This window comes from Magnetospirillum sp. UT-4 (assembly GCF_902729435.1).
Lineage (GTDB): Bacteria > Pseudomonadota > Alphaproteobacteria > Rhodospirillales > Magnetospirillaceae > Magnetospirillum.
The window spans coordinates 1-54,323 of record NZ_CACVCG010000112.1 but is presented as its reverse complement, the minus strand read 5'-3'; the positions used below and the strand labels follow the sequence as shown (position 1 = coordinate 54,323).

Genomic DNA, 54,323 nt, shown 5'->3' with positions numbered 1-54,323 from the left:
TGCCGCGCCGGTGCACGTCGGCGATGACCGGGGCCATGGCCACCGAGTCGCGCGGGCTGGTGATCAGCAGGTCGATCCCCTGGCCCGCCAGCGTCTCGATGTCGGCGATCTGCTGCGCGGTCCTGCCGCCGGCATCGGTGAAGACGAAGCGGACGTCGCGGTAGCGGCCCAGTTCGCGCTGGATGTCGCGCACCTGGGCGGCGCGCCAGTCGTTGGCCATGTGGTCCTGGGCGAAGGCGACCACGTAGGTCTTGCCGCCGGACCCCACCGCCATCTCGGCGGCCATGGCCGGCGCCGCCGCGGCGAGGGCCAGAACGACGGCACAAAGCCGGACGAACCGGCCGCGGAAGGTTTGCAGAGCCATGGGCCGCTCCTCCATCGAACTTTCCGGACGCCACACTTGCGTCATTACTAAAGTATACCCTCTCGCGTGCAACCGGAAGGTCAAACCGCGCGCCGCGCTCCGGGTCGATTCATTTTGACGCGCCGCTCCGGGGCTGATTTCATACCGCCTTCGTCATGGCCCGAGGGGGGAGATGGTATGATGCGCGTGGCTGCTTCGTCACTGGTTCTGGCAGGTCTTCTGGCCGCGGCTTCGCCCGCCTGGGCGGAACCGGGAGAGGTCAAGGTCGGCATGCTCACCACCCTGTCGGGGCCCGGCTCCAGCCTGGGAGTCGACGTGCGCGACGCCTTCAACCTGGCGGTGAAGACCCTGGGCGGCAAGCTGGGCGGCCTCAAGGCCACGGTGATCGAGGTCGACGACCAGCAGAAGCCCGACGTCGCCAAGGATGCCGCCACCCGCCTGATCGAGAAGGAGAAGGTGGATTTCGCCACCGGCATCATCTTCTCGAACCTGATGCTGGCGGTGATGCCCGGCTTCGAGCGGGCACAGATCCATTACATCTCGGCCAATGCCAGCCCGTCGCAGCTGGCCGGCAAGCAGTGCTCGCCCTACTTCTTCTCGGCCGCCTACCAGAACGACAACCAGCATGAGGCCATGGGCCATTACGTGCAGGCCAAGGGGTTCAAGAACGTCTACCTGATGGCGCCCAACTACCCGGCCGGCAAGGACGGGCTGAACGGCTTCAAGCGCTTCTACGGCGGCACCGTCGCCGGCGAGGTCTACACCACCGTCAACCAGCTGGACTACGCCGCCGAGCTGGCGAGCCTGCGCGCCGCCAACCCGGATGCGGTCTACGTGTTCTATCCCGGCGGCATGGGGGTGAACTTCGTCAAGCAGTGGGAGCAGGCCGGCCTGAAGGGCAAGATCCCGCTGTTCGGCCCCGGCTTCACCTTCTCCGAGGACACCCTGGCGGCCATGGGCGACGCCGCGCTCGGCACCCTCAATACCGCCCAGTGGAGCCCCGACCTCGACAATGCGCAGAACAAGAAGTTCGTCGCCGATTTCGAGGCCGCCTACGGCCGCCTGCCCAGCGTCTATGCCAGCCAGGCCTATGACGCCGCCATGCTGATGGATTCCGCCATCCGCAAGGTCGGCGGCAAGCTCGACGACAAGGCCGCCCTGGGCAAGGCGCTGATGGCCGCCGATTTCAAGTCCGTGCGCGGCGGCTTCCGGTTCAACACCAACCACTTCCCGATCCAGGACTTCTTCCTGCGCGAGGTGGTCAAGGACGCCAAGGGCCGCTACCTGAACAAGAAGATCGCCCCGATCTTCCAGGAGCGCGGCGACGCCTATGCGGGTGAGTGCCGCATGTGATTCTTCAGTTGGTGATCGAGCAGGGGCTGAACGGGCTTCAGTTCGGGGTGACCTTGTTCCTGATGGCGGCCGGGCTGACCCTGGTGTTCGGCGTCATGGACGTGATCCACCTGTCGCACGGCTCGTTCTACATGATGGGCGCCTTCCTGACGGCGTCGCTGGGGTCCAGGTTCGACAGCTACCTGATCGGCCTGGCCCTGGCCATCCCGGCGGTGGCCCTGATCGGCATGGCGGTGGAATGGATCGCCATCCGCCGCCTGTACCAGCGCCAGCACCTGGACCAGGTGCTGGCCACCTTCGGGCTGATCATGATCTTCAACGAGCTGGTGCGCATGGTGTGGGGATCCCAGCCCATCTTCCTGTCGCCGCCCGCCGCCCTGGCCGGCACCGTCGAGGTGCTGCCCGGCATTCCCTATCCGCTGTTCCGCCTCGCCATCCTGGCCGCCGGACTGGCGGTGGCGGTGCTGCTGGCGGTGATGATCCGGCGCACCCGGCTGGGCATGCGGCTGCGCGCCGGGGCCAGCGACCGCGCCATGGCCGGCGCCCTGGGGGTGGACATCGACCGGCTGTTCACCATCGTCTTCGGGCTGGGGGCGGGTCTGGCCGCCCTGGCCGGCGGCATGGCCGGCACCGTGCTGTCGGTGCAGGTGGGCATGGGCGAGAGCATCCTGATCCTGGCCTTCGTGGTGGTGGTGATCGGCGGCATCGGCTCGATCAAGGGCGCCCTGGTCGGCGCCATCCTGGTCGGCCTGGTGGACACCTTGGCGCGCACCGCGCTGCCGGTGGCGCTGCGCTCGGCCATGGCGGCGTCGCAGGCCGACAGCGTCGCCGCCTCGCTGTCCTCCACCAGCGTCTACCTGCTGATGGTGCTGGTGCTGGCCTGGCGGCCGAAGGGGCTCTATGGCGCCCGCACCTGAGCTCCGCCGCCGTCTGGCCCTGGCCGTCCTGCTGTTGGCGGCCCTGGCGCTGCCGCCGGTGCTGGCGGCGCTGGGCCAGGGTTATTACGTCGGCTTCGCCGCCCGCGTGCTGATCATGGCCATGGCGGCGCTCAGCCTGGATCTGGTGATGGGGCTGGGCGGCATGGTCAGTTTCGGCCACGCCGCCTTCCTGGGGATCGGCGCCTATGTGGTCGGCATCGGCTCGTGGCACGTCTTCGAGGGCGTCCCCCTGCCCTTCGGCCTGGCCGGCAGCGAGAACGCCCTGGTGGTGTGGCCGCTGGCCATGCTGGCGGCCGGGCTGGCGGCGCTGGGCATCGGCGCGGTGAGCCTTCGCACCACCGGCATCCACTTCATCATGATCACCCTGGCCTTCGCCCAGATGCTGTTCTACCTGGCCGGCGGGCTGAAGACCTATGGCGGCGACGACGGCATCACCCTGTATTCGCGCAGCAGCCTGGGCGGCCTGAACCTGTCCGACCCCTTCACCTTCTACTACCTGTGCCTGGGCTTGCTGGCGGCGGTCCTGGCCGCCTTCCTGCGGCTGGCCGACAGCCGCTTCGGCATGGTGCTGAAGGGGGTGCGCGACAACGAGCGGCGGATGCGCGCGCTGGGCTTCCCCACCTACCGCTACAAGCTGGCCGCCTTCACCCTGTCGGGGGCGGTGTGCGGCCTGGCCGGGGCGCTGCTGGCCAATGCCAGCGAGTTCGCCGGCCCCGCCTACATGGGCTGGCAGCGCTCGGGCGAGCTGCTGGTGATGGTGGTGCTGGGCGGCATGGGCAGCCTGGTCGGCGCGGTGCTGGGAGCGGCGGCGCTGCTGATCCTCGAGGAGGCGCTGGCCGGCCTGACCCAGCACTGGCAGCTGCTCCTGGGGGCGCTGCTGCTGTTGCTGGCGCTGTCGGCGCGGCGCGGCCTGTGGGGCTGGCTGGGCGGCGGAGGGCGCCATGGCTGAGCCGCTGCTGGCGACCGCCGGCCTGGTCAAGCGCTATGGCGGCGTGGTCGCCGTCGATCACGTGACGCTGGCGGTGGAACGCGGCCACCTGCACGCGGTGATCGGCCCCAACGGCGCCGGCAAGAGCACCCTGATCGGCCTGCTTTCGGGCGAGATGGCGCCGGGCGCCGGCACCATCCGCTTCAACGGCCACGACGTCACCCGCCTGCACGTCCACCGCCGGGCGCGGCTGGGACTGGCCCGCTCGTTCCAGGTCACCAGCATCTTCCACAGCTTCGGCGTGCTGGCCAACGTGGTGCTGGCGGTGCAGGCCCATGCCGGCCATTCCTTCCGCTTCTGGCGCCCGGCATCGCGCGATCCGGCGCTGGTGGAGCCCGCCCTGGCGGCGCTGGAGCGGGTCGGGCTGGCCGAGCGCCGCCACGACCCGGCCGCCACCCTGTCGCACGGCGAGCGCCGCCAGCTGGAACTGGCCATGGCGCTGGCCGGCGACCCCGCCATGCTGCTGCTGGACGAGCCCATGGCCGGCATGGGTCCCGAGGACGGCAGGCGCATGGTCGCGCTGCTGGAGAGCCTGAAGGGCGAGCGCACCATCCTGCTGGTCGAGCACGACATGGACGCGGTGTTCCAACTGGCCGACCGCATCTCGGTGCTGGTCTACGGCGCCGTCATCGCCTCGGGCCGGCCGGACGACATCCGCGCCGATGCCGAGGTCCGCCGCGCCTATCTGGGCGAGGCGGCGTGATGCTGGAGCTGTCCGAGGTCGAGACCTTCCACGGCGACGCCCAGGCCCTGTTCGGCGTCTCGTTCGGCGTCGGCGAGGGCGAGGTGGTGGCGCTGCTGGGCCGCAACGGCATGGGCAAGTCGACCACGGTGGAGAGCATCGCCGGCCTGCTGGTGCCCAGGCGCGGCGAGATCCGCTTCCAGGGGACGGTGATCTCGGGCCGGCCGGCCCACCTCATCGCCCGCGCCGGCATCGGGCTGGTGCCCGAGGGCCGCCGCGTCTTCCCCAACCTGACGGTCGAGGAAAACCTGGTCGCCACCGCCATCGCCCGCCGCGGCGCATCCTGGACCCTGGACGCGGTCTACGCCCTGTTCCCGCCGCTGGCGGCGCTGCGCCGGCGCATGGCCGCCAACCTGTCGGGCGGCGAACAGCAGATGGTGGCCATCGGCCGCGCCCTGATGACCAACCCGTCGCTGCTGATCCTGGACGAGGCCACCGAAGGGCTGGCGCCGCTGGTGCGCGAGCAGATCTGGGCGGCCATCCGCCGGCTGGCCGAGTCCAAGCTGGCCATCCTGGTCATCGACAAGACCCTCGACGCCCTGCTCGCCCTCGCCCACCGCCACGTGGTGCTGGAAAAGGGCCGGGTGGCGTGGACCGGCACCTCGGCGCAGCTGGCGGACGAGGACTTCCGCCACCGCACGCTGGGGATCTGAGACGGTTCAGCCCTGGCCCTGCCCGGCCTGGACCTGCTGCACCACCTCCAGCAGCTGGGCGCGCTGGGCGACGATGGTGGCGGCCTGTTCGTGCTGGCCGAGCGCGGTGAGGATCGAGGCGAAGGTTTCCAGGGTGCCGATCAGCGGCACCAGGGCGGCGCCGGGGTCGGTCTTGGTCAGTTCCTGGAAGGCGGTGACCGCCTCGAGGGCGGCGTCCAGCGCCTCCTCGTCGGCACGGGCCTCGTGCTGGCGGCTGGCCAGGTTGGCCAGGCTCTGGGCAAGGAACAGGCGGTACTGGTCGGGATTGACCTCGGCCAGGGCACGGGCCAGTTCGGCCGCCTCCTCGACCAGCGGCAGCGCCTCGCCGGGGAAGCCGTCGCGGCTCTTGGCGAAGGCGCCCTGCTGCAGGGTCAGGGCCAGCAGGTGCAGCACCGCGTAGGGAATGGCATCGGGCGGGAAGATGTCGGCGCACATGCGGCGCACGGCGATGGCCTCTTCCCAGCGGCCGGCCTCGGACAGGGCCATGGCGTTGCGGTGCAGGGCGTCGACCATCACCCCGAGATAGCCCATCACCGCCTCGCCGCCCTCGCGGAACAGCTCGACGGCGGTGCCCAGCTCCTCGAGGGCGCGCAGCCCCTGCCCGGCCCGCCACGAGCGCCCCGCCTGGTTCATCAGCACCGAGACCAGCACGAAGCGGGCCTGGTCGGGCTGGCCCTCCAGGGCGCCGCGCCCCAGCATGAACGCCTCGTCGCCCAGGCGCCGGGCCTCGTCGTCGCGGCCCAGGTCGCTGAGGCGGTTGGAGCAGTTGTTCAGCGCCGAGGCCAGGTGGATGCCGAACACCCCGGCATCGACCTCGTACAGCACGCGGAAATGCTCGACCCCTTCCTCGGCGGCAGCCAAGGCCCGGTCATGCTGGCCGCCGTCGGCCAGCAGCGCCGCCAGCCCCATCAGCGCATCGGCGAAGGCGGGAAACGCGGAATCGGGCTCGGCGGCGATGCGGGCGCGGAACTCGGCGATCACCCCTTCCAGGCGGGCGATCTCGGCCAGGGCGTCGGCGGCGTCGGTCATGGGACTTCCTTTTCGCGGTGGGCGCATCCCAGGCGCGATGCCGTAAGGAAGCGGAGGGGTGATTTCTCAGGCTGCCTTGATTAATAGCGAACCGGCGCGCTGGGGGCCAGCGCCGGCATCGACCGAAACGACAATCCGGCCGGGTTCGGGGATGACGAAGTCACGGAACATCCCCATCAGGGTGAACCGCGCGAATTCGGTCCCTGGATCCTCCCTGACGCTAGCCAGGAACGCCTCAATCTGACCCATTTCGATGCTGCCGACGGCCATATTGGGCGGTCCACCTGGAATGGAAATACTGACGAAGACGGCCGCAGCGATCGCCGCCTCCGGAACCTTAAGAACGACCTGGATCGCAAGTTTCGGCAGGACCGCAGGGAACCTTTCGACCACGAGCGCATCTCCGCGCAGTCCGATGAGGGAGTAGGTGTCTCCCACCTCGTGCCGGATGTCCTCGAAGAACTGGCAGAATGCTACGAACTCCATCAGCCTTCACCCATCAGCAGGACGCTCCGGATCACCGGCTGGGTGTCGGTGCGGCTGCCATCCACCACCGCCGTCCATGCCGGTTCGTTGCCCTTCGGCATGGGTCGCTCCAGGCGGAAGACGATGTCGCGGTTCATGGCCCAGGCGAGGTCGGACAGGCTGTGAAGGGTCAGGTTCTCGGTGCCCTGCAGGCGCCGGGTGATGGCCGAGCGGTGGATGCCCAGCTTCTCGGCGATGCGGGACTTGGTGAGCCCGTGCTTCTCTTCCTCGGCCAGGGCTTGCTGAAGTTCGCGTCGGACCTTGGCGACGAACTGGGCCGCCTTGGTCTTGCGCGGATCAAGCCGGAACAGAAACGACGTCATCGGGATCATCTCCTTCGACAAAAATTCCGCCATCCAAATCCAGGCTCTGCCGGTGCCAGACCGCCTCGCGGACGAACGGCCCGTAATAGTGTCCGGCCTTGACCTCGGTGGCGTCCATGCCGTTGACCGCTATGAACAAGTCCTTTTGCCGAAACCACCCGAATATCCGCACGTCGGGGGTCTTCAGTTCCCAAATCCCGTCCTCATGCGGCTTCAACGGCCAATACTGCCGCTGGAACAGCAGCGGATATCCACCGATGTAGGCCTCCAGCAAAGCCAGGACCTGCTGCGCAGGCTCGAGTTCCGGGTCCCAGTAGCGTCGGATGGCATGCAGGTCCACCTCCAGGAATTGGCGGAATCGTGCCGTGCCGTACAGCAGCCGGTGGGGCAGGATGCCGGCGGGCAATTCGACATTGATGGCCACCAGCCGGCCGCCTTCGGTCAATGTCGTTATTGTTGCCATAAATGTCAACATCCGCCGCGTTCGCGCGCCGGGCATTACAGCACGACTGAAACGAGCGGAAAAGGGCTCAGCACCCGCGCCGGGGCAGGGCCTCGATGCTTTGCAGTTGCCCCTTCAGGCTGAAGCTCTTGAAGGTCTGGACGATCTCGCGGGCGACGCCGTTGCCGTGGTAGTCCAGCGCCATCTCGAATTCCGGCGCCGGGTCCTTGGTGCTGACCGGATAAAAGGCCAGCCGCACCGGCCAGGCCGGGGTGCCCAGCAGCGGCGAACCCGCCATTTGCGAGGACGTGCGCGCCGGCTGGGCCTTGCTCTCGCGGCCGATCAGGGCGTTGACCTCGTACATGCCCTCGGTGTCCGAGCCGTCGAACACCACCCGCCATAGCGAATGGCCGCCGGCGCCGGCGGTGTCGAGCAGGCGGGCGGTGTGCTCGGTGGGGAACACGGTGCCCTTGGGCAGGGCGAACTTCATCGGCTCGGGCCGGGCGAACTGGGCGGTGCCGCCCTGGCCCTTGCCCTTGAGGTCGGCGCGGCCCTCGATGTCCTCGGTGACCTGGCCGTCGCGGGTCTTGCGCATGCGGAAGCGGTAGTGCAGGCCGTCCTTGGATTCCCAGGTGATGAAATCGGTGGTCGACTGCATCTGCCCGCCCTCGGAATAGGCGTAGTTGATGGCGATGCGGTTCTCCACCACCCAGCCGTCGCAGGTGTCGTCGAACTGGTAGGTCATGGAGCCCGAGGCGCCGACGATGCTGGAGCCCGGCTTCACCGTCGCCAGCCCCATGGCATAGACCGCGCGGTGCGGCGCCAGATCGGCGGCCCCGGCCAGGCTGGGCGGGGCCGCTTCCGCACTGGCGGCGAACATCGCCGCCGCCACCAACACCACACGCCGGTCCATCGGGTCCTCCGGTACGAATTCGCCGCCATTATACATCGCGCCACGGACTCGACCAGGGGTTCGCGTCCTCCTCGCCTTCCGGGGCGCCGCCACCCGGCCGGATTTGCCGGCCGCCCGGCAGGAATTGCCGCCCGGCCCGGCAGGACGTGCCGCCCCCTCGCCGCCCGTCCGAGGCATCCCGCCGGGTGCCGGCTGGCACGGCGCTTGCGCTGGGTAACGTGGCCGGGGATCAGAACACGAGGAGGCACTACCGATGACCTTCGACTTCGCGCCGACCTGGAGCCAGACCGACACCGCCATCGAATACGGCACGCCCGCGGCCCGGCCGCAGCCGCCGGCAACCGGCCTGCGTCAGCGCGCCCCGGGCCACCCCACCATGCCGCAGCTGGCCGCCCTGGTCGAGGAGCTGTTCGACGAAGGCACCCTGTCCTACGAGCAGCTGCGCGCCCTTGGCGCGGTGCCGGAACTGCGTGGCCTGCTGGGCGACGCCATCGCCGAGGTGCCCGAAACCCGCAAGGCCCGGAGCGCGCGGCGATGAGGCTGTTTCGCGGCCCGACCAATTCCCGCCCGCAGCCCATCGAGCCGCCGGTGGAGCGGCCGGCGCGGCCCGAGCCGCCCGCAATCATCCTGCTGCCGCCGCCCCGTGCCGAGGCGCGGCCGCGCTTCGACCTGCGCAACGTCAGCCCGCGCCGCTTCGCCGAGATCGCCCACGAGCTCTATGTCGAAGGGTCGCTGCGCTGGGAGGAGTACCAGTGGGTCGGCTTCCCCAGCCAGCTCAGCCCCGATTACGACAGCACCATCGGCGCCCTGACCGGCGAGCCGGCCGAGCCCGACCGGCCGCGCGACATGCTGGCCGAGATGGAATCCCGCATCGCCTTCCTGATGCGCTTCCGCAGGGACGACAGCGACCGCACCTGGCGCGCCGAGCGGGCACTGGACGTGCTGCGCCGCCAGATGGAGCCGCGCTGCGCCTGAGCGCCGCCGCCAAAGCTGTTTCCGCTCACGCGTAACCATCTCCAGTCCTTGCCCGAGGCGCCCCCTCCGGGGGCCGCTCAAACGCCGCGCGGGCTTGTCGCATTTTGCGCCCTGACCGCGTCAGGGCGCAAAATGCTCTACCCCTTCAGCTTCTTGACGATCAGCTCGTTCAGCATTCCGGGATTGGCCTTGCCCTGGGTGGACTTCATCACCTGGCCGACGAACCAGCCGATCAGCTTGTCCTTGCCGGCCTGGACCTCGGCCACCTTGTCCGGATTGGCGGCGATGACCTCGTCGATGGCCTTCTCGATGGCGCCGGTATCGGTGACCTGCTTCAGGCCCTTCTCCGCGACGATCACCGCCGGGTCCTTGCCTTCCGCCACCATGAACTGGAACACGTCCTTGGCCAGCCGGCCCGAGAGGGTGCCGTCCTCGATCAGGTCGATCATCCTGCCCAGGTTGGCCGCCGAGACCGGCGGCTTCTCCCACGAATAATCGCCCGAATTCATGGCGGCGAAGAAGTCGCCCATCACCCAGTTGGCCGCCTTCTTGGCATCCCGGCCCTTGGCCACCGCTTCGAAGAAGTCGGCCGAGGCCCGCTCCGCCACCATCACCCCGGCATCGTAGGCGTTCAGGCCGTATTCGGCCATGAAGCGGGCCTTCTTGTCGTCGGGCAGCTCCGGCAGGGTGGCCTTGATGGCGTCCACGAAATCCTGGCTGACCACCAGCGGCAGCAGGTCGGGATCGGGGAAATAGCGGTAATCGTGGGCGTGTTCCTTCGAGCGCATGGAGCGGGTCTCGCCGCGCCCCGAATCGAACAGCCGGGTTTCCTGGTTGATGGTGCCGCCCGATTCGTAGACCTCGATGTGGCGCCGGGCCTCGTACTCGATGGCCTGCTGGACGAAGCGGATGGAGTTGACGTTCTTGATCTCGCAGCGGGTCCGAAGCTCGGTCGAGCCCTTGGGCCGCACCGAGACGTTGGCGTCGCAGCGCATGGAACCTTCCTGCATGTTGCCGTCGCAGGTGCCGAGATAGCGCAGGATCGAGCGCAGCTTGGTCAGATACGCCCCGGCCTCTTCCGGGCTGCGCATGTCGGGCTTGGAGACGATCTCCATCAGCGCCACGCCCGAGCGGTTGAGGTCAATGAACGACTTGGTGGCGTGCATGTCGTGGATGGACTTGCCGGCGTCCTGCTCCAGGTGCAGCCGCTCGATGCCGATGGCGCGGGAGGACCCGTCGGCCAGATCGATCAGCAGTTCGCCCTCGCCGACCACCGGCAGCTCGTACTGGCTGATCTGGTAGCCCTGGGGCAGGTCGGCGTAGAAGTAGTTCTTGCGGGCGAACACGCTCTTCAGGTTGATGGCCGCCTTCAGGCCCAATCCGGTCCGCACCGCCTGCTCGACGCAGGTCTCGTTGATCACCGGCAGCATGCCGGGAAAGCCGGCATCGACGAAGCTGACCTGGTCGTTGGGCTCGGCCCCGAAGGTGGTGGCGGCGCCCGAAAACAGCTTGGCGTTGGAGATGACCTGGGCGTGCACCTCGAGGCCGATGACGATCTCCCAATCGCCGGTTTCGCCCTGGATGAGATAGGCCATGGTCAGATCCCCTCCGGAGCAGCGGTGAACTGGGCGGCGGATTCCATCACGCCGGCCACCTTGAACACGGTTTCCTCGTCGAACGGCCGCCCGATCAGCTGCAGCCCCAGCGGCAGCCCGTCCGAGGACAGCCCGGCCGGCAGCGACAGGCCGGGCAGGCCGGCCAGCGAGGTGGGGATGGTGAAGACGTCGTTCAGCCACATGGTGACCGGATCGTCCATGTTCTCGCCCATGCCGAAGGCGGCCGAGGGAGCGGTAGGCGTCAGGATCACGTCCACCGTCTCGAACGCCTTGCGGAAATCCTCGGCGATCATGCGCCGCACCTTCTGCGCCTTGGCGTAATAGGCGTCGTAATAGCCGGCGCTCAAGACATAGGTGCCGATCATGATGCGGCGGCGCACTTCCTTGCCGAAGCCGGCGGCCCGGGTCTTCTTGTACATGTCGTCCAGCGAGGTGCCCGGTACGCGCAGGCCGAAGCGCACACCGTCGTAGCGGGCCAGGTTCGACGACGCTTCGGCCGGGGCGACGATGTAATAGGTGGGCAGGGCGTACTTGGTGTGCGGCAGGGAAATCTCCACCGGGGTGGCGCCGGCGGCCCGCAGCCACTCGATGCCCTGCTCCCACACCTTCAGCACTTCGGCGTTCAAACCATCGGGGCGGTATTCCAGCGGGATGCCGACCTTCAGGCCGCGGATGTCGCCGGTCAGGGCCTTGGCGAAATCGGGCACCGGCATGGGCGCCGAGGTGGAATCCTTGGGATCGTGCCCGGCCATGGCGTTCAGCATCAGGGCGCAATCCTCCACCGTGCGGGCCATGGGGCCGGCCTGGTCGAGGGAGGAGGCGAAGGCGACGATGCCCCAGCGCGAGCAACGGCCATAGGTCGGCTTGATGCCGGTGATGCCGCAGAACGCCGCCGGCTGGCGGATCGAGCCGCCGGTATCGGTGCCGGTGGCGCCCATGGCGATGCGGGCCGAAACCGCCGCCGCCGAGCCGCCCGACGAGCCGCCGGGGACCAGCCTGGCCGCCGGGTCGGACGTGCGCTTCCAGGGATTCTCGACCGCGCCGTAGTGGCTGGTCATGTTGGACGAGCCCATGGCGAACTCGTCCAGGTTGAGCTTGCCCAGGGTGACCGCGCCGGCCTTCAGCAGGTTGGCCGAGACGGTGCTTTCATATTGCGGCGTGAAGCCGTCGAGGATGTGGCTGGCGGCGGTGGTCAGCACCCCCTTGGTGCAGAACAGGTCCTTGATGCCGAGCGGAATGCCCTCCAGCCCGCCGGCGGTGCCGGCCCGGCGCCGGTCGTCGGCGGCCTTGGCCTGCCCGAGGGCCAGCTCGGGCGTCTCGGTGATATAGGCGTTCAGCGAGCGCCGGGCCGCCATGGCCTCGATATGGGCCTGGGTCAGCTCGGTGGCGGTGAACTCGCCCTTGTCCATGGACTTGAGCGCCTGGGCGATGGTGAGGTGGGTAAGGTTAGACATGGGCGGCCCCCTCGACATTCCCCTGTGGCGTCACCCCCGCGAAGGCGGGGGTCCATGCCGGACACACAGCCGGTGCGGTGGCGAAATGGATTCCCGCCTGCGCGGGAATGACGATGAAAATGCCGGTCATTCCACCACCTTCGGCACGGTGAAGAACCCTTCCTTGGCGTCGGGGGCGTTGGCCAGCACGGCCGCCGCGTAACCGCCGTCGGTGACCGCGTCCTTGCGCATGGGCAGGGTCATGGCGGCCACCGAAGACATCGGCTCGACACCATTGGTATCCACCTCGGCCAGCTGCTCGACGAAGGTGAGGATGCCGGTCAGCTCGCCGGCCAGATGGTCCAGCTCGTCGTCGGCGACCTCGATGCGCGCCAGCTCGGCGATGGCGCGCACGGCGGCTTTGTCCAGGGACATGGGGTGCTCCGGTCCTAGAAATCCTGTCCCGGCGGGTTTAGCACCCGGACCGGCCGAGAGCAACCGGGGAAGGGCGCGCCGCCGCCCCAGGGAGGGCACCGCGTTATCGGGCAGGCATTAAGGATAGTGCCGCAGCAACCCCATTGAAAATATGACTATCGGCACCATCTGATGACGTTGAATAATGCACATCTGGTGCCAAGGACTCCGAAAATGGACAGCAACATCAAGCGCGCCACCCATTCGGTACGCGACTACATGGTGCCACCGGTCATCCTTCCGGTTATTTTCGTCGTCGCGGTCGCAGTTTGGGTCATAATCAAGCCGTATCTCGGCTGATATCTGGTTGGGGGGAAGAGCCGATCATGGCGAACAATGCCTACGAATTCAGTCGAATCTACGCCCAGGGGTGGTCCGCCGGCAGGCTTTGCCCGGACACCGACGAGGACGTGGCCTCGATCATCGCAACCCAGAATCCGTACCAGGACGAGGAAAAGCGACAACGCTGGACGCTCGGCTTCGAGGATGCCAGACGCCGCTCGGAAAAGCTTCCCGCCGCGACCACCAAAACCACGGCCTGGCCGAGGAAGCCGAATTCAGCCCAAGGAGAACTGTAGTGTCGAAGGATAAGAACCGTGGCTCCAGGGAGCCCAAGAAGCCGAAGAAAAGCACCAAGAAGATAGTTTCCACCCCGTCATTGACTGTGGAAACCCCTTCGCCGAAGAAGAGTTCTCCGCAGAAGTAGGCGCCCGGTCCCCGTCACGCCCGGGTTTGACCCACGCCAGTCCGGCTTGAATTGAGGTTCTTCGCGCATTGGCGGGGAGTTCTGACCATAGTGAACGTCGTCCCCGCGAAGGCGGGGACCCAGGGGTGCACCGGCTTCTTGTCCGCGCCTCCTGGGTTCCCGCCTTCGCGGGAACGACGGCATGCGCTTTCCGAACCACACCCCACAAATCCGTGATGAACCACAATCAATCCTGACAACACGGTCCCGGCCCCCTACTCCAGCGCCGCCACCGCCGGCAGCCAGACGTGCACGGTGGTGCCCTGGCCGGGGGTGGAGTCCAGCCACAGGCGGCCGCCGTGCAGGCGGGCGATCTTGGCGCAGGAGGCCAGGCCCAGGCCGGCGCCGGGATAGGTGGCGCGGGGGTGGAGGCGGGAGAACGGGGCCAGGACGCGGTCCAGGTATTCGGCCTCGATGCCGATGCCGTTATCGGCCACGTCCAGGCGCCAGCCGCCGCCGTCGGGGGCGGCGGACAGCTCCACCCGCGCCGGCGCGTCGGGGCGGGCGAACTTGACGGAATTGTCCAGCAGGTTGCGCAGCAGCATGATCATCAGCACCGGGTCGCCCAGGATGGTGGGCAGCGGGCCGATGCGGATGCCGGGCACCTCGACGTCGGCGCGGTGCAGCTCGGCGATGGCGGCCCGGGCGGCGGCGGCGCAGTCCACCGGCACGAAGGCCTCGGTCTGGCGCGAGGTGCGGCCATAGGCGACCAGTCCGGCGATCAACAGGCTGAGCTGGCGGGCGCTGGCGGCGATCTCGTCCAGGGTGACGCGCAGCTCGGCATCGCCGGCGGCGGGCAGCTGGCGTTCCAGCCGCTGGCAATAGGTCACCACCGTGCGGGCCGGCTCCTGCAGGTCGTGCGAGGCGGCGTAGAGCAGGCGCTCGTAATCGGTGCTGGCCTCGAGCAGCAGATCGGCGTTGCGGCGCTGCTGGGTGATGTCCTCCTTCAGCGCGATGAAATGGGTGATCTGGCCGGCCGGATCGCGCACCGGCGAGATGATGGTGTTCTCGCGGAACAGCTCGCCGGTCTTCTTGCGGTTGACCATCTCGCCGCGCCAGGTCAGGCCGGCGGCGATGGTGGTCCACATTTCGTGGTAGGTCGCCTCGGGCACCTCGCCCGATTTGAGGATGCGCGGGGTGTTGCCCACCGCCTCGGCGGCGGAATAGCCGGTCAGGCCCTCGAAGCGCGGGTTGACGTACTCGATCAGTCCCCTGCAATCGGTGATGACGATGGCCAGCGGGCTCTGCTCCACCGCCGCCCACAGCTTGCGCAGCTCGGAATCGGCGCGGTGCAGGTCGGTGACGTCGGTGAACAGGCACACCATGCCGCCGTCCTCGGTGGGGCGGGCGCGGAACAGGTGCCAGCGTTCCCCGCCGGCCTGGTACAGCAGGCCGCTGGCGGCGGCGGGCGAGGCGGGCGGACCGTCGCCGCTCTCGACCCGGATGCCGGCGGCGGCCAGACCGGCGGGCAGTGCAACCAGGCCATCGACCGCCGCCCCGTCCAGCAGCGCGGTGAAGCCGGCATTGCTGACCACCCGGCGGCCGGAATTATCGAACAGGGCGAAGGCGTCGCCCAGGCTGCCCACCGCGGCGACCAGCCGGCTATGGGCGGTGGCGGCCTGGCGGTGGGCGCGGTCGAGGCGCGAGATGGCCCAGCCCAGGGCGGCGAACAGGGCCATGGTCGCCCCCTGCAACGCGCGGATCAGCCAGGTCATCTGCCGCTGGCGCTGGGCGAAGACCTCCATGTAGCGGTCTCGGGCGGCGGCCAGGGCGCTGCGGGTGTCGATGCCGAGATAGGCCTCGATGGTGTCGCGCAGGGCCTCGCGCGCGTGCAGCAGCGAGCGGGCGTGCTGGGCGACGTGGGCCTCGGTCGGATCGGCCGATCGCGACAGCGCGTCCAGCAGCGGCGCGATGGCGGCAGCGGCACCGCCGCGCTCGGTCTCGCCGCCCAGCAGCCGGATGATGGCCGATTGCAGCAGCGCCAGCCGCTCGGGGGGCACGCGGCCCTCGAGGGCGGCGACGGCGAAGGGCACATAGGCCTGTTCCTTGAGGGTGAACGAGGTCAGCGCCTTGGCGTCTTCGGCGGCCATGCGCTTGTTCTCGATCCGGCGGCCGTATTCGCCCAGCGCGTCGGCGATTGCGGCGACCAGGGACCGGTCCGCCTGCAGCCGCCCGAGATGGGCGAGCAAAGCGCGATCGTGCTCGACCACGGTGTCGAAATGGGGCAGCAGCCCGACCATGGCCTGCAACAGGTCGCGGTCCATGCTGGTCTCGGCCTGCTCGACCGCCAGGAAGGTCGCCACCACCTCGGCATGGCGGCCGGCATCCACCTCGCTGCGGTCGGCGGCGGCCAGCATCGCCGCGAAGGCCAGCAGCGCGGCGGCGAACACCGCCAGGACGCGATGGTTGGCACCTCTCATGGCGGCAGCCGTTCGGGATCGACCAGCGAGGCCAGGAAGGCCGCCACCAGCCGGATGTCGCTCTCGGGCATGTCGCGGCCCAGCTGGTGGCGGGCCATCAGGCGGATGGCTTCTTCCAGGGTGGCGACGCTGCCGTCGTGGAAATAGGGCGCGGTCAGCGCCGCCAGGCGCAGCGACGGCACCTTGAAGACGAAGCGGTCCCTGTCCCGCCCGGTCACCTTGAAGCGGCCGAAATCGCTGTCGGTCAGCGGCCGGCCGCGCTCGGCGAACCAGTCGCCGAAGAAGCCGAAGCGCTGGTAGAGGTTGCCGCCCACGTTGGCGCCCTGGTGGCAGGCGGCGCAGCCATAGGATTTGAACAGGGCGTAACCCCGTTTCTCGGCGTTGGTCAGCGCCGCCTCGTCGCCCAGCAGCCAGCGGTCGAAGCGGGAGCCGGTGGTCACCAGCGTCTTCTCGAAGACGGCGATGGAGTCCAGCACCGCCTCCATGGTCACCGGCCGGCCGTAGAGGGCATGCAGGTCCTCGGCATGCACCGAGGCCTCCAGCCGGGCCAGCACCTCCGGCCATTGCGCCCCCATCTCCACCGGGTTGGTCACCGGCCCCGCCGCCTGGTGCTGCAGGGTGGCGGCGCGGCCGTCCCAGAACTGGGCGAGGTTGAGGGCGGCGTTGTAGACGGTGGGGGCGTTGCGCACGCCCAGCGCACCGCCGATGCCGGCCGAAACCGGGCGGCCGTCCATGCCGGCGCGGCCGAGATCGTGGCAGGTGGCGCAAGCGATGGTGCCGTCGCGCGACAGGATGGGATCGTGGAACAGCCGCCGGCCCAGATCGACCTTGGCGGGGTCGAGTCCGCCAATGGGCGTCAGAGGCCGGATCGGCTCGCGCAGGCGAACCACGGCCGGGCCGGATCTTTTCGATCCCTCGGCCGATCCCTCGGCGCCGGCCGCCACCGGCTGTGCGAACCCCAGGACGACGACCATCCCCACGGCCGCCAGCCTGGCGAGTACCTGAGTCATACCTGTCCCCGGAATAACTCCCGACCAAAAGTATTAGCATCCCTACGCCGAAAGGGAATGGGTTTGTGCGCATGCCTCGCCGTCGATTGCGCGCATCGGCGCCGCCCTTGCGTCGGCGGCGGTTCTCGCCCAGGCTGGCGCCATGCCCGTGCTTGCCCTTGCCGACCTCGACCCGTCCCTGTCCCGCGACGCCCGCCTGCTCGGCCTCGACCTGGGGACCAAGACCATCGGGCTGGCGTTGTCGGACGTCCGCCGGTCCATCGCCTCGCCCTTCGAGACCCTGCGCCGCAGCAAGTTCACCAAGGACGCCGAGGCGTTGCTGGCGGTGGTCGATCGCCACGGAATCGGCGGGCTGGTGGTGGGGCTGCCGGTGGAGATGGACGGCCGCGAGGGGGCGCGCTGCCAGTCGACCCGGGCCTTCGTACGCAACCTGCTGGCCTTGCGCGATCTGCCGGTCTGCCTGTGGGACGAGCGGCTGTCCACCGCGGCGGTCACCCGCACCCTGCTGGAGGCCGACGCCTCACGCGCGCGCCGCGCCGAGGTGGTGGACAAGATGGCCGCCGCCTACATCCTGCAGGGGGCGCTGGACGCCATGGCGGCACGCATTGTCACAAATCAACACTTGCAGGACCCCTATTCGAAAGGATAGGTTTGATTGGCTTGCTGCCGTCCGCCCTCTGGCGCGACGGCTTTTTTTGTCCATCGTGGAGGATTTTCGGATGCTTGCGTGGGAAGACGGCTACCGGATCGGCCACGTGGACATGGACGCCCAGCACCTGATCCTGTTCTCGCTGCTCAACCAGATCGACATCAACCTGCAGGCGGGCATGACCAAGCGCTGCGCCGTCGATCTGCTGGGGGCGCTGACCGCCTATATCGAGTACCACTTCGCCCACGAGGAAGCCCTGATGCTCTATCACGGCTATCCCGGCCTCGATGCCCATGCGGCGACGCACCACACCTTCGTCGCCGAGGTGGCGCGGCTGCGCTGCAAGCTCGACTCCGGCGACGTGGCCGCCGCAACCGAGGAGATGCGCAAGGCGGTGCTGGACTGGCTGCTCGGCCATATCCTGGAAACCGACACCGATTACGTCCGCTTCATCGCCGCCAAAGGATGAGGTTTGCCGCCGCTTGCCCGCCGGCCAAAGGGCGCGTAAGGTGCCGCGCGGGGAGATGAAAGCGTGATTGGCAAAGCCTGGATGTTCTTCGCCGGCGTCGTCTTCGCCACCTTCATCCTGGTGGTGACGTCGCCGTTGTTGATCGTCGGCCTGGGGGCCCTGGCGTGGTCCCGGCACGGCGAATCCTATAGCGCGCTGTCGGGAGAATCGGTGTTCGGCCTGCGCGACTCCGGCGGCGGACTGGACGGGCGCATGGTCAATGTCGGCTTCCACACCGTGATGGTCCCGGTGGCCGGCGATCCCCGCCCGCGCCGGCTGCTGCTGCGGCTCGAGGTGGTGGATTCCGACGTCTTCGCCACCGGCCCGGCCGAGGGCCGGGTCCGCCTCGACGCCTGGCCGCTGGACGGCCCCGAGCAGATCAGGAGCGCCGCCCTCTACACCGTCATCGCCCCGGGTCGCGCCGCCAGCATCGAGGGCGACGGCACCCTGGTGGTGGAGCGCGGCACCCGGCGCAGCGTCTATGCCCTGTCCAGCGGGGAGTGGCTTTACGATGCCGACGTACCGGCCACCTCGTTCACGCTGGAGGGCGAGCGCCGCCGCGTCGTCGCCATCAGCGGCGCCGAGGACGACATGCCGCCCGGCAGCATCGCGGTGCTGACCTACGCCACCAACCAGACCGCGCTGAAGCGGGTGATGCTGACCGCCGACGACGCCACCCGCGCCCGCCTGCTGCGCAGCTCGGTGGCGATGACGCGGCCGGTGCCGCGCATGGAGGATGCCAGCCGCCGCACCATCGACCTCAATCTGGCGGCCGGCACCGTGCGCATCCCCATCGACGGCGACAGCCTCGACCTCGCCCGCGCCCAGCTTCCCGCCGGCCTCGGGCTGGTCGAGATGAATCCCTGGGTGGCGGCGCGGTAGCCAAGGCGGACCGAGGTCCGCCGCCCGGCGCTTGAGGGCGCACAACTTGACCTCCGAGGCCTGACGGCCTATGTTGTAACCATCGTTGCAACATAGGCCGTCGCCATGCTGAAGACCACCGCCAAGCTGTCGCCGCGCGGCAATTCGCTCGCCGTCACCATCCCCAAGGACATGCTCGAGGCCGCCGGCCTGCGCCAGGGCGACGAGCTGTCGCTGCTGGCCCGCGACGACGGGGTGATCGAGATCCGGCATGCCGCCCCGGGCGAGGCCGATCTGGAAGCCGCCTTCGAGTGGAGCCTGGGCCGCTATCCCGACACCTACCGCGACCTGGCCAAGTGACCTGGCGCTGGGTTTCGCCCCATCTGGCGGTCAGCTGGCACGCCCGGCTGATCGGTCTTTACGGCGGCGCACCGGGCATCCGCGACCTGGGCCTGGTCGAGGGCGCCCTGGCCCGGCCGCGCAACCTGGTGGCATACGAGGGGCCGGACGTCACCACCGAACGGCTGGCGGTGCTCTACGGAATCGGCCTCGCCAAGGCCCACGGCTTTGTGGACGGCAACAAGCGCATCGGCTTCGCGGCCATGGTGGCGTTCCTCAAGGCGCACGGCCGCATTCTCGACGTCACCGAGGCCGAGGCGACCCGCGTCATGCAGGAGGTGGCGGCCGGCACGATGGGTGAGGCCGAGCTCGAACGATGGCTGCTGGCCCATTGCCGGTGAGCGGGCGATGTCTCCGCCCCTTGGCTGTCACCCCCGCCCCTGCTATCGTCCGCCCTCCATCGGTTCGCACATGCAGCGGAGGGCAGACGAGATGGCCGAGGTCAAGGTCGCGATCCTGGGAGCCAGCGGATATACCGGCGCCGAGCTGGTGCGCCTGCTCGCCCGCCATTCCGGTTTCTCCATCGCCGCCATGACCGGCGACCGCAAGGCCGGCATGTCCATGGCGGCGGTGTTCCCGCATCTGGGCGGCCTCGCGCTACCCGACCTGGTGGCCATCGCCGATGTGGATTTCGCCACGGTGGACGCGGTGTTCTGCTGCCTGCCCCACGGCACCACCCAGGAGGTCATCGCCGCCCTGCCGGCCCATGTCCGCACGGTGGACCTGTCGGCCGATTTCCGGCTTTACGACCTCGAGGCCTACAACACCTGGTACGGCCATCCGCACAAGGCGCCGGAGTTGCAGAAATCCGCCGTCTACGGCCTCACCGAGCTGAAGCGCGACGCCATCCGGGACGCCCGGCTGGTGGCCAATCCCGGCTGCTACCCGACCTCGGTCCAGTTGCCGCTGGTGCCGCTGATCAAGGCCGGGCTGATCGAGACCGCCGACATCGTCATCGACGCCAAGTCAGGCACCTCGGGGGCCGGGCGCTCGGCCAAGGAGGCCAACCTCTATTGCGAGGTCACCGAGGGCATCCACCCCTACGGCATCGCCAGCCACCGCCACGCCCCCGAGATCGAGCAGGAGCTGGCGGCGGTGGCCGGCACCCCTGTGATCGTCAGCTTCACCCCCCACCTGATGCCCATGAGCCGCGGCATGCTGTCGACCATCAACGTCCGCCTGGCCAAAGGCGCCAAGGCCGCCGACCTGCGCGCCGAGTGGAGCCGGGTCTATGCCGGCGAGGCCTTCGTGCGGGTGCTGCCGGACGGCGCCGCGCCGCACACCAGGCACGTGCGCGGCTCGAACCATTGCCTGATGAACGCCTTCGACGACCGCCTCCCGGGCCGCGCCATCATCGCCGCGGTGATCGACAATCTGGTCAAGGGCGCCTCGGGCCAGGCGCTGCAGAACATGAACCTGATGTTCGGCCTGCCCGAGACTGCCGGCCTCGACCAGCAGCCGCTGTTTCCGTAGGGGTGGGTCCGGAAGGCCCGCCGGCCTCTCATTCGGGCCTCACCCTGAGGAGGCCGCGCCAGCGGCCGTCTCGAAGGGCCTGGCCCGTCGCCCGCCGCCCGGTCGCGCGTCCTTGGACCGCCTCGTCCTTCGAGACGCGTCCCGGACGGGCCCGCTCCTCAGGATGAGGCTACGGAGAGAGCGACTTGAAGTTCAACACCGCACCACAGAGGGTTCCCATGTCGCCGCTGATCCTGCCCTGGAAGGGCGTGCTGCCGACCATCGCCGACGACGCCTTCGTCGCCCCCAACGCCACCGTGATCGGCGACGTGGTGATCGGCGCCGGCTCGTCGGTATGGTTCGGCTGCGTGGTGCGCGGCGACGTCCACGAGATCCGCATCGGCGAGCGCACCAACATTCAGGACGGCACCGTGGTGCACGTCACCGGCGGCAAGTTCGGCACCTATATCGGCTCCGACATCACCATCGGCCACGGCGCCATCCTGCACGCCTGCACCCTCGAGGATGGCTGCTTCATCGGCATGGGCGCCACGGTGATGGACGGGGTGGTGGTGGAATCGGGGGCCATGGTCGCCGCCGGGGCGGTGGTCACCCCGGGCAAGCGGGTGAGGACCGGCGAAGTGTGGGGCGGCAACCCGGCCAAGCTGATGCGCCCGCTGAAGCCGGAAGAAACCGCCTTCTTCCCGCACTCGGCCGCCAACTACCAGATGCTGGCCGCCGGCTACCGCGCCGACCTTGCCGGGGCCGACCTTCCCTAACCGGTTGCGCATCCGATCCCGGCACGCCTATCTTCTGCGCATGAGCGACGAACAGTCCAAGGCCGGCCTGCTGCACCGCATCGCCAAGCCCATCGCCCGCCTGGTCAAGGGCGGCGGCGCGGTGGAGGCGGCGCCGCGCAAGGAGCGCGCCGGCAGCGCCGGGCGCGGCGGCCAGCCCTTCTCGCAGGCGCTGACCGACGAGGATTTCCGCCTTGCCGTCGACCAGCTGGTGCAGGAGCAGGACGGCCGCTTCGGCGTCAAGCTGCAGGTGGTCTCGCTGGTCGAGTTCCGCGAGGCGGTGGGCGAGCGCTGGAGCAAGGTCGCCGACAAGGTGATGATGATCGCCGAGGGGGTCATCAACCTGCACCTGGGGGCGGGCAACATGTTCACCCGCCAGGGCAACGACATGTTCGTCCTGCTGTTCCGCAACACCCCGCCCGACGAGGCCCGGCGCCGCACCCTGGCCATCGCCCAGGAATTGGGCACCCGGCTGGTCGGCGACCAGTTCGAGGGGGTCGAGCAGCCGCTGGCGCTGGCCGCCGAGCTGGATGCCGCCGAGGCCTTCCAGCCCGGCGGCGTGCTCAACCTGGGCAAGGTGCACGCGGCGGTCAGCGCGGTGCGTTCGGTCATCGTCCGCGACGTCGCCGACACCGCCTCGCGCGCCTGGGTGCCGCGGGCGGCCGCTCCCGCCGCCGCCGAGGCGCCGCGCCGGCACATGATGCCCTCGGCCCCGGCGCCGGCCGCCCGCCCGGCGCCGCCGGCCTCGCTCACCGGCCTGATCGACGGGCGGGCCAGCGGACCGGAACCGCAATGGAAGCCGCTCGATCCCCGCCGTGATCAGCGCGAGCGCGACTGGAACGCGGTCGCCGTCGATCCCTCGGTGCCGCTGCCGGCCGCCGGGACCGAGGACCTGCCGCCCGAGTCCAAGCTCACCATGCTGTGGCGGCCGACCTGGGTCGCCGCCGGCGAGGCCATCGGCGCCTATATCGCCCGGGTCGTCCGCCACGACTTCCCCGAGGCGGCGCCGCTGGAGGGCTCGGGCGCCTATGCGCGCCTCGACGCCCCGTCGTGCCAGACCATCGACCGCTTCGGGGTGGCCGGGGCGGTACGCGATTTCCGCGTCTCCGACAACGCCGGCAACGGCTCGACGGTGGTGATCCCGATCCACTGGGCCACCCTGAGCGCGGCCAACCGCATGGAATTCCTCGCCCCCTTCGCCGACATCGCCCCCGCCGCCCGCGGCGCCCGGGTGATCATCGACCTGTTCGGGGTGCCCGAGGGGGTCGGCGACAAGGCCCTGGCCGAGGCGGTGCGCGCCGCCAAGCCGCTGTGCCGCGAGGTCGCGCTCAGGGTCCGCCTGGCCAGCGTCAACACCCGGCTGGCCTCCGATTGCGGCGCCAGCCTGATCGGCGTCGACATGTCCGAGCTGACCGAGGCCGAGAAGACCGACGACCAGCACCTGATCGCGTCGCTGGCGCGCCTGCTCGCCACCGCCCGGCGCGCCGGGCTGGGCGCCTATGTCTGGAACATCCGCCGCCGCCCCGCCCTTTACGGCGCCATCCATGCCGGCTTCGCCATGGTCAACGGCCCGGCCCTGATGAAGGACATCGCCCGCCCGGCCAAGCAGCTGCCGGCGCCGAAATCACGCTTCGTCGTCGCGCCGCCGCAGTGAGGGCGGCCGGCTCCAGCCTGGCGCTGGCCGCCGTGGTGGCGGGGGCCATCGTCCTCGCCCTGACGCGGTGGGAGACGGCCGGCTGGGTCACCGGCGCCGCCCTTCTGCTGTACCTGCTGCTCGAGGGCGGCAAGGTCGGCCGCACCGGCCGGCTGACCCTGACTCTCGCCGCCCTGGCCAGCGCCGCCGCCCTGGCGCTGCGGCCGCACCCCATCGACCTGGCCGTCCATGCCGCCGCCCAGGCCGGCGCGCTGGTCGGGCTGTTCGTCGCCCTGGGGATGCTGCGCCAGGCCGCCGAGAGTTCGGCGCTGATCCAGGCCTGCGGCGACGTCATGGTGCGCCAGCCGCCGGGGCGGCGATACCTCGCCTTGACCCTGGGCGGCCACCTGGTCTCGGTGGTGCTGAACTTCGGCATGCTGCCGCTGCTGGGCACCATGGTGCTGCGCGGCAACACCCCCGAGGCGGCGGGCGGCGACCTGCGGGTGGTGGCGGTGCGCACCCGCCGCATGCTGTCGGCCCTGCTGCGCGGCTTCGCGGTGATGACCGCGTGGTCGCCGCTGTCGGTGGCCTTCGTGGTCACCCAGAGCGCCGTGCCCGGCATCGCCTGGTGGCATCTCCTGCCGCTGCAGGCGGTGCTGGCGGTTGCCCTGCTGATGCTGGGCTGGTGGCAGGACCGCCGTCAGTTCCCGACGCCGCCGCGCCCCGAAATCTCCCTCTCCGACTGGCGCCCCCTGGGCCGCCTCGCCCTGCTGGTGGCGGCGGTGGTGGCCGCTGCGCTGGGCATGGCCGAGCTTCTTGGCGTGCGGGTGGTGGTGGGGGCCATGCTGGCGGTGCCGCTGGCGGCGCTGGCCTGGCTGGCGCTGCAGATGAGCTCCCCGGTCGCCGCCGCCGGCGCCCTGTCGCGCCGCCTGGCGGTGGCGCTGCCGGCCTTCCGCGACGAGACGGCGATCCTGGGCGGCGCCATGTATCTTGGCACCATCCTGGCCGATTTCGTCCCCGCCGGCGCCATCGCCGGCACGGTGGCCGGACTGGGACTGCCGGCGCCGCTGGTGGTGGTGCTGCTGGCCTGGTCGGTGATGGCGCTGGCCCAGATCGGGGTCAACCAGATCGTCACCGTCACCCTGTTCGGCGGCGCCATCGCCGAGTTGGCGCCGCTGGGGTTGCCGCCGCTGGCGGTGGCCAGCGGGCTGATGGGAGCCTGGGCGCTGTCGGCCTGCTCGACCCCGGCGGGCGCGGCGGTGCTCACGGTGGCGCGCATGGCCGGCGTGCCGCTGACCGAGGTGATCCGTACCTGGAACGGCCGCTACGTCCTGGCCGGAGCGGCGCTGCTCGGCCTATGGCTGGTGGCGTTATGCACAGTTCTGGACAAAACCTGACTCCAAAGTGTAATGTTCTTGCTCCCTTTTCGCCCCGGAGAGGCTGGGATGGCGAAACCGAAGCACCGCGTCGAGACCGACGAACAGGAAACCCTGGCCGAGGCCATGCGCCGTATCGAGGCCATGGCCGCCGAATCCGAGGCCGAGACCGCGGACCAGGCCCCCTCGAGCATCGAGGATCGCCTGCGCCGCCTGATCGAGGGCCTGGACGGGGACTCCCGGTAGTACACCGTCGTCCCCGCGCAGGCGCATCGGCGCCAACCCAGAATCCCGCGTTTCCGTAGCCTCATCCTGAGGAGAGCGCGCAGCGCTCGTCTCGAAGGAAGAGGCGGGCCACGGGCGCCCTGCCACGGGCCTCGTCCTTCGAGACGCCGCCTGCGGCGGCTCCTCAGGATGAGGCCCGAATGAGACGACGCCATCTCCCAACGAAGTAGGCCTTCCAGGGGACGAGCCGGGGTTTGAAGCCGGGGCGCCGGCCACGTACACTCGCATCCGCAGCTGCGGAGGGTGCCGGTGAAGACCTGGGCCAAGATCACGATCGGAGTCGCGGTGGCGGCGGTGGCGGCTTTGGCCGTGGGACCGGCGCTGATCGGGGCCGAACGCTGGCGCGGCACCGTCGCCGCGCGGCTGAGCGAGGCCACCGGCCGCGACGTCGCCATCGCCGGCCCCATGAGCCTGCGCCTGATCCCCTCGCCCGCGCTGTCGGCCGAGGACATCCGCATCGCCTCGCCGGCCGGCGCCGAAGGGCCGCCGCTGGCCGAGATCGGCCGCCTGCGGGTCAGCGTCCGGCTGCTGCCGCTGCTGGCCGGCCGGGTCGAGGTGTCCGCCCTGACCCTGGACCGCCCCCGCATCAACCTTGTCCGCTACAAGGACGGCAGCGCCAACTGGCAACTGGGCGGACAGGCGGCGGAGGAACCGGCAGCGGAGGCCGGCCGCCGGCGCCTGCAGACCGAGCCGTCGCCGCCGGCCGAAGCCGGGCGGGAGCTGTCCATCAACGACCTGGTCATCCACGACGGCACCGTGACCTACGGCGACGCCAAGGCGCCGACGGTGACGGTCGAGGCGGTGGCGGCCCGCATCGCCATCGGCGGGCTTGCCGGCCCGTTCTCGGGCGAGGGCAGCGCGCGGGTCCAGGGCCACCCGATCGGCTTCCGCGCCGATCTCGACCGCGTCGCCGCCGGCCGCGGCTCGCCGGCGGCGCTGCGGGTGACGCTGCCCGACAGCGATGCCAGCCTCGCCTTCTCCGGCCTGCTCAGCCGGCTGTCGGGGGGCGAGACGCTGCGCGGCCGCCTGTCCGCCGAAGCCCCCGACCTGGGGGCGGCCCTGGGCCGCTTCGGCATCGCCGCGCCGCTGCCGGCGGCGACCCCGTTCAAGGCCGAAGCCGAACTCAGCCTGGCCGCCGAGGAACTGGCCGCCACCGATCTGGTGCTGAACCTGGGCTCCGCCCGCGCCACCGGCGCCGTCACCGCCGCCCTCAACGGCACGCCGCGCATCGATGCCAGCCTGAAGGCCGGCGCCATCGACCTGGACGCCCTGATGGCGGCGCCCCCGGCCCCGGCCCGGCCGGCCCCGGCCGCGCCATCCCCGCCGGCCCAGGCTCCGGCCCAATCCGCCGCGCCGCAGGCGGCGGCCGGCGGCTTTTCGCTTCCCCAGGACATCTTCGCCACCCTGCAGGCCGAGGTCGAGGCGCTGTCCTGGCGCGGTCAGGTGATCCGTCAGGCCCGGGTGCAGGCGACCCTGGATTCGGGCGAAGTGGTGGTGCAGCGGGCGAGCGCCCAACTGCCCGGCGGCACCGCCCTGGCGGCCGAGGGCACGGTGATGGCACGCCAGGGCCGGCCGGCCTTCGACGGCTCACTGGAACTGGGCTCGGACAATCCCTCGGCCCTGCTGGCCTGGGCCGGGGCCGGCGGCGACCTGCTGGCCGGGCGGCCGGGACGGCTGACCCTGGCCTCGCCGGTCAAGGTGGACTGGCCGAATCTGGCGCTGCCGGGCTTCCGCGCCGCGCTGGGCAAGGATTCGGCGCGCGGCGCGCTGGCCCTGGCGCTGGGCACGCCGCTGGCGGTGGACCTGGACGCCACCGTCGAGGGAGTCGGCCCGCTGGCCTTGAAGGGCACCGTGGCATCCGGGGCGGTCGATCTCGCCGCCCGGGCCTTCGGCGCTTCCGCCACCATCCAGGGCACCCTGGGCGCCAGCACCGCGCTGGCGGTGGCGGCGCGTCACCCCGACCTGCTGCAGGCGCTGCGCCGCTTCGCCCCCGACTACCGCCCGCGCGGCCCGCTGGGGGCGTTCGACCTGGCCGCCACCGTGACCGGCGGCGGCAACGCCTACGACGTAAGCGGCCTCACCGTATCGGCCGGGTCCAACCGTCTGGCCGGCGAGGCCCGGGTCGAGACCGCCGGGCCGCGCCCGCGCGTCATCGCCCGTCTGAGCGGCGAGTCCATCGACCTCGATCCCTTCCTCGCCCCCCGCCGCACCGGCCGGGCGGCGCCCGGCGGCCCGCGCCTGCCGCCCGTCGATGTCCTGCCTGCCCCGCCGCCGCTTCCGGCGGCGGCGTCCCCGGCCGGCGCGGCGCCGTGGTCGCGCGAGCCCCTCGACCTCGCCGCCCTGCGCGGCTTCGACGCCCAGTTGATGCTGGAGGCCCGCTCTCTGGCCGGCGGCGGCTGGCGGCTGGACACGCCCAAGGCCAACGCCACCCTGGCCGACGGCGTGCTCGCCCTGGACAGCCTGACCGGCACCCTGATGGGCGGCGCCCTGACCGCCTCGGGCCGCCTGAACGCCGCCGCCGCCTCGCCCGGCCTGTCCGGCCAGTTCGCCATCGCCGGCGCCGAGATCGGCGCCCTCGGCCTGGGGGCCGGCGCCATCAAGGTCTCACGCGGGCGGATGGAGGCGCAGGGCCGTTTCGCCGCCAGCGGCCGCTCGACCCAGGACATGGCCTCCAGCCTGTCCGGCGACGGCCGCCTGCTGGTGAGGGACGGCACCATCGACGGCTTCGACCTGCCGGCGGTCAGCCGCCAGCTGAAGACCATCGAGACTATCGGCAGCCTGCTGGGGCTGGCCCAGTCGGGCCTGTCGGGCGGCTCCACCCGCTTCTCGTCGCTGGCCGGCACCTTCCGGGCCGAGAACGGCGTGGTGACCACCCGCGACCTCCGCCTCGACGCCGAGGGCGGTGGCGCGACGGCGGTCAGCACCACCGATCTGGGGCGCTGGACCACCGCCACCGAGATCGCCTTCGCCCTGGCCGACAGCACGGCGCCGCCGCTGCTGGTGCGCCTTGAAGGACCCATCGGCAACCCGCGCAAGGTGGTCGATGTCAACGCCTTGCAGCAGCACTTGGTGGCCCGCGGCCTGGGACGGGCGCTGAAGGGCAAGGGCGGCGGCATCGTCGAGGGCCTGCTGGGCATCCAACGCGGCGATGGGCAACGCGGCGATGGGCAACGCGGCGATGGGCAGCGCGGCGAGCCGCAGCAGGGAACCGAGCAGCAGGGCCAGGCGGAAGAAAAGCCGTCGGGCAAACGGGTGCTGCAGGACCTGCTGAAGGGCTTCGGCGGGCGATAGCGGTTAATGCTGATAGATCGGCCGCGGCTCGCCGTCGGGGAAGGGCAGGAAGTTGTCGGCGTAGCTGCGCGTCCGGTGCCGGCGGACCGGGGGCTTCTGAACATCGGGGACCAGGCCGCGCCGCTGGCAATAGGTCAGCGCGGACTCCAGGTCGGCGAACGTCATCCGCACCTGCTGCAGCGGATCGGCCGAACTGGTCCAGCCCATCAGCGGCTCGATGCCCGGCCGCAGGCGCGGCTCGAACTCGACGATCCAGTCCGAGGTATGGGCCGGGCCGGACTGCACCGTGCCGGGGCTGCGGCGATAGACGCGGACCGGCGCCCCCGGCAGTTCCTCGGGCTCGGGGGTGAGGCCCACCTCCTGCGGCAGCACCTCGGTCTCGGGGGCGGCGCCCGGGGTCTCGGCGCCGCTGGGGGCGAAGCGGTTCAGTTCGGGATCGTCCACTTTCCGTGCCATGGCCGCCATGTGGGGATCGCCGGCACTGGCGCCAAGGCCGCCGCCGACCTATGTTGTCGGTCATGGCCGACAAGCTTCCCGCGTCCCCGGGGCGCGCCGAGATCGATGCCTTCCTGACCAAGGTGGCCGCCACCCCGCCGGTGTCGCGCGCCGGCCGCGGCCGCCTGATCTTCGCGCTGGACGCCACCGCCAGCCGCGAAGGCACCTGGCGCCAGGCCCAGGCCATCCACGCCGACATGTTCCAATCGGCAGCTTTGGTGGGCGGGCTCGACATCCAATTGGTGTTCTACCGCGGCATGGGCGAATGCAAGGCAGGGCCATGGACCTCGGACCCCGACAAGCTGCTGGGCCAGCTGCGCCGGGTCGCCTGCATCGGCGGCGAGACCCAGATCGCCAAGGTGCTCAAGCACGTCGCCGCCGAGACCGCCAAGGCCAAGGTCCACGCCCTGGTCTTCGTCGGCGACTGCATGGAGGAGAACGTCGACACCCTGTGCCGGCTGGCCGGCGAACTGGGGCTGCTGGGGGTGCCGGCCTTCCTGTTCCACGAGGGCCGCGACGAGGTGGCCGAGCGCGCCTTCCGCCAGATCGCCAAGCTGTCGGGCGGGGCCGCCTGCGCCTTCGACGCCTCGGCGCCGGGGCAATTGCGCGAGCTGTTGAAGGCGGTGGCGGTGTTCGCCGCCGGCGGCCGCAAGGCCCTGGCCGACCACGCCAGGACGGCCGGCGGCATGGCCCTGCGCCTGACCACGCAACTCCCCTCCCCTTGATGGGGAGGGGTCTTCACACCTTGCTCCCCTCCCCCGCGTGCGAAGCAGGCATTGTTGTACGGCGGGCTTCGCCCGCAAGGGGGGAGGGAGCTACAAAGCTTCGTGGCTGCCGTCGCAGAACGGCTGTTCGCGCGTGCGCTTGCAGGCGCACAGCCAGACGGTGCCGCTGGTCTCCGCCTTGAAGGATTTGGGCGCCATGTCGCTGCCCTTGTGGGCGCCGTCGCAGAACGGCTGGCGGGCGCTGCGGCCGCAGGTGCACCAGAAATAGGTCTTGCCTTCCTCGACCTCGACCTCGATGGGCTCTTTGCCCGCGATCACCGGATCCATGGTTTCCCCTCCCTGCCTTTGCGCGGAACGCGCACCCGGAAGATGGGACGTCTTGCGCGCGAAATCCAGACGCCGGCCGCGAAGCGGATTATATTGGGGCCATGCTGCCGCAGATTCTGTTCATCGTCGGGTTTCTGGTCGCCCTGTGGCTGGTCGCCGACTGGTTCGCCCGCACCCGCCCCGGCACCGCCGCCCGCGCCATGCGATGGCTGGGACTGGGCGGGCTGGTGGTGCTGGGGGCGTGGCTGGTGCTGACCGGCAAGCTGGCCGGCCTGTTCGCCGTCGCCGCCGGCCTGGCGCCGTGGATCATCCGGGCCATGCGGCTGCACGGGCTGTGGCGGATGCTGCGGCAATTGGGTATCCGCATGGGCGGCGGCCAGGCCCAGGGCGGCGGCACCAGCCGGGTGGCGACCCGCTTCCTGGCCATGGAGCTGGACCACGACAGCGGCCGCCTCGACGGCGAGGTGCTGGAGGGCAAGTGGCGCGGCCGCCGGCTGTCCTCGCTCAGCCTGGACGAGGCGATGGAGCTGTGGCGCCACATCCAGGCCGATGCCGATTCGGTCCAGGTCTTCGAATCCTGGGCCGACCGCACGTGGCCGGATTGGCGCGACACGGCGGGAGTGGGGAACGCGGCCGAGCCGCCACCGCCCGGGTCGGCCATGACCCCCGAGGAGGCGCGCGACATCCTGGGCGTCGGCCCCGGCGCCGGCGACGACGAGATCAAGGCCGCCCACCGCCGGTTGATGCTGGCCAATCACCCCGATCACGGCGGCTCCACCTGGATCGCCAGCCGCATCAACCAGGCCCGCGACGTGCTGCTGGGGGGGTGATGACGCCGGACACCTTCTCCCCTTGACCCTTTCGTGACGTTCCTCGCCCCCGTTGCGTCGGGCGCGCGGGCGTGGCACAACATGCGGCGTCCGGCCCGGCGCGGTCCCGCCCCCAGGTCCGCCCGCCGGCGAAACCTTAATGAAGGAGTTCCCGATGGCTCGTCGCGTGCGCAAGGCCGTGTTCCCGGTCGGTGGCATGGGTACCCGCTTCCTGCCCGCCACCAAGGCGATGCCCAAGGAGATGCTGCCGGTGGTGGACAAGCCGCTGATCCAGTACGCGGTGGAAGAGGCCGCGGCCGCCGGAATCGAGCATTTCATCTTCGTCACCGGCCGCGGCAAGAACGCACTCGAGGACCATTTCGACCACAACCCCGAGCTGGAGCGCACCCTGAAGGAGCGCGGCAAGCTCGACCTGGTCGAGGCGGTGACCAGCTGGATGCCCAAGTCCGGCCAGATCAGCTACACCCGCCAGCAGGAGCCCATGGGCCTGGGCCATGCCGTGTGGTGCGCCCGCGACCTGGTCGAGGACGAGCCCTTCGCGGTGCTGCTGCCCGACGATCTGATCCTGGCCAAGACCCCCTGCCTGAAGCAGATGGCGGCGGTCCACACCGAGGTCGGCGGCCACGTGGTGGCGGTCTCGGACGTCCCGCGCGAGCACACCAAGCGCTACGGCATCCTCGACGTGGAATTCGACAACGGCCGCATCGCCAAGGCCCAGGGCCTGGTCGAGAAGCCCGAGCCGGCGGTGGCGCCCTCGACCCTGTCGATCATCGGCCGCTACATCCTGCATCCGGCGGTGTTCGAGGTGCTGGACCGGCAGGAGAAGGGTGCCGGCGGCGAGATTCAGCTGACCGACGCCATCAGCCAGACCATCGGCATGGTGCCGTTCCACGGCCTGCGTTTCGAGGGCAAGCGCTTCGATTGCGGCGACAAGGTGGGCTGGCTGGAAGCCAACCTCGCCTTCGCGCTGGAGCGCGACGACATCGGCGCCTCGGTGCGCGAGGCCTTGAAGCAGTTCAGTTTCTGAATAGGGGATAGCGAGTCATGCGTATCGCCATGATCGGCACCGGCTATGTCGGCCTGGTGTCGGGAACCTGTTTTTCCGAGTTCGGCATCAACGTCACCTGCGTCGACAACGACACCGGCAAGATCGAGCGGCTGCACCGGAACATCATGCCCATCTACGAGCCGGGCCTGGATCAGATGGTGGCCGACAACGTCAAGGCCGGGCGGCTGACCTTCACCACCGACCTCAAGGCGGCGGTCAAGCAGGCCGACGCGGTGTTCATCGCGGTCGGCACGCCGTCGCGGCGCGGCGACGGCCACGCCGACCTGTCCTACGTCTATGCCGCCGCCGAGGAGATCGCCGACGCGCTGGACGGCTACACCGTCATCGTCAACAAGTCCACCGTGCCGGTGGGCACCGGCGACGAGGTCGAGGCGATCATCCGCAAGCGCCGCCCCGACGCCGAGTTCGACGTGGTCTCGAACCCCGAATTCCTGCGCGAGGGTTCGGCCATCAACGACTTCATGCGGCCCGACCGCGTCGTCATCGGCACCGAGTCCGACAAGGCCCGGGCGGTGATGAAGCAGCTCTACCGCGTGCTGTACCTGATCGAGACGCCCATCGTCTTCACCAGCCGCCGCACCTCGGAGTTGATCAAGTACGCCGGCAACACCTTCCTGGCGACCAAGATCACCTTCATCAACGAGATCGCCGATCTGTGCGAGAAGGTGGGCGCCGACGTCCACGACGTCGCCAAGGGCATCGGCCTGGACGGCCGTATCGGCAAGAAGTTCCTGCATCCCGGGCCGGGCTACGGCGGCTCGTGCTTCCCCAAGGACACCCTGGCCCTGGTCAAGACCGCCCGCGACTACGACGCGCCGCTGCGCATCATCGAGACCGTGGTCGACGTCAACGACAAGCGCAAGAAGGCCATGGCCGAGCGCGTGGTCGCCGCCTGCGGCGGCTCGGTCAAGGGCAAGACGGTGGCGGTGCTGGGCCTGACCTTCAAGCCCAACACCGACGACATGCGCGATTCGCCCTCGCTCGACATCGTGCCGGCCCTGGTCAAGGCCGGGGCGGCGGTGCGCGCCTTCGACCCCGAAGGGACCGAGGAGGCGAAGAAGCTGCTCACCGACATCACCTATTGCGACGACGCCTACGCCACCATGGCCGGCGCCGACTGCCTGGTGCTGGTCACCGAATGGAACGAGTTCCGCGCCCTGGACCTGTCGCGGGTCAAGGAGCTGCTGAAGGCCCCGGTGGTGATCGACCTGCGCAACGTGTGGGACCCGGCCGAAATGCGCGAGGCCGGCTTCGCCTATACCAGCATCGGACGGCCCTGAATTCCCCCCCCCTCCCCCCTTGTGGGGGAGGGTTGGGGTGGGGGGGAACCGCGTCGGCGCCAGAGTGTGCGACTCCACCCCGCCCCCTACCCCTCCCCGTCAAGGGGAGGGGAGCACATTTGAGAGACCTTGCCCCAACGTCCCGCCGGAGGTTCGCCCGTGCCCGTGCCGCTGCTTCGCCCGTTCGCCGGTCTTCGCCCCAACCCCGAGCATGCCGCCGAGGTGGCGGCGCCGCCCTATGACGTGCTGTCCTCGGACGAGGCGCGGGTGCTGGCTGAAGGCAAGCGCTGGAGCTTCCTGCACATCTCGAAGCCGGAGATCGACCTCGACCCGGCCATCGACATCTACGACGCCAAGGTCTACGCCAAGGCGCGCGAGAACCTGGACGCGATGGTCAAGGCCGGGGTGCTGAAGCGCGACGACATTCCCTGCTTCTACGTCTACCGCATCAAGATGGGCGACCACATCCAGACCGGCCTGGTGGGCGGCGGCTCGGTGGCGGCCTATGACGAGAACCGCATCCGCAAGCACGAATTCACCCGTCCCGACAAGGAGGACGACCGCGTCCGCCAGATCGACGCCTGCAACGCCCAGACCGGCCCAGTGCTGCTGGCCCACCGCAATGATCCCGAGGTGGACGCCGCCATCATCGCCACCACCGCCTGCCCGCCGGCCTACAGCGTCACCGCCGCCGACGGCATCGAGCATACCCTGTGGGTGATGGACGACGACGTGCTGATCGACATCGTGGTCGCGGCGTTCGAAGCCATGCCGGCGCTCTACATCGCCGACGGCCACCACCGCTCGGCCGCCGCCTCCCGCGTCGCCGCCATGCGCCGCGGCAAGGCCAAGGGCGATTCCCATGAATCCTTCCTGGTGGTGACCTTCCCCATCCACGAGATGAAGATCCTCGACTACAACCGCGTGGTCCGCGACCTGAACGGCCTCAGCCGCGAGCAGTTCCTGGCCGCCCTCGCGGCCGAGTTCGAGGTGGTCGCGGTGGACGCCATCGCCAAGCCCGAGGCGCCGCGCAGCTTCGGCATGTACCTCAAGGGCCAGTGGTATCGCCTGGACGTGAAGAACCCGGCTCCCGCCGACCCGGTGGCGCGGCTCGACGTGTCGCTGCTGTCCGACCGCCTGCTGACCCCGGTGCTGGGCATCGCCGATCTCAGGAAGGACAAGCGCATCGACTTCGTCGGCGGCCGCCGCGGCATGGCCGAACTGGAGAAGCGGGTCAATTCGGGCGAGATGGCGGTGGCCTTCGCCGTCTACCCGACCCAGATGGAGGACCTGGTGGCGGTGGCCGAGGCCGGCCAGGTGATGCCGCCCAAATCCACCTGGTTCGAGCCCAAGCTGGCCGACGGCCTGGTCAGCTATCCGCTGGGGTGAGGGCGAGCGCCGCGTGGCGTTTTGCCATCGGCGGCGCTATCCTCGGACACGGAGAAGGCCATGGGCAGCGCACGACGCATCCTCGACGAGAAGCGCGACGACATCCTGCGCCTGGCGGCGCTGCACGGCGCCGGCCGGGTGCGGGTGTTCGGCTCGGTGGCGCGCGGCGAGGACGGGCCGGACAGCGACATCGACCTGCTGGTCCACATGGACGACGATCGCAGCCTGCTCGATCTGATCGGGTTCTGGCAGGCGGTGCAGGACCTGGTTGGATGCAAGGTGGACGTGGTCAGCGACGGCGGCATCAGCCCGACCCTGCGCGATGCCGTCCTGGCCGAAGCCCGACCGTTATGACCGACCGCGACCGGGTCTGCCTGCTCCAGATTCTCGACTGCATCGACGCCATCAAGGATTTCGCGGCGGTGGGCAGGGACGCCTTCCTGGCGTCGCGGCTCCACCGGGATGCCACGGTGCGCAATTTCGAGATCATCGGCGAGGCGGCCGGCCGCCTGTCCATCGAGTTTCGCGACAGGACGGCGGTGGCCTGGTCGCAGATCAAGGCGTTCCGGAATCTGCTGTCCCACCAGTACGACGTGGTCGATTTCGAACTGGTCTGGCGGGTCGTCGAGCGTGATCTGCCGGACCTGGAGGCAAGCGTCAGGCGTCTGCTGAACGCCGCGTAGCGTTTTGCCATCGGCGGCGCTATCCTCGGACACGGAGAAGGCCATGGGCAGCGCACGACGCATCCTCGACGAGAAGCGCGACGACATCCTGCGCCTGGCGGCGCTGCACGGCGCCGGCCGGGTGCGGGTGTTCGGCTCGGTGGCGCGCGGCGAGGACGGGCCGGACAGCGACATCGACCTGCTGGTGGACATGGGCGACGACGGCAGCCTGATGGATCTGATCCGGTTCTGGCGGGATGTTCAGCTCCTCTTGGACAGGAAAGTCGATGTGGTCGATGAGGGCAGCCTCCACGCCCTCATCCGCGATCGTGTCCTGGCCGAGGCGAGGTCGCTGTGAACGAGCGGGACCGGACCTATCTCTCGCACATACGGGACTGTATCAGGACGATCCGCGAGTATACGGCACCGGGCAAGGACGCCTTTCTCGCCTCGCGCATGTGTCAGGATGCGGTTTTCCGCAACTTCGAGATCATCGGCGAAGCGGGCAGCCGCCTGTCATCCGAAGTCAGGAGTTGCGGGGCGGTTCCGTGGGCCGACATCAAGGCGTTCCGGAACTTCCTCATCCACCAATACACGGACATCCGCCCATCATTGGTATGGAAGGTGATCGAAGAGGATATGCCTGCGCTGGAGACGCACGTCCTCGCCCTGCTGGCCGAGGAATAGGCGCCAGCGGGCATGACCTCCCCCGCCATCGTCATCGCCGGCCCCACCGCTTCCGGAAAGTCGGGCCTTGCCCTGGCCATCGCCCGTGAGTTCGGCGGGGTGGTCATCAATGCCGATTCCATGCAGGTCTATTCGGTGCTGCGCGTGCTGACGGCGCGGCCGTCGCCCGAGGACGAGGCGGCGGCGCCGCACCGGCTCTACGGCGTGCTGCATCCGTCCGAGCTGTGTTCGGCGGCGCGCTGGCGCGACCTGGCGGCGGCCGAGATGGCGGCAGCGTGGGCGGCCGGGCTTGTGCCGGTAGTGGTGGGCGGCACCGGGCTGTACCTGCGCACCCTGATGGCGGGCATCTCGCCGGTGCCCGAGATCCCCGACGCCATCCGCGCCGAATCCCGCGCCCGTCTGGCCAAGCTGGGCAATGCCGCCTTCCATGCCGAATTGGCGGCGCGCGATCCGGTGATGGCGGCGCGCCTCGATCCCGGCAACAGCCAACGCCTGGCGCGGGCCTGGGAGGTGCTGGCGGCCACCGGGCGCTCGCTGGCCGAGTGGCAGGCCGAGCCGCCCGAGGGCGCGGTGGCGGCGCGCTGGTGCCGCCTCGCCCTGCTGCCCGGGCGGGAGGCACTTTATGCCGCCTGCGACGGCCGCTTCCGGCGCATGGTCGAGACCGGGGCGCTGGACGAGGTGCGCGATCTCATGGCCCTCGGCCTCGATCCGGCGCTGCCCGCCGGCAAGGCGCTGGGGGTGCCGGAGCTGGCCGCTTTCCTGGCCGGCGAAACCCCGCTGGAGGAGGCGGTGGCCGGGGCCACCCGGGCCACCCGCAATTATGCGAAACGCCAGCTGACCTGGTTCCGGCACCAGTTTCCTGCGGATATGGGGGTGGCGGAGCAATTTTCGGAAAGTCTGGCAGAAAAAATCTTTCCGTTTATTCGTCAGTTTCTGTTGACCGAGGCTTAGCGAGGGGATAGGTTGTGCCCCTCGCGCCCCCGCGCCTGCGCAATAAAATTGCGTGAGTGCCGGGCGCGTTTCGGATGTTTCACGATCAGGGTGCGACAATGGCACAGCAGGATACGTTGACCGGCGCGGAAATCCTTTTGAAGGCTCTGGTCGACCAGGGCGTCGAGGTGCTCTTCGGCTATCCGGGCGGCGCGGTACTGCCCATCTACGACGAGCTGTTCAAGCAGAACCGCCTCAAGCACGTGCTGGTCCGTCACGAGCAGGCCGCCGTGCATGCCGCCGAGGGCTACGCCCGCTCCACCGGCAAGGTCGGCTGCGTGCTGGTCACCTCGGGCCCCGGCGCCACCAACACCGTCACCGGCCTGACCGATGCCCTGTGCGACTCGGTGCCGCTGGTGTGCTTCACCGGCCAGGTGCCGACCAGCCTGATCGGCAACGACGCCTTCCAGGAAGCCGACATCACCGGCATCACCCGGCCGTGCACCAAGCACAATTACCTGGTCAAGGACGTCAACAATCTGGCCCGCACCGTGCACGAGGCCTTCCACGTCGCCCGCTCCGGCCGTCCCGGCCCGGTGCTGGTCGACCTGCCCAAGGACGTGGTCCAGGCCAAGGGCGAGTACCAGGGGCCGAGCAAGCTCAAGTCCAAATACAAGCCGCCGGTGAAGGGCGACATCAAGGCCATCGAGAAGGCGGTCGACATGATCGCCCACGCCAAGCGGCCGTTGTTCTACGTCGGCGGCGGCGTGGTCAATTCCGGCGCCGCGGCCTGCCAGCTGCTGACCCAGTTCGTGCGCATGACCGGCTTCCCCTGCACCCAGACCCTGATGGGCCTGGGCGGCTTCCCGGGCTCGGATCCGCAGTCGCTGGGCATGCTCGGCATGCACGGCACCTACGAGGCCAACCTGGCCATGCACGGCTGCGATCTGATGATCAATGTCGGCGCCCGCTTCGACGACCGCGTCACCGGGCGGCTCAACGCCTTCGCGCCGAATTCCAAGAAGATCCACATCGACATCGACCCCAGTTCCATCAACAAGAACGTGGCGGTCGACCTGGCGGTGGTCGGCGACGCCGCCCACATCCTGGAAGACATGATCAAGGTGTGGAAGGCCAGGCAGGCCCGCGTCGATGACAAGGCGCTGAAGGCGTGGTGGAGCCAGATCGACCAGTGGCGCTCGCGCAACTGCCTGCACTACGAGAATTCCAACAAGCTGATCAAGCCGCAATACGCCATCCAGCGCCTGTACGAGCTGACCAAGGACCGCAATCCCTACATCTGCACCGAGGTCGGCCAGCACCAGATGTGGGCGGCCCAGCATTTCCGCTTCGAGCAGCCCAACCACTGGATGACCTCGGGCGGGCTGGGCACCATGGGCTACGGCCTGCCCTCGGCCATGGGCGTGCAGATGGCCCATCCCGGCGCCCTGGTCATCGACATCGCCGGCGAATCGTCGATCCAGATGAACATCCAGGAGCTGGCCACCCTGGCCCAGCACCGGCTGCCGGTGAAGGTGTTCATCCTGAACAACCAGTACATGGGCATGGTCCGCCAGTGGCAGGAGCTGATCCACGGCGGCCGCTATTCCGAAAGCCACATGCACACCCATCCCGATTTCGTCAAGCTGGCCGAGGCCTTCGGCGCGGTGGGCCTGCGCGCCGAGAAGCCCTCGGAGGTGGACGACCTGATCAAGGAGATGATCGCCGTCGATCGCCCGGTGGTCGCCGAGCTGCGCACCGACGCCTCCGAGAACTGCTTCCCGATGATCATGCCCGGCATGGCCCACAACGAGATGGTGCTGGGGCCGGAGGACCGGTCGGTGGACAAGCCCGGCTCGGAAGAAGACGGCATGGTTCTGGTCTAGGGGGACACGCACGTGACCAAGCATGAGGAAATCGCCCGCCACACCATCGCCGTCCTCGTCGACAACGAGGCCGGCGTGCTCGCCCGCGTCATCGGGCTGTTCTCGGGCCGCGGCTACAACATCGAAAGCCTGACCGTGGCCGAGGTCGATGCCGCCGAACAGCTGTCGCGCATCACCATCGTGACCAGCGGCACCCGCATGATCATCGAGCAGATCAAGAACCAGCTGCGCCGCCTGGTGCCGGTGCACAAGGTGTCGGACCTCACCATCGAGGGGCCCCATGTCAGCCGCGAGCTGGCCCTGGTGAAGGTGGCGGGCACCGGCGACAAGCGGGTCGAATCCCTGCGCATCGCCGAGATCTTCCGCGCCCGGCCGGTGGACGCCACCAACGACAGCTTCGTGTTCGAGGTGGTCGGCGCCACCGACAAGGTGGACGCCTTCATCAAGCTGATGGAGCCGCTGGGCCTGGTCGATGTCTCGCGCACCGGCGCCGTCGCCATTGCGCGCGGACCCAATCCGATTTAAGAACCTGCATCTTCCCGGGATAGCCTCACCCTGAGGAGGCCCCTTCGGGGCCGTCTCAAAGAGCGAGGCGGGCCTCGTGCTTCGAGACGCTTCGCTCCTCAGCATGAGGCCCGACTGATGCACCACCCGGCTCAGCAGCCGAAAGAGAGGAACCATGCGCGTTTATTACGAAACTGACGCCGACGTCAGCCTGATCAAGGGCAAGAAGGTGGCCATCATCGGCTACGGCAGCCAGGGCCACGCCCACGCGCTGAACCTGCGCGATTCGGGGGCCAAGGAGGTTGCCGTGGCGCTGCGCCCCGGTTCGGCCACGGTGAAGAAGGCCGAGGGCGAGGGCCTCAAGGTGATGAGCCCGGCCGACGCCGCCAAGTGGGCCGACGTGGTGATGATGCTCACCCCCGACGAGCTGCAGGCCGACATCTACAGGAACGACCTGGCCGCCAACCTGAAGCAGGGCGCGGCGCTGGTCTTCGCCCACGGCCTCAACATCCATTTCGGCCTGATCGAGGCGCGCGCCGACCTCGACGTGTTCATGGTCGCCCCCAAGGGTCCCGGCCATACCGTCCGCGGCGAGTACCTGAAGGGCGGCGGCGTGCCGTGCCTGGTGGCGGTGGCCCAGAACGCCACCGGCAACGCGCTGGAGATCGCGCTGTCCTACGCCTCGGCCATCGGCGGCGGCCGCTCGGGCATCATCGAGACCACCTTCCGCGAGGAATGCGAGACCGACCTGTTCGGCGAGCAGGTGGTGCTGTGCGGCGGCCTGACCAAGCTGATCCAGTACGGCTTCGAGACCCTGGTCGAGGCCGGCTACGCCCCCGAGATGGCCTATTTCGAGTGCCTGCACGAGGTCAAGCTGATCGTCGACCTGATCTATGAGGGCGGCATCGCCAACATGCGCTACTCCATCAGCAACACCGCCGAATACGGCGACTACGTCACCGGCCCGCGCATCGTCACGCCCGAGACCAAGGCCGAGATGAAGCGCGTCCTCGACGACATCCAGTCGGGCCGCTTCGTCCGCGACTGGATGCTGGAGTGCAAGGCCGGCCAGCCCAGCTTCAAGGCCATCCGCCGCAACCAGGCGACCCACCAGATCGAACAGGTGGGCGAGCGCCTGCGCGGCATGATGCCGTGGATCGCCAAGAACAAGCTGGTGGACAAGGCCAAGAACTGATTTAGCCTCAGGTTGAGCACAAGCCCCGGCGCCCCAGGCCCCGGGGCTTTTCTCTTTTAGCTTCTGGACTGGTGGCATAAGATTTCCCTCGGGGTGCCGGAGGGGATGATGGGACTGAGCGGGCTGAAGACCGCGGGACTGGAGTGGCTGTGGGCGCCGCTGGTGATCGCGGTGGCCCTGGGTATGGCGTTGTGGGATGCCATCGGCGATTACCGCGAGGCCCATGCCAGCAGCTTCGAGCGGATGAGCGCCCTGGCCCGGGTGGTCGAGGCGCGGACCGTGCAGACCTTCCAGGCGGTCGATCTGATGCTGCTGGACGTCGCCAAGGAACTGGGGGCGGAAGACCAGCCCGGCGACCCGCAAATGCACCGCTATCTGACCGCGCGGGCGCGCATCCGCTCCGACGCGCTGACCGCCACGGTGGTCGGCGCCGACGGCACCATTCGCCATTCGTCGGTTGCCAATCTGGTCGGGCGGAACGTCGGCGACCGCTCGTACCTCACCCATTTCCGGACCCAGCCGGAAGACGATTCCCTGTTCATCGGCGAGCCGGTCACCGCCCTGCTCAACCGGCAGGTTGTTTTCGCCGCCCGTGCCGTCCGCAATGCCGATGGCACCCTGCGGGCGGTGGTGGTGGCGGCGCTGTCACCCGACCTGTTCGCAGGCATACTCGACGCGGTGGTGCCGTCCGAGGCCACCGGCGCGGTCAGCCTGGCCAACCGCGGGCACATCATTCTCGCCCGCCTTCCCGAGGGCCAGGCCATCGGCCAGTCGCTGGCCGAGGCGCCGCTGATGCTCCAGCACCTGGCGGCTGGCGGCATCGAGAGCCGCCTGGAAGGGGTCGGCGGCGTCGATGGCGTACCCCGCCTGATCGCGGTGCGCACCATCAAGCCCTACGATTTCACCGTCGGGGTCAGCGTCGCCAAGGACGAGGTGACCGAGCCGGTCATCCGCGGCCTGATGGGCCGCGCCCTGTTCCTGCTGGCGGTGGTGGTGGTGACGGTGCCGCTCTATCGCCTGTCGTTGGGGCGCGAACGGGCCAGGGCCGAGGCCGAGCGCCAGACCGCCCGCGCCCGCGACCATTACATGCGCATTCTCGACCACTTCCCGGCCCTGGTCCGGCGCACCAACGCCGATGGCCGCTGCGTCTACGTCAACCAGACCTGGCTGGACTTCACCGGCCGCTCGTTCCCCGAGGAGGTGGGCGAGGGCTGGCTGATGCGCCTGCCCCCCGAAGACCGCGCCATCGCCGAAAAGCCCGGCAACGACGAGCGCGAGTACCGCCTGCTGTGCCGCGACGGCAGCTGCCGCTGGGTGCGCGAACTCCGCCACGCCTTCATCGATGCCGACGGCAATCCCGACGGCGTGCTCTCGGCCTGCCTGGACATCACCGAGGCCAAGCAGGTGCAGCAGCAGTTGCAGAATTCCAATGCCGAACTCGAGCAGTTCGCCTATGTCGCCAGCCACGATCTGCGCGAACCTTTGCGCATGATCGGCAGCTACATCGCGCTGATCGAACGCCGCCTGGGAGCCAGCGCCGATCAGGACATCCGGGAATTCCTCGCCTTCGCCAAGGACGGGGCGGTGCGCATGGACCAGCTGGTGCTCGACCTGCTGCAGTTCTCGCGCATCGGGCGCATGTCCTCGCCCGCCCGGGCGGTCGATGCCAACGAGGCGCTGGCCACCGCCCTGGCCCAGTTGGGGCTCCTGCTGAGCGAATCCAAGGCGATCCTGTGCGTCGGCCAGCTACCCATGGTGACCGCCAGCGAAAGCGACCTGGTGCGGCTGTTCCAGAATCTGGTCGGCAACGCCGTCAAATACGCCCGCCCCGGCGTGCCGCCGCGCATCACCATCGAGGCGCAGCCGTCGGAATCGGGATGGTCGTTCAGCGTCGCCGACAACGGCATCGGCATCGATCCGCAGTACTTCGAACGCATCTTCCGCATCTTCCAGCGCCTGCACGCCCGCGACGCCCATGGCGGCGGTTCCGGCATCGGCCTGGCCATCTGCAAGAAGGTGGTCGAGTACAATGGCGGCCGCATCTGGGTGGAATCGCCCGGACCCGACCAGGGCGCCACCATCCACTTCACCCTGCCCGGGGCGTCGGCGCTGCGAGGGGCGGCGGAGTAGGCAGTTTCTTCCCCCCCTCGCCCTCAAGCGGGCGAGAGGGGGAACTCCCGGATCAGAACGGCAGGATGATGTCGAGGATTTCCTGGCCGTAGCGCGGCTGGGTGATCTCGGTGACGACGCCGCGGCCGCCGTAATTGATGCGGGCTTCGGCGATCTTGTCGTAGGTGACCGAGTTCGACGAGCTGATGTCCTCGGGCCGGATGATGCCCTGCACCGACAGCTCGCGCATTTCGTAGTTCACCCGGATTTCCTGCTTGCCCGAGATGACCAGGTTCCCGTTGGGCAGGATCTGGGTGATGATCGCCGCCAGCTTGACCTCGATGGTCTCGGACCGGGTGGTGTCGGCGGTGTTGGTGTTGGTGCTGTTGCCGGTCACGTTGACCAGGGCGGCGGGGTTGACCGCATCCGGCAGGATCTTGGTCAGGCTGTTCTCGAAGCCCAGCAGGTTGAAGGCCGAGCCCATGTCCTCGGTGGCGCCGCGGTTGCGGTTGAGGCCGGTCTCGACGGTGGCGTTCTCGTTGTCGATGGCCACCGCCACCGTCAGGATGTCGCCCACTTCCTTGGCGCGCTGGTCCTTGAAGAACGCCCGCGAGCCCGGGCGCCACAGGGAGTTGGCGTTCTGCGGCGGCGCCACCGGCTGCGGCATGGGCATGCTGACCGCCTGGTAGCCGGCCTTCTGGGTCGGGTTCTGGATGGCCGAAACCTGCGGGCCGGAGCCCACTTCGGACAGGCGGGTCAGCGCGTTGCAGGCGCTGAGGGAACCGATCGCGGTGGCCATCAGGATGGCGCGCAGGGCTTTGGAACGGATGGGGGAGGTCATGGCGCTCTCCTCTTGGGCGATCAGTTGGACAGCAGGCGGGGGCCGCCGGGGACCACCGACACCAGGCCGGGTCCGTCGACGGTGGCTTCCACCGTGCGCTTGGTCTGCAGGTTGGTGATGCGGATGACGTCACCCTTGCCGCCGTCCTCGACGGCGCGGGCCTGGGTGGTCAGGCTCATGAACGGGGTCTTCAGCGCCACCGTGACCAGCGAGTTGCGGCTGACCAGGACGGAACGCTGCAGGTCGTTCAGGCGCACCGGCACCCCGGCGCGGACCTGGAAGCGGGGTTCCTGGCCGATCATCTGGCGGGCGTCGGTGATGACGTCGCGGCGGGCCTGCTCCTCGCGCATGTCGACCCACTGGATGTCCTTCTCGGCGATCACCTCGCCGCGGCCCATGGCCCGGGCCAGCACCGGCATCCGCACGGTCGGGAACACCCGCCCCTGGACCCGCTGGCGCACCGCCGCCGGCGATCCGGCCGGCACCTCGATGGTGGCGGCGAAGCGGTTGGTGCGCGGGTCCCAGCCAAGGTCGCGGACCGCCACGGTGGTGGGGCCGTTGCCCGGCACCATGATGTTGAGGGCGCCGCGGTTGGCGACGTCGAAGTCGAAATTGCCGCGCACGCCTTCCATGGCGAGGGCCTCGCGCAGTTCGGTCTCGATCAGGCGCATGTCGACCACCTGGCCGGCGCGCTCGATGACGATGCGGTCGTAGGCCGAGGCCGGCTGCCAGTCGATGCCGTAGGCCTGGGCCACCGCGACCAGCCAGCGGGCGTCGGCGGTGACCCGCTTGCCCGGCTGCGGCGCACCGGCGACCACGGTCTCGGCCTTGGGCCCCAGGTTGTCCCACAGGTCGCCCAGCCTGACCACGTCGGCGTCCAGCACCGCCTGGGGCTTGAGCTCGGGCGGCAGGTCGGCGGCCAGGGCGGCGTGCCCGGCAATCGCGAACAGGGCGGCGAGGATGAGGCGCTTCATGGCGGTGCCCTATCACTTCATCTGGTTGATGGTGCCCAGCATCTCGTCCGAGGTCTGGATCACCTTCGAGTTCATTTCATAGGCGCGCTGGGCCGAGATCAGGTTGGTCACCTCGGCCACCACGTTGACGTTGGAGGTCTCGAGGAAGCCCTGCAGCAGGGTGCCGTAGCCGGCCGAGCCGGGAGCCGCCTGGACCGCCGCGCCCGAGGCCGGGGTCTCGAGGAACAGGTTGTCGCCGCGGGCTTCCAGGCCGGCCTCGTTGGGGAAGATGGCGAGCTGGAGCTGGCCGGCGGTGCTCTGCTCGATGGAGCCGTCCTTCTTGATCAGCACCTGGCCCGAGGCGTTGATGGAGACGCCGACCGCGTCGGCCGGCACGGTGATGCCCGGCACCACCTGGAACCCTTCGTGGGTGACGATCTCGCCCTTGTCGGACAGCTGGAACGAGCCGTCGCGGGTATAGGCGGTCTCGCCCGAGGGCAGCTTGATCTGGAAGTAGCCCTTGCCCTGGATGGCCAGGTCCAGGGTGTTGTCGGTGCTCTGCACCGAGCCCTGTTCGGTGATGCGGTACACCGCGGTGGTCTTCACGCCCAGGCCCAGCTGCACGCCGGTCGGCACGATGGTCCCGGCATCCGACGAGGCGGCGCCGACGCGGCGCAGGTTCTGGTACAGCAGGTCGCTGAACTCCGGCCGCCGACGGGTGAAGGCGGTGGTGTTCATGTTGGCGATGTTGTTGGAGATCACCTCGACATTGGTCTGCTGAGCCAGCATGCCGGTGGCGGCGATGTTCAGGGAACGCATGGTCGATATCTCCTCTTAAGCGCGGGGCACGAGCGTTTCGATCGCCTTAAGCTGGCGCTCGTGCTCCTTGTCGATCATCTGCTGCAGCGCCTGGTACTGGCGCAGCACTTCGGTCATCCGGGTGATCTCGACCACCGGCTGGACGTTCGATTCCTCCATCATCCCCTGGACGATGGCGGGGCGCTCGACCAGCTGCGGCTCCTGGGTGGTCTCGTACAGGCTGTCGCCCACCTTGCGCATGTCCTGGTCGTTGAAGAACCGCACCACCTTCAGCTTGGCGACCTGGCCGTTTTCGGTGGCGACGGTGCCGTCGGGGGTGATGGTGATGCGGGTCTCGTTGGGGGCGAAGATGATGGGGTTGTCGGCGTTGTCCATCACCGCATGCCCCAGGGAATTGACCAGCATGCCGCCCTCGTCCAGGCGGAAGTGGCCGTTGCGGCTGTAGCGCATGCCGGCCTCGGTCTCGACCTGGAAGAAGCCGTCGCCGTGCAGGGCCACGTCCAGCGGGTTGTCGGTCTTGGTCAGCGAACCTTCCTCGGTATTGCGCAGGACCGAGACGTCCTGGACATAGGACAGCTTGTCGCCGAAGGTGCGGTCGCTGGAGCGCGTCGGCATCAGGTACTCGCGGAACATCATGTGCTCGGCCTTGTAGGCCGGGGTGTTCGCGTTGGCCATGTTGGTGGCGATGACGTCGAGCTGACGCCACAGCGCATTCTGGCGCGAGAGAGCGATGTAGGAGGTGTTTTCCATCGTCTGCATACCTGATTGACGAAACCTGCGCCCCTTCCCTTGCAGCCCGCGTGCCAGTTCTCTCGGCGCCGACGAAATGGCGGAAACCCTGGACTTCTGCGCGAACGGCGGGATGGCGGGGCAGGCCCTGCCGGGCAGTTATTGCCGCCCGCCCCGCGCCGTCGTATGGTCCCACCCGGCAAAGGGGGCAACGGCGCCCGCCGCGTCCCCGAACCATTCGCGCGGGCGGGTTCAACCTTCTGTTAACCGCGCCGGCGTACCTTCACACTCGTACACATGCGGCCGGGCGCGCGTCGTGGCCGGCCGGCCGACAGGGTGGGGATCATGGCCGAAGACCTGGAAGAGGATTTCGACGAAGGCGCAGGCGGCGAGGAATCCTCCGATTCCCCCAAAAGCAAGCTTCCGATCAAGAAGATCCTGATCATCGTCCTGCCGGTGCTGCTGCTGCTTGGCGCCGGCGCCGGACTCTATTTCTCCGGCATCCTCGACAGCCTGCTGGGTGGCAAGACGGAAGAGGCCGCCCCCGAGGCCGAGCACAAGGCCGAGGCGCCCAAGGTGGTCGGCCCGGCGGTGTTCATGGACCTGCCCGAAATGTTGGTGAACCTGCAGACGCAGGGGCGCAAGCAGGCCTTCCTCAAGATCCGCGTCGCCCTCGAGCTGGAAAGCCCGACCGACATGCCGCGCATCGACCAGGTCATGCCGCGCATCGTCGACGCCTTCCAGGTCTATCTGCGCGAGCTTCGGGTCGAGGACCTGCAGGGCGCCGCCGGCATGCACCTGCTGCGCGAGGAATTGCTGAACCGGGTCCAGGCCGCGGTGAAGCCGGTGAAGGTCAACGACGTGCTGTTCCGCGAAATGCTGGTCCAGTAGGCGCAAGCGATGGCGATGGAAGAGGAAGGCGGACCCGGTCGGTCCACCGACGACGAAGAGGCCCTGATGAAGGAATGGGCCGCCATGGCCGAAGGCGATGGCGACGGCGGCGGTGGTGGCGGCGGTGGCGGTGACGGCGGCGGCGAGGAAAGCGACGCCATGGCCGCCGAATGGGAGGCCATGCTTGGCGGCGGCGACGACGAGGGGGGTGGCGGCGGCGACGGTGCGCCGAAGGAATCCACCCGCGTCCTGAACCAGGACGAAATCGATTCGCTGCTGGGCTTCGACGACGACCACGGCCGCGGCGACGACCGCTCGGGCATTCAGGCCATCCTCAATTCGGCGCTGGTCTCGTACGAGCGCCTGCCCATGCTGGAGGTGGTCTTCGACCGCCTGGTCCGCATGATGTCCACCTCCATGCGCAATTTCACCTCGGACAACGTCGAGGTGTCGCTGGACAACATCCTGTCGTTGCGCTTCGGCGACTACCTGAACTCGATTCCGCTGCCTGCCATGCTGGCGGTGTTCAAGGCCGAGGAATGGGACAATTACGGCCTGCTGACGGTCGATTCCTCGCTCATCTACTCCATCGTCGATGTGCTGCTGGGCGGCCGCCGCGGCACCGCCGCCATGCGCATCGAGGGCCGCCCCTACACCACCATCGAGCGCAACCTGGTCGAGCGCATGGTCCACGTGGTGCTGTCCGACCTGTCGGCGGCGTTCGACCCGCTGTCGCCGGTGACCTTCCGCTTCGACCGCCTGGAAACCAACCCGCGCTTCGCCACCATCTCGCGTCCCAGCAACGCCGCCATCGTCGCCAAGCTGCGCATCGACATGGAGGATCGCGGCGGACGCCTGGAACTGCTGCTGCCCTACGCCACCCTGGAACCCGTCCGCGAGCTGCTGCTGCAGATGTTCATGGGCGAGAAGTTCGGCCGCGACTCCATCTGGGAAACCCACCTGGCGGAAGAGCTGTGGCTGACCGAGGTGCAGATGGAGGCGGTGCTGGACCAGCAGGTGATGAGCTTGCGCGACGTCATCGCCTGGAAGGTGGGATCGAAGATCATGCTCAACGCCCAGCCCACGTCGGCCATCGACCTGCGGTGTGGCAACATCTCCATGTTCCGCGGCAAGATGGGGCGCAAGGGTCCGCACATCGCCATCCGCGTCGACGACAAGATCAAGGGTTGACGCCATGGACTGGAAGATCATCCTCGACCTCTTCGTCTCGGTGCTGCTGATCGCCACCATCGGCTATGCGGTCACCCTCAACCGCCGGCTCACCCAGCTGCGCAAGAACCGCGACGAGATGGCCAAGATCATCGTCTCGTTCAACGAGGCGACGGTGCGCGCCGAATCCTCGATCCCCAAGCTCCGCAAGGCCGCCGAGGACGCCGGAATGGCGTTGCAGGAGCGGGTCGAGAAGGCGCAGCAGCTGCGCGACGACCTCGCCTTCATGATCGAGCGCGCCGACACCATGGCCAACCGGCTGGAAGGCGCGGTGCGCTCGGCCCGCACCGAGGCCCGGCCCCAGGTCACGTCCCAGCCGCGCATGAGCGCGCCGATGCCCTCGGCCGCCCCGGCGCCGCAGCAGCCGGCCCATTCCAGCCCGCGCGCCGCCACCATGGCGGCGGCGGCGGCGGCGGCCAACGAGATCGACGGCGACGAGCGGTCCGAAGCCGAGCGCGAGCTGCTGCGCGCGCTCCAGTCCATGAGGTGACACCATGGCCGCTTCGCCCTCCAAGTCCAAACAGCCGCGCACGCCCTTCGTGCGCCTGCTGCCCGTGCTCATCGCCGTGGCGGCGCTGATGCTGTCGGTGCGGGTGAACGATCTGCGCAAGGGATTTTTCGACGGCGCCTCCCTGCGTGTCGCCGGCGAGCTGCAGGCACAGCAGCCCGAGGCCAAGCCGGCGCCCGAAGCCGCCGCCGAGGCCAAGCCGGCGCCGGAGTCCAAGCCGATGCCGGAGCCCAAGCCGGCCCCGCCCGCCGCCGAATCCGCGCCGGCGCCGGAGCAGGCCAGCCTGAGCCAGACGGAAATGGACGTGCTGCAGAAGCTGCAGGCCCGCCGTGGCGCCATCGACGTGCGCGAGCGCGACATCGAGCGCCGCGAGGCCATGCTGAAGGCGGCCGAGGACCAGATCGAGCGCAAGATTTCCGAAATGAAGACGCTGCAGAACACAATCGAAGGGCTGCTGCGCCAATACAATGACCAGGAAGACAACAAGATGCGGTCCCTGGTCAAAATATACGAGAACATGAAGCCGAAGGACGCCGCCAAAATCTTCGAGCAGCTCGACATGGGCATCATGCTCGACGTGGTCGAGCGGATGAAGGAGGCCAAAGTGGCGCCGATCCTGGCGGAAATGGACCCCGCCAAGGCCCGCACCCTGACCTCGGAGCTGGCCCAGCGGCGCCAGATTCCAACCAACAGGACCCTGCCCGGGGGATGACCGGGGATTTGTTCGGGGGGGAGCGAAAAATGCCTTGCGCGGTTGCTCTCCAGTATCTTAACTAGGCCAATTCGCACCGTCGGGTTCTTAATGTTAGCGTGGCGAGTGCTTGGAAGGAGCTAATTGATGGCTGTCGACAAGAATATGAACGTGCTCATCGTCGACGATTACAAGACGATGCTGCGAATCATCCGCAACCTGCTGAAGCAGCTCGGCTTCAACAACGTCGACGAGGCCACGGACGGCTCCATGGCGCTTCAGATGCTGCGCGTCGGCAATTACGGCCTGATCATCTCGGACTGGAACATGGAGCCCATGACCGGCCTGCAGCTGCTGCGCGAGGTTCGCGCCGATCCCAAGCTGAAGGCCATTCCCTTCATCATGGTCACCGCCGAGTCCAAGTCCGAAAACGTCATCGCGGCCAAGGAAGCCGGCGTTTCCAACTACATCGTCAAGCCGTTCAACGCGGAGACGCTGAAGACCAAGATGGTGACCGTCATCGGCGACTTCGCCTAACCGCCCACGTGGCAAAGGGGGACGTGCCATGGTGGTGAAGGGCGTTGACCGCGACCTTGCCTTGCGTTTGGACGCCATTCGCCGCGAACATGGCGAAACCGTCCATGTGGATCAGGTCGCCGAGGTGGTGCGTGCCATCCTCGACACCATGAAGGGAGACCTGAACGCCGGCGACATCAAGCTGTACCGCGAGATCGAGTCGCTGGCGGACTACATCCACGCCGCCAAGGCCGAGATCGCGGCGCTCCGGCCGGGCGACATCAAGAACGAGTTCATCGCCACCGCCACCGATGAGCTGGACGCCATCGTCGGCGCCACCGAGGCCGCCACCAACCAGATCATGGATGCCGCCGAGCGCATCGAGGGCCTGGCCCCCATGATGGATTCCGAGGTGGCGCAACGCCTCACCGAGGTGACCACCCAGATCTTCGAGGCCTGCACCTTCCAGGACATCACCGGGCAGCGCATCACCAAGGTGGTGAAAATGCTGAAGGAGATCGAAGGCCGCGTCGAGAGCCTGGTCCGGGCGCTCGGTTCGGAAATGGAGGGGCCGGGCGAAAAGGCCGCGAAGGCACTGGTCACCGACGAGGACCTCCTCAACGGCCCCCAGCTTCCCGCCTCTGCCGCCGACCAGGCCGAGATCGACAGGCTGCTGGCGAGCTTCGACTGAGTCCGAATGGAGGCGCGCGGCCAAGCTGGCGGTCTGGGACGGAAAGGCAAGGCGGCCTGCCGCCGCTTTCTCCGACCGACGGCGCTGATTGTCGCCTTTCTCCTCAGTTTGGCTGCGGCCGCCTTCGCCCAGAGCACGCCGCGCGGCGCCGAGCATGACAGCTTCGGCCGCATGGTGTTCGATTGGGACGGCCCGGTGCGGTGGTCCGCCGACACCGTCAACGGCGACCTGGTGGTCCGGTTCGAACGCCCCCTGGCCGGCGACCCCCAATCCCTGCTGAAGCCGCTGGCCAAATACCTGAAATCGGCCAATGTCAGCCCCGACCGCCGCATGGTCACCTTCGGGCTGGCCCAGCCGGTGCAGCTGAAAACCTTCACCAGCGGCACCTCGACGGTGGTCGACATGACCCCCGCCGCCAAGGCCGCCCCCGCCTCGGAAAAGCCCGCCCCCGAAAAGCCCGTCCCCGAAAAGCCGGCGCCGAAGCCCGAACCTCCGCCGGCGGCGGCCAAGGCGGAGGCGCCGGTCGACCTGACGGTGCGGGGTGGCGAACATACCGGCTTCAACCGCCTGGTGTTCGACTGGGCCAAGCCGGTCGGCTACAGCATCGACGTCGCCGACGGCAAGGCGGTGATCGCCTTCGATCGCCCCGCCAACGTCAAGGTCACCTCGCTGGAGGCGGCCCTTCCGCCCGATGTCCGCCTGATCGAGACCCGGCCCCAGGGCAAGGGCACCGCGGTGGTGCTGGCGTTGCCCGCCGACATGCGGGTGCGCCACTTCACCAGCGGTCCCCGGGTGGCGGTGGATCTGGTGCGGGCCGCCGGCAGCCCGCCGCCGCCGCGCGCCGCCGGCACGGCGCCGCCGCCCCTGGCCCCCGCCCCCGGCACCGAGGAACAGCCGCCCGCCGCCAAGCCGCTGGCCCCCTCGACGCCCGCCGCCGATGCCGCCGCCACCGCGGATGCTCCGGCGCAACCGCCCAAGCCGGCGGTGCCGCAGGTCAGCCTGGGCGTGCCGTTCGAGAAGCCGACCGCCGCCGCCGCCTTCCGCCGCGCCGGCTGGCTGTGGCTGGTGTTCGACAGCAAGGCCGAGATCGACACCAAACTGCTGAAGCGCACCGGCGGCGATGTCGTCCTGCATGCCGAGCAGGTGCCCGGCGTCCGCGACGGCAGCGCGATCCGCCTGGTCACCCGCCCCGGCTTCAACCCCATCGTGCGCAAGGAAGGCCAGCTCTGGGTGTTCGACCTGGCCGAGACGCCGCTGGGGCCGCGCACGCCGCTGTCGATCGAGCGCCAATTCGATTTCGAGGACCGCGGCCGCCTGATCCTGCCGGTCCAGGACCCGCCGCAGAAGGCGGTGAGCTTCCGCGATCCGGAAGTCGGCGACACCCTGTTCGTCACCCCGCTGACCCAGATCGGGGTCGGCGTTCCGGCCGAGACGGTGGTGCCGGGTGCCCAGTTGCTGCCCACGGCGCAGGGCGTGGCGATGGTGCCGCTGGCCGATGGCGCCCGCCTGGAAGGCAACCGGTCGGGGGTCGAAGTGTCGATGCCGGGGGGGCTGCACCTGTCGCGGGACCTGCCCGGCAGCGGCGAGGCGGGGTCCGGCGAGACCATGGAGGTCCAGACCTCGGGCGGCGGGCCGCTGGACCTGCTGCGCTGGATGCGCGGCGGCCTCGACAAGTTCGTGCCCGAGCACCAGAAGCTGCTGCAGCGCATGGCCTACCTCAAGCCCGAGGACAAGAACGCCCAGCGCCTGGAAATCGCCCGCCATTACCTCGCCAACGCCATGCCGCACGAGGCGCTGGGCCTGCTCAAGGTGATCGCCGCCGCCGACCCGGCCATGGTCGACACCCCCCAGTTCCGCGCCGTGCGCGGCGTCGCCAATTTCCTCACCCGCCGCGACATCGAGGCCATCGACGACCTCTCCCATCCCGGCCTGGCCAAGGACCCCCACGCCCCGCTGTGGCTGGCGGCGGCCAAGTCGCGCCTGACCGGCGATCCCAAGCAGGCGCTGATGCTGCGCCTGGCGCACGAGGACCTGAAGGGCCTCAACCCCCGCCTGCGCATGGCCCTGGGGCCGGTGGCGGCCCGCGCCGCGGCGGCGGCGGGCGACACCAAGTCGGCGATCAAGACCATCGAGGCCATGAACGGACCCGGCCTGTCGCGCCGCGACACCGGCACCATCAGCTACCTGCAGGGCACGGTGGCCGAGGCGGCCAAGCAGTGGGACCAGGCCATCGCCAAGTACCGCGAGGCCGAGGACAGCGAAAGCCGGCCGGACCGCGCCCAGGCCGGCCGCGCCCGCATCGAACTGCAGATGCGCCGCGGCATGCTGCCCCGCGCCGACGCCATCAAGCAGCTGGAAAAGCTGCGCTTCGCCTGGCGCGAGGGCGATTACGAGTACGAGCTGCTGAAGCGCCTGGGCGAACTGATGATCGCCGACGGCCAGTATGCCAACGGCCTGCGGGCCCTGCGCGAGATCGCCGCCAATTACAGCGACCATCCCGACATCGGCACCGTGCAGCAGATGATGGCGGAGGCCTTCGAGAAGCTATACCTCGGCGGCCTCGCCGACGGGCTGTCGCCCATCGCCGCCATCGGCCTCTACGACGAGTTCCAGGAGCTGACGCCCACCGGCACCAAGGGCGACGAGATGATCCGCAAGCTGGCCGACCGGCTGGCGGCGGTCGACCTCATCGACCGCGCCGGCGAACTGCTGCGCCACCAGGTGCAATTCCGCCTGCAGGGCGTCGAGAAGGCGCGGGTGGCGACGCGGCTGGCCTTCCTGGAACTGTCCGACCGCAAGCCCGGCCTGGCGCTGGAGGCCCTGGACCAGAGCGAGATTCCCGACATGCCGGCCGAGCTGTTCGACCAGCGCCGCTACATGCGGGTGCGGGCGCTGGCCGATCTGGGCCGCACCGCCGAGGCGCTGGCCCTCATCATCAACGACCAGTCGGACAAGGCCAAGCAGCTGCGGGCCGAAATCTACTGGGACCTCAAGAAGTGGCCCGAGGCGGCGGCGGCCATGGAGGCCCTGATCGAGCCGCCCGAGGGCGCCACCCCGATCCAGCCCGTCCTGGCGCGCAAGCTGGTCGATCTCGCCACCGCCATGACCCTGGCCCGCGACGACCGCGGCCTGCAGCGCCTGCGCCGCAGCTACGGCGCCAAGATGGCCGCCACCGAGTTCCGCGAAGCCTTCGACCTGCTGACCTCGGAGCCGGAGCGGGGCATCATCGACTTCCGCCGCGTCGGCGACAAGATCAAGCAGGTCGAGGCCTTCCAGACCTTCATGGGCGACTGGAAGAACCGCGTCCAGGCGCAGGGCCTGTCCTCCATCAATTGAACGGTGCCTTGGCGATGTATTCATCTTCGGTTTAATTCGTTTTTTCTAACTTTGCGAAACGAATAGGGCCATGCATTTTCTCTATGGCTCGTAAACTTGCATTCGCAACTTCGGCGGATCATGCTGCGCTACCTTTGACCAGGATCGCCGCAATATGTTCCGCAATTTGACCATCGCCCGGAAATTGGCCGGATCCTTCGCGCTTCTGGCCGTCATCGTGATCGCCCTGGCGCTGGTCAGCATCGACCGCCTCGCCACCGTCAACGCCACCGCATCGGCCATGGCCACCCGGTCGCTGCCGGCCACCCGCATGCTGGGCCAGATCGATGCCGGCTTCGCCGATTACCGCCGCCTGCTGGCCGGTCACATCCTGTTCGCCGACGAGGCGGCCATGGGCCGCTACGAGCGCGACATCGCCGGCCTGAACGACCGCCTGGACAAGATCTTCATCGCCTACGAGCCGCTGATCGCCTCGGGCGAGGAACGCCGCATGTTCGCCGCGGTGACAGACGGGCTGAAGCGATACCGCGGGGAAGGCGACAGGGTGATGGAACTGTCCCGTCCCGGCCGCAAGGACGAGGCGCTGGCCTATACCACCGGCCCCGCCGCCAAGATCTACGCCGAGGCGCGCAAGGCCCTCGACGAGATGCTGGAGCACAGCCTGGCCGCCGCCCGCACCGCCGCCGAACAAGGCGACGCGGTCTATTCCGCCAGCCGCTGGGGCCTGATCGCCGCCGGCATGGTCGCCACCCTGCTCACCACCCTGTTCGCGGTATCGTTGCGCGCCGCCATCTCCA

General features: G+C 69.3%; 60 protein-coding genes (1 of these 60 running past the window's edge). 42 read left to right on the top strand and 18 right to left on the bottom strand.

The features are described 5' to 3' along the window. Window positions 1-364: the 5' portion of a substrate-binding domain-containing protein gene (locus MTBUT4_RS14740; RefSeq protein ID WP_173980454.1), read on the bottom strand. It extends 599 nt beyond the left edge of the window; only the first 364 of its 963 coding nucleotides appear in the window; it begins with the start codon at window positions 362-364; the stop codon falls past the left edge of the window. A gap of 180 nt (window positions 365-544) precedes the next feature. On the opposite strand from MTBUT4_RS14740, the gene MTBUT4_RS14735 reads away from it, so the two are divergent. From MTBUT4_RS14735 to MTBUT4_RS14715, 5 genes are read left to right on the top strand one after another with little or no spacing between them, the layout of a single operon-like run. Then, entirely contained in the window at window positions 545-1,717 is a 1,173-nt protein-coding gene (locus MTBUT4_RS14735) for an ABC transporter substrate-binding protein (protein ID WP_173980453.1), read from the top strand. Then, the gene (locus MTBUT4_RS14730) at window positions 1,714-2,634 is read left to right on the top strand and encodes a branched-chain amino acid ABC transporter permease (protein WP_173980452.1); all 921 of its coding nucleotides are present in this window, start codon (window positions 1,714-1,716) and stop codon (window positions 2,632-2,634) included. The genes MTBUT4_RS14735 and MTBUT4_RS14730 overlap by 4 nt, the downstream gene beginning before the upstream one ends. Then, window positions 2,618-3,604: a branched-chain amino acid ABC transporter permease gene (locus tag MTBUT4_RS14725; protein WP_173980451.1), complete on the top strand. Its 987-nt coding sequence runs from the start codon at window positions 2,618-2,620 to the stop codon at window positions 3,602-3,604. The genes MTBUT4_RS14730 and MTBUT4_RS14725 overlap by 17 nt, the downstream gene beginning before the upstream one ends. Beyond that, window positions 3,597-4,346, top strand: coding sequence for an ABC transporter ATP-binding protein (locus MTBUT4_RS14720; protein WP_173980450.1), 750 nt, complete (start codon window positions 3,597-3,599; stop codon window positions 4,344-4,346). Before MTBUT4_RS14725 ends, MTBUT4_RS14720 begins: the two co-directional genes overlap by 8 nt. Continuing rightward, window positions 4,346-5,038 (top strand): ABC transporter ATP-binding protein, encoded by a 693-nt coding sequence (locus MTBUT4_RS14715; protein ID WP_173980449.1) that lies wholly within the window; start codon window positions 4,346-4,348, stop codon window positions 5,036-5,038. The genes MTBUT4_RS14720 and MTBUT4_RS14715 overlap by 1 nt, the downstream gene beginning before the upstream one ends. A gap of 6 nt (window positions 5,039-5,044) precedes the next feature. On the opposite strand, the gene MTBUT4_RS14710 is transcribed toward MTBUT4_RS14715, so the two are convergent. From MTBUT4_RS14710 to MTBUT4_RS14690, 5 genes are all read right to left on the bottom strand, one after another. Further along, a complete protein-coding gene (locus MTBUT4_RS14710) occupies window positions 5,045-6,106 on the bottom strand; it encodes a tetratricopeptide repeat protein (protein WP_173980448.1) in 1,062 nt (353 codons plus the stop codon). A gap of 66 nt (window positions 6,107-6,172) precedes the next feature. Further along, window positions 6,173-6,592, bottom strand: coding sequence for a hypothetical protein (locus MTBUT4_RS14705; protein ID WP_173980447.1), 420 nt, complete (start codon window positions 6,590-6,592; stop codon window positions 6,173-6,175). After that, window positions 6,592-6,954 (bottom strand): helix-turn-helix domain-containing protein, encoded by a 363-nt coding sequence (locus MTBUT4_RS14700; RefSeq protein ID WP_173980446.1) that lies wholly within the window; start codon window positions 6,952-6,954, stop codon window positions 6,592-6,594. Before MTBUT4_RS14700 ends, MTBUT4_RS14705 begins: the two co-directional genes overlap by 1 nt. Continuing rightward, on the bottom strand, window positions 6,929-7,399 hold the full coding sequence (locus MTBUT4_RS14695) for a hypothetical protein (protein WP_173980445.1): 471 nt from the start codon (window positions 7,397-7,399) through the stop codon (window positions 6,929-6,931). The genes MTBUT4_RS14700 and MTBUT4_RS14695 overlap by 26 nt, the downstream gene beginning before the upstream one ends. 85 nt (window positions 7,400-7,484) lie before the next feature. Continuing rightward, window positions 7,485-8,309: a cell envelope integrity EipB family protein gene (locus tag MTBUT4_RS14690; RefSeq protein ID WP_254434875.1), complete on the bottom strand. Its 825-nt coding sequence runs from the start codon at window positions 8,307-8,309 to the stop codon at window positions 7,485-7,487. Between the two features lie 253 nt (window positions 8,310-8,562). On the opposite strand from MTBUT4_RS14690, the gene MTBUT4_RS14685 reads away from it, so the two are divergent. Beyond that, window positions 8,563-8,847 carry a hypothetical protein gene (locus MTBUT4_RS14685; protein ID WP_173980444.1) on the top strand — a complete coding sequence of 95 codons (285 nt, stop codon included), beginning with the start codon at window positions 8,563-8,565 and terminating at the stop codon, window positions 8,845-8,847. Then, on the top strand, window positions 8,844-9,284 hold the full coding sequence (locus tag MTBUT4_RS14680) for a hypothetical protein (protein ID WP_173980443.1): 441 nt from the start codon (window positions 8,844-8,846) through the stop codon (window positions 9,282-9,284). The genes MTBUT4_RS14685 and MTBUT4_RS14680 overlap by 4 nt, the downstream gene beginning before the upstream one ends. Before the next feature lie 137 nt (window positions 9,285-9,421). Here the strand turns inward: MTBUT4_RS14680 and gatB are convergent, their stop codons facing one another. From gatB to gatC, 4 genes are read right to left on the bottom strand one after another with little or no spacing between them, the layout of a single operon-like run. Then, window positions 9,422-10,879, bottom strand: a complete 1,458-nt coding sequence (gene gatB, locus MTBUT4_RS14675) for an Asp-tRNA(Asn)/Glu-tRNA(Gln) amidotransferase subunit GatB (protein ID WP_173980442.1) — start codon at window positions 10,877-10,879, stop codon at window positions 9,422-9,424. 2 nt (window positions 10,880-10,881) lie between these two features. Next, complete coding sequence (gene gatA / locus MTBUT4_RS14670; protein ID WP_173980441.1) at window positions 10,882-12,354, bottom strand: Asp-tRNA(Asn)/Glu-tRNA(Gln) amidotransferase subunit GatA; 1,473 nt, start codon at window positions 12,352-12,354, stop codon at window positions 10,882-10,884. Continuing rightward, the gene (locus MTBUT4_RS14665) at window positions 12,347-12,484 is read right to left on the bottom strand and encodes a hypothetical protein (protein WP_173980440.1); all 138 of its coding nucleotides are present in this window, start codon (window positions 12,482-12,484) and stop codon (window positions 12,347-12,349) included. Before MTBUT4_RS14665 ends, gatA begins: the two co-directional genes overlap by 8 nt. Further along, window positions 12,481-12,768, bottom strand: coding sequence for an Asp-tRNA(Asn)/Glu-tRNA(Gln) amidotransferase subunit GatC (gene gatC, locus MTBUT4_RS14660; protein ID WP_173980439.1), 288 nt, complete (start codon window positions 12,766-12,768; stop codon window positions 12,481-12,483). Before gatC ends, MTBUT4_RS14665 begins: the two co-directional genes overlap by 4 nt. Window positions 12,769-12,981: 213 nt before the next feature. Here gatC and MTBUT4_RS19730 point away from each other — a divergent pair, with 213 nt between their 5' ends. After that, window positions 12,982-13,107 carry a hypothetical protein gene (locus MTBUT4_RS19730; protein WP_256367262.1) on the top strand — a complete coding sequence of 42 codons (126 nt, stop codon included), beginning with the start codon at window positions 12,982-12,984 and terminating at the stop codon, window positions 13,105-13,107. Window positions 13,108-13,133: 26 nt separating this feature from the next. Further along, window positions 13,134-13,385 carry a hypothetical protein gene (locus tag MTBUT4_RS14655; protein ID WP_173980438.1) on the top strand — a complete coding sequence of 84 codons (252 nt, stop codon included), beginning with the start codon at window positions 13,134-13,136 and terminating at the stop codon, window positions 13,383-13,385. A 382-nt stretch (window positions 13,386-13,767) separates the two neighbouring features. On the opposite strand, the gene MTBUT4_RS14650 is transcribed toward MTBUT4_RS14655, so the two are convergent. Both MTBUT4_RS14650 and MTBUT4_RS14645 read right to left on the bottom strand, forming a co-directional pair. Then, on the bottom strand, window positions 13,768-15,972 hold the full coding sequence (locus tag MTBUT4_RS14650; RefSeq protein ID WP_173980437.1) for an ATP-binding protein: 2,205 nt from the start codon (window positions 15,970-15,972) through the stop codon (window positions 13,768-13,770). Then, window positions 15,969-16,982, bottom strand: coding sequence for a cytochrome-c peroxidase (locus tag MTBUT4_RS14645; RefSeq protein ID WP_173980436.1), 1,014 nt, complete (start codon window positions 16,980-16,982; stop codon window positions 15,969-15,971). The genes MTBUT4_RS14650 and MTBUT4_RS14645 overlap by 4 nt, the downstream gene beginning before the upstream one ends. Before the next feature lie 142 nt (window positions 16,983-17,124). Between MTBUT4_RS14645 and ruvX the strand changes: the two genes are divergently transcribed. From ruvX to MTBUT4_RS14590, 11 genes are all read left to right on the top strand, one after another. Then, entirely contained in the window at window positions 17,125-17,631 is a 507-nt protein-coding gene (gene ruvX, locus MTBUT4_RS14640; RefSeq protein WP_173980435.1) for a Holliday junction resolvase RuvX, read from the top strand. A 70-nt stretch (window positions 17,632-17,701) separates the two neighbouring features. After that, the gene (locus MTBUT4_RS14635) at window positions 17,702-18,100 is read left to right on the top strand and encodes a bacteriohemerythrin (protein ID WP_173980434.1); all 399 of its coding nucleotides are present in this window, start codon (window positions 17,702-17,704) and stop codon (window positions 18,098-18,100) included. Between the two features lie 63 nt (window positions 18,101-18,163). Further along, complete coding sequence (locus MTBUT4_RS14630) at window positions 18,164-19,021, top strand: hypothetical protein (RefSeq protein WP_173980433.1); 858 nt, start codon at window positions 18,164-18,166, stop codon at window positions 19,019-19,021. 105 nt (window positions 19,022-19,126) lie between these two features. Next, window positions 19,127-19,360, top strand: a complete 234-nt coding sequence (locus MTBUT4_RS14625; RefSeq protein WP_173980432.1) for an AbrB/MazE/SpoVT family DNA-binding domain-containing protein — start codon at window positions 19,127-19,129, stop codon at window positions 19,358-19,360. Then, entirely contained in the window at window positions 19,357-19,740 is a 384-nt protein-coding gene (locus tag MTBUT4_RS14620; protein ID WP_173980431.1) for a type II toxin-antitoxin system death-on-curing family toxin, read from the top strand. The genes MTBUT4_RS14625 and MTBUT4_RS14620 overlap by 4 nt, the downstream gene beginning before the upstream one ends. Window positions 19,741-19,831: 91 nt before the next feature. Then, window positions 19,832-20,872 carry an N-acetyl-gamma-glutamyl-phosphate reductase gene (gene argC, locus MTBUT4_RS14615; RefSeq protein ID WP_173980430.1) on the top strand — a complete coding sequence of 347 codons (1,041 nt, stop codon included), beginning with the start codon at window positions 19,832-19,834 and terminating at the stop codon, window positions 20,870-20,872. Window positions 20,873-21,090: 218 nt separating this feature from the next. Next, entirely contained in the window at window positions 21,091-21,630 is a 540-nt protein-coding gene (locus MTBUT4_RS14610; protein WP_173980429.1) for a gamma carbonic anhydrase family protein, read from the top strand. Between the two features lie 40 nt (window positions 21,631-21,670). Continuing rightward, window positions 21,671-23,302 (top strand): hypothetical protein, encoded by a 1,632-nt coding sequence (locus tag MTBUT4_RS14605; protein ID WP_173980428.1) that lies wholly within the window; start codon window positions 21,671-21,673, stop codon window positions 23,300-23,302. Then, a complete protein-coding gene (locus MTBUT4_RS14600) occupies window positions 23,299-24,678 on the top strand; it encodes a hypothetical protein (RefSeq protein WP_173980427.1) in 1,380 nt (459 codons plus the stop codon). Before MTBUT4_RS14605 ends, MTBUT4_RS14600 begins: the two co-directional genes overlap by 4 nt. Window positions 24,679-24,726: 48 nt before the next feature. After that, window positions 24,727-24,903: a hypothetical protein gene (locus tag MTBUT4_RS14595; protein ID WP_173980426.1), complete on the top strand. Its 177-nt coding sequence runs from the start codon at window positions 24,727-24,729 to the stop codon at window positions 24,901-24,903. Window positions 24,904-25,191: 288 nt separating this feature from the next. Further along, complete coding sequence (locus tag MTBUT4_RS14590; RefSeq protein WP_173980425.1) at window positions 25,192-28,233, top strand: AsmA family protein; 3,042 nt, start codon at window positions 25,192-25,194, stop codon at window positions 28,231-28,233. Window positions 28,234-28,236: 3 nt separating this feature from the next. On the opposite strand, the gene MTBUT4_RS14585 is transcribed toward MTBUT4_RS14590, so the two are convergent. Next, the gene (locus MTBUT4_RS14585; RefSeq protein WP_173980424.1) at window positions 28,237-28,689 is read right to left on the bottom strand and encodes an ETC complex I subunit; all 453 of its coding nucleotides are present in this window, start codon (window positions 28,687-28,689) and stop codon (window positions 28,237-28,239) included. A gap of 62 nt (window positions 28,690-28,751) precedes the next feature. On the opposite strand from MTBUT4_RS14585, the gene MTBUT4_RS14580 reads away from it, so the two are divergent. Beyond that, window positions 28,752-29,453, top strand: a complete 702-nt coding sequence (locus MTBUT4_RS14580; protein WP_173980423.1) for a VWA domain-containing protein — start codon at window positions 28,752-28,754, stop codon at window positions 29,451-29,453. 90 nt (window positions 29,454-29,543) lie between these two features. Here the strand turns inward: MTBUT4_RS14580 and MTBUT4_RS14575 are convergent, their stop codons facing one another. Next, entirely contained in the window at window positions 29,544-29,780 is a 237-nt protein-coding gene (locus MTBUT4_RS14575; RefSeq protein ID WP_173980422.1) for a CDGSH iron-sulfur domain-containing protein, read from the bottom strand. Window positions 29,781-29,881: 101 nt separating this feature from the next. On the opposite strand from MTBUT4_RS14575, the gene MTBUT4_RS14570 reads away from it, so the two are divergent. The 13 genes from MTBUT4_RS14570 to MTBUT4_RS14510 all read left to right on the top strand — a co-directional run bounded on the left by MTBUT4_RS14570 (window position 29,882) and on the right by MTBUT4_RS14510 (window position 42,342). After that, entirely contained in the window at window positions 29,882-30,610 is a 729-nt protein-coding gene (locus MTBUT4_RS14570; protein ID WP_173980421.1) for a molecular chaperone DnaJ, read from the top strand. 154 nt (window positions 30,611-30,764) lie between these two features. Further along, window positions 30,765-31,637 carry a UTP--glucose-1-phosphate uridylyltransferase GalU gene (gene galU, locus MTBUT4_RS14565; protein WP_173980420.1) on the top strand — a complete coding sequence of 291 codons (873 nt, stop codon included), beginning with the start codon at window positions 30,765-30,767 and terminating at the stop codon, window positions 31,635-31,637. Between the two features lie 17 nt (window positions 31,638-31,654). Beyond that, entirely contained in the window at window positions 31,655-32,959 is a 1,305-nt protein-coding gene (locus tag MTBUT4_RS14560; protein ID WP_173980419.1) for a UDP-glucose/GDP-mannose dehydrogenase family protein, read from the top strand. Window positions 32,960-33,118: 159 nt separating this feature from the next. Next, on the top strand, window positions 33,119-34,348 hold the full coding sequence (locus MTBUT4_RS14555; RefSeq protein ID WP_217424186.1) for a DUF1015 domain-containing protein: 1,230 nt from the start codon (window positions 33,119-33,121) through the stop codon (window positions 34,346-34,348). 60 nt (window positions 34,349-34,408) lie between these two features. After that, window positions 34,409-34,702 carry a nucleotidyltransferase family protein gene (locus MTBUT4_RS14550; RefSeq protein WP_173980418.1) on the top strand — a complete coding sequence of 98 codons (294 nt, stop codon included), beginning with the start codon at window positions 34,409-34,411 and terminating at the stop codon, window positions 34,700-34,702. Next, a complete protein-coding gene (locus tag MTBUT4_RS14545) occupies window positions 34,699-35,031 on the top strand; it encodes a DUF86 domain-containing protein (protein WP_173980417.1) in 333 nt (110 codons plus the stop codon). The genes MTBUT4_RS14550 and MTBUT4_RS14545 overlap by 4 nt, the downstream gene beginning before the upstream one ends. A 43-nt stretch (window positions 35,032-35,074) precedes the next feature. Continuing rightward, window positions 35,075-35,368 (top strand): nucleotidyltransferase family protein, encoded by a 294-nt coding sequence (locus MTBUT4_RS14540; RefSeq protein ID WP_173980416.1) that lies wholly within the window; start codon window positions 35,075-35,077, stop codon window positions 35,366-35,368. Beyond that, the gene (locus MTBUT4_RS14535) at window positions 35,365-35,697 is read left to right on the top strand and encodes a DUF86 domain-containing protein (protein WP_173980415.1); all 333 of its coding nucleotides are present in this window, start codon (window positions 35,365-35,367) and stop codon (window positions 35,695-35,697) included. The genes MTBUT4_RS14540 and MTBUT4_RS14535 overlap by 4 nt, the downstream gene beginning before the upstream one ends. Before the next feature lie 12 nt (window positions 35,698-35,709). Further along, window positions 35,710-36,648: a tRNA (adenosine(37)-N6)-dimethylallyltransferase MiaA gene (miaA, locus tag MTBUT4_RS14530; RefSeq protein WP_173980414.1), complete on the top strand. Its 939-nt coding sequence runs from the start codon at window positions 35,710-35,712 to the stop codon at window positions 36,646-36,648. A 98-nt stretch (window positions 36,649-36,746) separates the two neighbouring features. Next, window positions 36,747-38,513, top strand: a complete 1,767-nt coding sequence (locus MTBUT4_RS14525; protein WP_173980413.1) for an acetolactate synthase 3 large subunit — start codon at window positions 36,747-36,749, stop codon at window positions 38,511-38,513. 12 nt (window positions 38,514-38,525) lie between these two features. Then, entirely contained in the window at window positions 38,526-39,038 is a 513-nt protein-coding gene (ilvN, locus tag MTBUT4_RS14520) for an acetolactate synthase small subunit (protein WP_173980412.1), read from the top strand. Between the two features lie 154 nt (window positions 39,039-39,192). Beyond that, on the top strand, window positions 39,193-40,212 hold the full coding sequence (ilvC, locus tag MTBUT4_RS14515; protein ID WP_173980411.1) for a ketol-acid reductoisomerase: 1,020 nt from the start codon (window positions 39,193-39,195) through the stop codon (window positions 40,210-40,212). 108 nt (window positions 40,213-40,320) lie between these two features. Beyond that, window positions 40,321-42,342 (top strand): ATP-binding protein, encoded by a 2,022-nt coding sequence (locus MTBUT4_RS14510; RefSeq protein ID WP_173980410.1) that lies wholly within the window; start codon window positions 40,321-40,323, stop codon window positions 42,340-42,342. A gap of 52 nt (window positions 42,343-42,394) precedes the next feature. On the opposite strand, the gene flgH is transcribed toward MTBUT4_RS14510, so the two are convergent. From flgH to flgF, 4 genes are read right to left on the bottom strand one after another with little or no spacing between them, the layout of a single operon-like run. Continuing rightward, window positions 42,395-43,162: a flagellar basal body L-ring protein FlgH gene (flgH, locus tag MTBUT4_RS14505; protein WP_173980409.1), complete on the bottom strand. Its 768-nt coding sequence runs from the start codon at window positions 43,160-43,162 to the stop codon at window positions 42,395-42,397. Window positions 43,163-43,182: 20 nt separating this feature from the next. Then, entirely contained in the window at window positions 43,183-44,136 is a 954-nt protein-coding gene (gene flgA, locus MTBUT4_RS14500; protein WP_173980408.1) for a flagellar basal body P-ring formation chaperone FlgA, read from the bottom strand. A 12-nt stretch (window positions 44,137-44,148) separates the two neighbouring features. Beyond that, window positions 44,149-44,934 (bottom strand): flagellar basal-body rod protein FlgG, encoded by a 786-nt coding sequence (gene flgG / locus MTBUT4_RS14495; protein WP_173980407.1) that lies wholly within the window; start codon window positions 44,932-44,934, stop codon window positions 44,149-44,151. A 15-nt stretch (window positions 44,935-44,949) separates the two neighbouring features. Next, entirely contained in the window at window positions 44,950-45,684 is a 735-nt protein-coding gene (flgF, locus tag MTBUT4_RS14490) for a flagellar basal-body rod protein FlgF (protein WP_173980406.1), read from the bottom strand. Window positions 45,685-46,008: 324 nt separating this feature from the next. On the opposite strand from flgF, the gene MTBUT4_RS14485 reads away from it, so the two are divergent. The 8 genes from MTBUT4_RS14485 to MTBUT4_RS14445 form a co-directional block, all read left to right on the top strand. Further along, window positions 46,009-46,554 (top strand): flagellar basal body-associated FliL family protein, encoded by a 546-nt coding sequence (locus MTBUT4_RS14485; RefSeq protein WP_173980405.1) that lies wholly within the window; start codon window positions 46,009-46,011, stop codon window positions 46,552-46,554. A gap of 9 nt (window positions 46,555-46,563) precedes the next feature. Then, complete coding sequence (fliM, locus tag MTBUT4_RS14480; RefSeq protein ID WP_173980404.1) at window positions 46,564-47,745, top strand: flagellar motor switch protein FliM; 1,182 nt, start codon at window positions 46,564-46,566, stop codon at window positions 47,743-47,745. A 4-nt stretch (window positions 47,746-47,749) separates the two neighbouring features. Beyond that, window positions 47,750-48,274: a DUF6468 domain-containing protein gene (locus MTBUT4_RS14475; RefSeq protein WP_173980403.1), complete on the top strand. Its 525-nt coding sequence runs from the start codon at window positions 47,750-47,752 to the stop codon at window positions 48,272-48,274. A 4-nt stretch (window positions 48,275-48,278) separates the two neighbouring features. Further along, the gene (locus MTBUT4_RS14470) at window positions 48,279-49,004 is read left to right on the top strand and encodes a MotE family protein (RefSeq protein ID WP_173980402.1); all 726 of its coding nucleotides are present in this window, start codon (window positions 48,279-48,281) and stop codon (window positions 49,002-49,004) included. A 126-nt stretch (window positions 49,005-49,130) separates the two neighbouring features. After that, window positions 49,131-49,520 carry a response regulator gene (locus tag MTBUT4_RS14465; protein ID WP_173980401.1) on the top strand — a complete coding sequence of 130 codons (390 nt, stop codon included), beginning with the start codon at window positions 49,131-49,133 and terminating at the stop codon, window positions 49,518-49,520. A gap of 28 nt (window positions 49,521-49,548) precedes the next feature. Continuing rightward, a complete protein-coding gene (locus MTBUT4_RS14460) occupies window positions 49,549-50,190 on the top strand; it encodes a protein phosphatase CheZ (RefSeq protein ID WP_173980400.1) in 642 nt (213 codons plus the stop codon). 6 nt (window positions 50,191-50,196) lie between these two features. Next, on the top strand, window positions 50,197-53,526 hold the full coding sequence (locus MTBUT4_RS14450) for a lipopolysaccharide assembly protein LapB (protein ID WP_217424185.1): 3,330 nt from the start codon (window positions 50,197-50,199) through the stop codon (window positions 53,524-53,526). 154 nt (window positions 53,527-53,680) lie between these two features. Next, on the top strand, window positions 53,681-54,323 hold a 643-nt coding region (locus MTBUT4_RS14445), incomplete at its 3' end, for an MCP four helix bundle domain-containing protein (RefSeq protein WP_173980398.1).

Bases quoted from the DNA above. Each gene is read 5' to 3' on its own strand.
- MTBUT4_RS14735 (WP_173980453.1), top strand. From the start codon at position 545: ATGCGCGTGGCTGCTTCGTCACTGGTTCTGGCAGGTCTTCTGGCCGCG.
- galU (WP_173980420.1), top strand. From the start codon at position 30,765: ATGGCTCGTCGCGTGCGCAAGGCCGTGTTCCCGGTCGGTGGCATGGGT.
- MTBUT4_RS14460 (WP_173980400.1), top strand. From the start codon at position 49,549: ATGGTGGTGAAGGGCGTTGACCGCGACCTTGCCTTGCGTTTGGACGCC.
- MTBUT4_RS14725 (WP_173980451.1), top strand. From the start codon at position 2,618: ATGGCGCCCGCACCTGAGCTCCGCCGCCGTCTGGCCCTGGCCGTCCTG.
- MTBUT4_RS14595 (WP_173980426.1), top strand. From the start codon at position 24,727: ATGGCGAAACCGAAGCACCGCGTCGAGACCGACGAACAGGAAACCCTG.
- MTBUT4_RS14705 (WP_173980447.1), bottom strand. From the start codon at position 6,592: ATGGAGTTCGTAGCATTCTGCCAGTTCTTCGAGGACATCCGGCACGAG.
- MTBUT4_RS14540 (WP_173980416.1), top strand. From the start codon at position 35,075: ATGGGCAGCGCACGACGCATCCTCGACGAGAAGCGCGACGACATCCTG.
- MTBUT4_RS14575 (WP_173980422.1), bottom strand. From the start codon at position 29,780: ATGGATCCGGTGATCGCGGGCAAAGAGCCCATCGAGGTCGAGGTCGAG.
- flgF (WP_173980406.1), bottom strand. From the start codon at position 45,684: ATGGAAAACACCTCCTACATCGCTCTCTCGCGCCAGAATGCGCTGTGG.
- ilvC (WP_173980411.1), top strand. From the start codon at position 39,193: ATGCGCGTTTATTACGAAACTGACGCCGACGTCAGCCTGATCAAGGGC.
- MTBUT4_RS14485 (WP_173980405.1), top strand. From the start codon at position 46,009: ATGGCCGAAGACCTGGAAGAGGATTTCGACGAAGGCGCAGGCGGCGAG.
- MTBUT4_RS14625 (WP_173980432.1), top strand. From the start codon at position 19,127: ATGCTGAAGACCACCGCCAAGCTGTCGCCGCGCGGCAATTCGCTCGCC.
- MTBUT4_RS14450 (WP_217424185.1), top strand. From the start codon at position 50,197: ATGGAGGCGCGCGGCCAAGCTGGCGGTCTGGGACGGAAAGGCAAGGCG.
- MTBUT4_RS14690 (WP_254434875.1), bottom strand. From the start codon at position 8,309: ATGGACCGGCGTGTGGTGTTGGTGGCGGCGGCGATGTTCGCCGCCAGT.
- gatA (WP_173980441.1), bottom strand. From the start codon at position 12,354: ATGTCTAACCTTACCCACCTCACCATCGCCCAGGCGCTCAAGTCCATG.
- MTBUT4_RS14655 (WP_173980438.1), top strand. From the start codon at position 13,134: ATGGCGAACAATGCCTACGAATTCAGTCGAATCTACGCCCAGGGGTGG.
- MTBUT4_RS14635 (WP_173980434.1), top strand. From the start codon at position 17,702: ATGCTTGCGTGGGAAGACGGCTACCGGATCGGCCACGTGGACATGGAC.
- MTBUT4_RS14560 (WP_173980419.1), top strand. From the start codon at position 31,655: ATGCGTATCGCCATGATCGGCACCGGCTATGTCGGCCTGGTGTCGGGA.
- MTBUT4_RS19730 (WP_256367262.1), top strand. From the start codon at position 12,982: ATGGACAGCAACATCAAGCGCGCCACCCATTCGGTACGCGACTACATG.
- MTBUT4_RS14610 (WP_173980429.1), top strand. From the start codon at position 21,091: ATGTCGCCGCTGATCCTGCCCTGGAAGGGCGTGCTGCCGACCATCGCC.
- flgG (WP_173980407.1), bottom strand. From the start codon at position 44,934: ATGCGTTCCCTGAACATCGCCGCCACCGGCATGCTGGCTCAGCAGACC.
- MTBUT4_RS14580 (WP_173980423.1), top strand. From the start codon at position 28,752: ATGGCCGACAAGCTTCCCGCGTCCCCGGGGCGCGCCGAGATCGATGCC.
- MTBUT4_RS14715 (WP_173980449.1), top strand. From the start codon at position 4,346: ATGCTGGAGCTGTCCGAGGTCGAGACCTTCCACGGCGACGCCCAGGCC.
- MTBUT4_RS14585 (WP_173980424.1), bottom strand. From the start codon at position 28,689: ATGGCACGGAAAGTGGACGATCCCGAACTGAACCGCTTCGCCCCCAGC.
- MTBUT4_RS14465 (WP_173980401.1), top strand. From the start codon at position 49,131: ATGGCTGTCGACAAGAATATGAACGTGCTCATCGTCGACGATTACAAG.
- MTBUT4_RS14650 (WP_173980437.1), bottom strand. From the start codon at position 15,972: ATGAGAGGTGCCAACCATCGCGTCCTGGCGGTGTTCGCCGCCGCGCTG.
- MTBUT4_RS14710 (WP_173980448.1), bottom strand. From the start codon at position 6,106: ATGACCGACGCCGCCGACGCCCTGGCCGAGATCGCCCGCCTGGAAGGG.
- ruvX (WP_173980435.1), top strand. From the start codon at position 17,125: ATGCCCGTGCTTGCCCTTGCCGACCTCGACCCGTCCCTGTCCCGCGAC.
- MTBUT4_RS14570 (WP_173980421.1), top strand. From the start codon at position 29,882: ATGCTGCCGCAGATTCTGTTCATCGTCGGGTTTCTGGTCGCCCTGTGG.
- MTBUT4_RS14470 (WP_173980402.1), top strand. From the start codon at position 48,279: ATGGCCGCTTCGCCCTCCAAGTCCAAACAGCCGCGCACGCCCTTCGTG.
- MTBUT4_RS14665 (WP_173980440.1), bottom strand. From the start codon at position 12,484: ATGACCGGCATTTTCATCGTCATTCCCGCGCAGGCGGGAATCCATTTC.
- MTBUT4_RS14720 (WP_173980450.1), top strand. From the start codon at position 3,597: ATGGCTGAGCCGCTGCTGGCGACCGCCGGCCTGGTCAAGCGCTATGGC.
- MTBUT4_RS14685 (WP_173980444.1), top strand. From the start codon at position 8,563: ATGACCTTCGACTTCGCGCCGACCTGGAGCCAGACCGACACCGCCATC.
- gatB (WP_173980442.1), bottom strand. From the start codon at position 10,879: ATGGCCTATCTCATCCAGGGCGAAACCGGCGATTGGGAGATCGTCATC.
- MTBUT4_RS14645 (WP_173980436.1), bottom strand. From the start codon at position 16,982: ATGACTCAGGTACTCGCCAGGCTGGCGGCCGTGGGGATGGTCGTCGTC.
- MTBUT4_RS14680 (WP_173980443.1), top strand. From the start codon at position 8,844: ATGAGGCTGTTTCGCGGCCCGACCAATTCCCGCCCGCAGCCCATCGAG.
- MTBUT4_RS14700 (WP_173980446.1), bottom strand. From the start codon at position 6,954: ATGACGTCGTTTCTGTTCCGGCTTGATCCGCGCAAGACCAAGGCGGCC.
- MTBUT4_RS14475 (WP_173980403.1), top strand. From the start codon at position 47,750: ATGGACTGGAAGATCATCCTCGACCTCTTCGTCTCGGTGCTGCTGATC.
- MTBUT4_RS14545 (WP_173980417.1), top strand. From the start codon at position 34,699: ATGACCGACCGCGACCGGGTCTGCCTGCTCCAGATTCTCGACTGCATC.
- MTBUT4_RS14550 (WP_173980418.1), top strand. From the start codon at position 34,409: ATGGGCAGCGCACGACGCATCCTCGACGAGAAGCGCGACGACATCCTG.
- MTBUT4_RS14510 (WP_173980410.1), top strand. From the start codon at position 40,321: ATGGGACTGAGCGGGCTGAAGACCGCGGGACTGGAGTGGCTGTGGGCG.
- gatC (WP_173980439.1), bottom strand. From the start codon at position 12,768: ATGTCCCTGGACAAAGCCGCCGTGCGCGCCATCGCCGAGCTGGCGCGC.
- fliM (WP_173980404.1), top strand. From the start codon at position 46,564: ATGGCGATGGAAGAGGAAGGCGGACCCGGTCGGTCCACCGACGACGAA.
- miaA (WP_173980414.1), top strand. From the start codon at position 35,710: ATGACCTCCCCCGCCATCGTCATCGCCGGCCCCACCGCTTCCGGAAAG.
- argC (WP_173980430.1), top strand. From the start codon at position 19,832: ATGGCCGAGGTCAAGGTCGCGATCCTGGGAGCCAGCGGATATACCGGC.
- flgH (WP_173980409.1), bottom strand. From the start codon at position 43,162: ATGACCTCCCCCATCCGTTCCAAAGCCCTGCGCGCCATCCTGATGGCC.
- MTBUT4_RS14525 (WP_173980413.1), top strand. From the start codon at position 36,747: ATGGCACAGCAGGATACGTTGACCGGCGCGGAAATCCTTTTGAAGGCT.
- MTBUT4_RS14605 (WP_173980428.1), top strand. From the start codon at position 21,671: ATGAGCGACGAACAGTCCAAGGCCGGCCTGCTGCACCGCATCGCCAAG.
- flgA (WP_173980408.1), bottom strand. From the start codon at position 44,136: ATGAAGCGCCTCATCCTCGCCGCCCTGTTCGCGATTGCCGGGCACGCC.